The sequence below is a fragment of the uncultured Mediterranea sp. genome, from assembly GCF_902493215.1.
Taxonomy (GTDB): Bacteria; Bacteroidota; Bacteroidia; order Bacteroidales; family Bacteroidaceae; genus Bacteroides.
The window spans coordinates 57,672-115,342 of sequence record NZ_CABUOL010000002.1 but is presented as its reverse complement, the minus strand read 5'-3'; the positions used below and the strand labels follow the sequence as shown (position 1 = coordinate 115,342).

At 55.0% G+C, this 57,671-nt stretch carries 54 protein-coding genes and 3 tRNA genes (2 of these 57 cut by a window edge); 31 read left to right on the top strand and 26 right to left on the bottom strand.

The genetic code is table 11. The features are described 5' to 3' along the window. Positions 1-428, bottom strand: the 5' portion of a protein-coding gene (locus RDO88_RS01745; protein WP_307757720.1) for a 4Fe-4S binding protein. The gene continues 406 nt to the left of window position 1, outside the view; only the first 428 of its 834 coding nucleotides appear in the window; it begins with the start codon at positions 426-428; the stop codon falls past the left edge of the window. A gap of 229 nt (positions 429-657) precedes the next feature. Here RDO88_RS01745 and rho point away from each other — a divergent pair, with 229 nt between their 5' ends. The 6 genes from rho to RDO88_RS01715 all read left to right on the top strand — a co-directional run bounded on the left by rho (position 658) and on the right by RDO88_RS01715 (position 8,087). Next, positions 658-2,688, top strand: coding sequence for a transcription termination factor Rho (rho, locus tag RDO88_RS01740; RefSeq protein WP_307757719.1), 2,031 nt, complete (start codon positions 658-660; stop codon positions 2,686-2,688). A gap of 47 nt (positions 2,689-2,735) precedes the next feature. Further along, positions 2,736-4,061 carry a signal recognition particle protein gene (gene ffh, locus RDO88_RS01735; RefSeq protein WP_307757718.1) on the top strand — a complete coding sequence of 442 codons (1,326 nt, stop codon included), beginning with the start codon at positions 2,736-2,738 and terminating at the stop codon, positions 4,059-4,061. 615 nt (positions 4,062-4,676) lie between these two features. Beyond that, entirely contained in the window at positions 4,677-5,561 is an 885-nt protein-coding gene (folD, locus tag RDO88_RS01730; RefSeq protein ID WP_307757717.1) for a bifunctional methylenetetrahydrofolate dehydrogenase/methenyltetrahydrofolate cyclohydrolase FolD, read from the top strand. Positions 5,562-5,586: 25 nt separating this feature from the next. Next, positions 5,587-6,678, top strand: a complete 1,092-nt coding sequence (locus RDO88_RS01725; protein ID WP_307757716.1) for a CapA family protein — start codon at positions 5,587-5,589, stop codon at positions 6,676-6,678. A gap of 90 nt (positions 6,679-6,768) precedes the next feature. Continuing rightward, positions 6,769-6,842 (top strand) — tRNA-His (locus RDO88_RS01720). Positions 6,843-6,911: 69 nt separating this feature from the next. Then, positions 6,912-8,087 carry an MFS transporter gene (locus RDO88_RS01715; protein ID WP_307757715.1) on the top strand — a complete coding sequence of 392 codons (1,176 nt, stop codon included), beginning with the start codon at positions 6,912-6,914 and terminating at the stop codon, positions 8,085-8,087. A gap of 99 nt (positions 8,088-8,186) precedes the next feature. Here the strand turns inward: RDO88_RS01715 and RDO88_RS01710 are convergent, their stop codons facing one another. From RDO88_RS01710 to RDO88_RS01700, 3 genes are all read right to left on the bottom strand, one after another. Beyond that, positions 8,187-8,387 carry a helix-turn-helix transcriptional regulator gene (locus RDO88_RS01710; protein ID WP_021847514.1) on the bottom strand — a complete coding sequence of 67 codons (201 nt, stop codon included), beginning with the start codon at positions 8,385-8,387 and terminating at the stop codon, positions 8,187-8,189. Beyond that, positions 8,380-8,799 carry a hypothetical protein gene (locus tag RDO88_RS01705; RefSeq protein ID WP_307757714.1) on the bottom strand — a complete coding sequence of 140 codons (420 nt, stop codon included), beginning with the start codon at positions 8,797-8,799 and terminating at the stop codon, positions 8,380-8,382. The genes RDO88_RS01710 and RDO88_RS01705 overlap by 8 nt, the downstream gene beginning before the upstream one ends. A gap of 150 nt (positions 8,800-8,949) precedes the next feature. Continuing rightward, positions 8,950-10,002 carry a PfkB family carbohydrate kinase gene (locus RDO88_RS01700; RefSeq protein ID WP_374043882.1) on the bottom strand — a complete coding sequence of 351 codons (1,053 nt, stop codon included), beginning with the start codon at positions 10,000-10,002 and terminating at the stop codon, positions 8,950-8,952. A gap of 277 nt (positions 10,003-10,279) precedes the next feature. Here RDO88_RS01700 and RDO88_RS01695 point away from each other — a divergent pair, with 277 nt between their 5' ends. Beyond that, on the top strand, positions 10,280-11,749 hold the full coding sequence (locus tag RDO88_RS01695) for a Na+/H+ antiporter NhaC family protein (RefSeq protein ID WP_307757712.1): 1,470 nt from the start codon (positions 10,280-10,282) through the stop codon (positions 11,747-11,749). Positions 11,750-11,792: 43 nt separating this feature from the next. Here RDO88_RS01695 and RDO88_RS01690 read toward each other — a convergent pair whose 3' ends face one another. Further along, the gene (locus tag RDO88_RS01690) at positions 11,793-12,620 is read right to left on the bottom strand and encodes an alpha/beta hydrolase-fold protein (RefSeq protein ID WP_307757711.1); all 828 of its coding nucleotides are present in this window, start codon (positions 12,618-12,620) and stop codon (positions 11,793-11,795) included. A 79-nt stretch (positions 12,621-12,699) separates the two neighbouring features. Here RDO88_RS01690 and RDO88_RS01685 point away from each other — a divergent pair, with 79 nt between their 5' ends. Then, positions 12,700-14,004: a CNNM domain-containing protein gene (locus RDO88_RS01685; RefSeq protein WP_307757710.1), complete on the top strand. Its 1,305-nt coding sequence runs from the start codon at positions 12,700-12,702 to the stop codon at positions 14,002-14,004. An 83-nt stretch (positions 14,005-14,087) separates the two neighbouring features. Here the strand turns inward: RDO88_RS01685 and RDO88_RS01680 are convergent, their stop codons facing one another. Further along, positions 14,088-14,687 (bottom strand): OmpH family outer membrane protein, encoded by a 600-nt coding sequence (locus tag RDO88_RS01680; protein WP_307757709.1) that lies wholly within the window; start codon positions 14,685-14,687, stop codon positions 14,088-14,090. Between the two features lie 32 nt (positions 14,688-14,719). Beyond that, positions 14,720-14,953, bottom strand: coding sequence for a hypothetical protein (locus tag RDO88_RS01675; protein WP_307757708.1), 234 nt, complete (start codon positions 14,951-14,953; stop codon positions 14,720-14,722). Between the two features lie 198 nt (positions 14,954-15,151). Here RDO88_RS01675 and RDO88_RS01670 point away from each other — a divergent pair, with 198 nt between their 5' ends. The 4 genes from RDO88_RS01670 (at position 15,152) to RDO88_RS01655 (ending at position 20,407) form a co-directional block, all read left to right on the top strand. Then, positions 15,152-16,609: a beta-Ala-His dipeptidase gene (locus tag RDO88_RS01670; protein WP_307757707.1), complete on the top strand. Its 1,458-nt coding sequence runs from the start codon at positions 15,152-15,154 to the stop codon at positions 16,607-16,609. A 22-nt stretch (positions 16,610-16,631) separates the two neighbouring features. After that, the gene (locus RDO88_RS01665; protein WP_307757706.1) at positions 16,632-17,714 is read left to right on the top strand and encodes an endonuclease/exonuclease/phosphatase family protein; all 1,083 of its coding nucleotides are present in this window, start codon (positions 16,632-16,634) and stop codon (positions 17,712-17,714) included. Positions 17,715-17,879: 165 nt separating this feature from the next. Further along, the gene (locus RDO88_RS01660; protein WP_307757705.1) at positions 17,880-20,219 is read left to right on the top strand and encodes a beta-galactosidase; all 2,340 of its coding nucleotides are present in this window, start codon (positions 17,880-17,882) and stop codon (positions 20,217-20,219) included. Positions 20,220-20,230: 11 nt separating this feature from the next. Further along, positions 20,231-20,407 (top strand): hypothetical protein, encoded by a 177-nt coding sequence (locus tag RDO88_RS01655; protein WP_307757704.1) that lies wholly within the window; start codon positions 20,231-20,233, stop codon positions 20,405-20,407. A 229-nt stretch (positions 20,408-20,636) separates the two neighbouring features. Here RDO88_RS01655 and RDO88_RS01650 read toward each other — a convergent pair whose 3' ends face one another. Together RDO88_RS01650 and RDO88_RS01645 are read right to left on the bottom strand one after the other, a co-directional pair. Further along, positions 20,637-21,317, bottom strand: coding sequence for a response regulator transcription factor (locus RDO88_RS01650; protein ID WP_022021177.1), 681 nt, complete (start codon positions 21,315-21,317; stop codon positions 20,637-20,639). A 10-nt stretch (positions 21,318-21,327) separates the two neighbouring features. Then, positions 21,328-22,830: an ATP-binding protein gene (locus tag RDO88_RS01645; RefSeq protein ID WP_307757703.1), complete on the bottom strand. Its 1,503-nt coding sequence runs from the start codon at positions 22,828-22,830 to the stop codon at positions 21,328-21,330. A gap of 184 nt (positions 22,831-23,014) precedes the next feature. Between RDO88_RS01645 and RDO88_RS01640 the strand changes: the two genes are divergently transcribed. Next, positions 23,015-23,878 (top strand): GLPGLI family protein, encoded by an 864-nt coding sequence (locus RDO88_RS01640; protein ID WP_307757702.1) that lies wholly within the window; start codon positions 23,015-23,017, stop codon positions 23,876-23,878. A 12-nt stretch (positions 23,879-23,890) separates the two neighbouring features. Next, the gene (locus RDO88_RS01635) at positions 23,891-26,431 is read left to right on the top strand and encodes a carboxypeptidase regulatory-like domain-containing protein (protein WP_307757701.1); all 2,541 of its coding nucleotides are present in this window, start codon (positions 23,891-23,893) and stop codon (positions 26,429-26,431) included. A gap of 11 nt (positions 26,432-26,442) precedes the next feature. Here RDO88_RS01635 and RDO88_RS01630 read toward each other — a convergent pair whose 3' ends face one another. From RDO88_RS01630 to RDO88_RS01600, 7 genes are all read right to left on the bottom strand, one after another. Further along, positions 26,443-27,102, bottom strand: a complete 660-nt coding sequence (locus RDO88_RS01630) for a phosphatase PAP2 family protein (RefSeq protein ID WP_307757843.1) — start codon at positions 27,100-27,102, stop codon at positions 26,443-26,445. A gap of 46 nt (positions 27,103-27,148) precedes the next feature. Next, complete coding sequence (locus RDO88_RS01625; protein WP_307757700.1) at positions 27,149-29,035, bottom strand: sulfatase-like hydrolase/transferase; 1,887 nt, start codon at positions 29,033-29,035, stop codon at positions 27,149-27,151. 121 nt (positions 29,036-29,156) lie between these two features. Further along, positions 29,157-30,686, bottom strand: coding sequence for an ATP-binding cassette domain-containing protein (locus RDO88_RS01620; RefSeq protein WP_307757699.1), 1,530 nt, complete (start codon positions 30,684-30,686; stop codon positions 29,157-29,159). A gap of 554 nt (positions 30,687-31,240) precedes the next feature. Then, positions 31,241-32,563: a peptidoglycan DD-metalloendopeptidase family protein gene (locus RDO88_RS01615; protein WP_307757698.1), complete on the bottom strand. Its 1,323-nt coding sequence runs from the start codon at positions 32,561-32,563 to the stop codon at positions 31,241-31,243. A gap of 40 nt (positions 32,564-32,603) precedes the next feature. Beyond that, entirely contained in the window at positions 32,604-34,601 is a 1,998-nt protein-coding gene (gene pulA / locus RDO88_RS01610; protein WP_307757697.1) for a type I pullulanase, read from the bottom strand. A gap of 62 nt (positions 34,602-34,663) precedes the next feature. Further along, positions 34,664-35,230, bottom strand: coding sequence for a crossover junction endodeoxyribonuclease RuvC (ruvC, locus tag RDO88_RS01605; RefSeq protein WP_302457875.1), 567 nt, complete (start codon positions 35,228-35,230; stop codon positions 34,664-34,666). Continuing rightward, positions 35,227-35,532 (bottom strand): DUF4286 family protein, encoded by a 306-nt coding sequence (locus tag RDO88_RS01600; protein WP_302457874.1) that lies wholly within the window; start codon positions 35,530-35,532, stop codon positions 35,227-35,229. Before RDO88_RS01600 ends, ruvC begins: the two co-directional genes overlap by 4 nt. A gap of 112 nt (positions 35,533-35,644) precedes the next feature. Here RDO88_RS01600 and RDO88_RS01595 point away from each other — a divergent pair. The 11 genes from RDO88_RS01595 to RDO88_RS01545 all read left to right on the top strand — a co-directional run bounded on the left by RDO88_RS01595 (position 35,645) and on the right by RDO88_RS01545 (position 47,303). Next, positions 35,645-35,718 (top strand) — tRNA-Ala (locus tag RDO88_RS01595). Between the two features lie 135 nt (positions 35,719-35,853). After that, positions 35,854-36,888, top strand: a complete 1,035-nt coding sequence (gene pheS / locus RDO88_RS01590) for a phenylalanine--tRNA ligase subunit alpha (RefSeq protein ID WP_307757696.1) — start codon at positions 35,854-35,856, stop codon at positions 36,886-36,888. Positions 36,889-37,018: 130 nt separating this feature from the next. Then, the gene (locus RDO88_RS01585; RefSeq protein WP_307757695.1) at positions 37,019-38,215 is read left to right on the top strand and encodes an MFS transporter; all 1,197 of its coding nucleotides are present in this window, start codon (positions 37,019-37,021) and stop codon (positions 38,213-38,215) included. After that, the gene (gene nth / locus RDO88_RS01580) at positions 38,212-38,874 is read left to right on the top strand and encodes an endonuclease III (protein ID WP_307757694.1); all 663 of its coding nucleotides are present in this window, start codon (positions 38,212-38,214) and stop codon (positions 38,872-38,874) included. Before RDO88_RS01585 ends, nth begins: the two co-directional genes overlap by 4 nt. A gap of 139 nt (positions 38,875-39,013) precedes the next feature. Further along, positions 39,014-40,273 (top strand): phosphoglycerate kinase, encoded by a 1,260-nt coding sequence (pgk, locus tag RDO88_RS01575; RefSeq protein WP_307757842.1) that lies wholly within the window; start codon positions 39,014-39,016, stop codon positions 40,271-40,273. A 71-nt stretch (positions 40,274-40,344) separates the two neighbouring features. Beyond that, complete coding sequence (locus RDO88_RS01570) at positions 40,345-41,403, top strand: porin (RefSeq protein ID WP_307757693.1); 1,059 nt, start codon at positions 40,345-40,347, stop codon at positions 41,401-41,403. 28 nt (positions 41,404-41,431) lie between these two features. Further along, positions 41,432-42,346 (top strand): glutaminase, encoded by a 915-nt coding sequence (locus RDO88_RS01565; protein WP_307757692.1) that lies wholly within the window; start codon positions 41,432-41,434, stop codon positions 42,344-42,346. Positions 42,347-42,456: 110 nt separating this feature from the next. Next, positions 42,457-44,187 carry a lysine--tRNA ligase gene (gene lysS / locus RDO88_RS01560; RefSeq protein ID WP_307757691.1) on the top strand — a complete coding sequence of 577 codons (1,731 nt, stop codon included), beginning with the start codon at positions 42,457-42,459 and terminating at the stop codon, positions 44,185-44,187. Between the two features lie 10 nt (positions 44,188-44,197). Further along, positions 44,198-45,193: an NAD(P)H-dependent glycerol-3-phosphate dehydrogenase gene (locus RDO88_RS01555; protein ID WP_307757690.1), complete on the top strand. Its 996-nt coding sequence runs from the start codon at positions 44,198-44,200 to the stop codon at positions 45,191-45,193. Positions 45,194-45,216: 23 nt separating this feature from the next. Next, positions 45,217-46,554, top strand: coding sequence for a glucose-6-phosphate isomerase (locus RDO88_RS01550; protein WP_307757689.1), 1,338 nt, complete (start codon positions 45,217-45,219; stop codon positions 46,552-46,554). Positions 46,555-46,559: 5 nt separating this feature from the next. Next, positions 46,560-47,303, top strand: coding sequence for an HAD-IA family hydrolase (locus RDO88_RS01545; RefSeq protein ID WP_307757688.1), 744 nt, complete (start codon positions 46,560-46,562; stop codon positions 47,301-47,303). Positions 47,304-47,364: 61 nt separating this feature from the next. Here RDO88_RS01545 and RDO88_RS01540 read toward each other — a convergent pair whose 3' ends face one another. Next, positions 47,365-47,538 (bottom strand): histone H1, encoded by a 174-nt coding sequence (locus RDO88_RS01540; RefSeq protein ID WP_106068360.1) that lies wholly within the window; start codon positions 47,536-47,538, stop codon positions 47,365-47,367. Between the two features lie 151 nt (positions 47,539-47,689). Here RDO88_RS01540 and RDO88_RS01535 point away from each other — a divergent pair, with 151 nt between their 5' ends. From RDO88_RS01535 to RDO88_RS01520, 4 genes are all read left to right on the top strand, one after another. After that, positions 47,690-48,334, top strand: coding sequence for an RNA-binding domain-containing protein (locus RDO88_RS01535; RefSeq protein ID WP_307757687.1), 645 nt, complete (start codon positions 47,690-47,692; stop codon positions 48,332-48,334). Positions 48,335-48,450: 116 nt separating this feature from the next. Then, positions 48,451-49,080 carry a hypothetical protein gene (locus tag RDO88_RS01530; RefSeq protein ID WP_307757686.1) on the top strand — a complete coding sequence of 210 codons (630 nt, stop codon included), beginning with the start codon at positions 48,451-48,453 and terminating at the stop codon, positions 49,078-49,080. Positions 49,081-49,097: 17 nt separating this feature from the next. Continuing rightward, positions 49,098-49,673: a uracil-DNA glycosylase family protein gene (locus RDO88_RS01525; RefSeq protein WP_307757685.1), complete on the top strand. Its 576-nt coding sequence runs from the start codon at positions 49,098-49,100 to the stop codon at positions 49,671-49,673. Positions 49,674-49,761: 88 nt separating this feature from the next. Further along, a tRNA-Trp gene (locus RDO88_RS01520) sits at positions 49,762-49,834 on the top strand. Between the two features lie 58 nt (positions 49,835-49,892). Here the strand turns inward: RDO88_RS01520 and RDO88_RS01515 are convergent. The 5 genes from RDO88_RS01515 to queD are packed head-to-tail and all read right to left on the bottom strand — an operon-like array spanning position 49,893 to position 53,496. Continuing rightward, entirely contained in the window at positions 49,893-50,471 is a 579-nt protein-coding gene (locus RDO88_RS01515) for an LUD domain-containing protein (RefSeq protein WP_307757684.1), read from the bottom strand. After that, entirely contained in the window at positions 50,468-51,856 is a 1,389-nt protein-coding gene (locus tag RDO88_RS01510) for an LUD domain-containing protein (protein WP_307757683.1), read from the bottom strand. Before RDO88_RS01510 ends, RDO88_RS01515 begins: the two co-directional genes overlap by 4 nt. After that, complete coding sequence (locus RDO88_RS01505; RefSeq protein WP_307757682.1) at positions 51,853-52,593, bottom strand: heterodisulfide reductase-related iron-sulfur binding cluster; 741 nt, start codon at positions 52,591-52,593, stop codon at positions 51,853-51,855. Before RDO88_RS01505 ends, RDO88_RS01510 begins: the two co-directional genes overlap by 4 nt. 38 nt (positions 52,594-52,631) lie before the next feature. Beyond that, a complete protein-coding gene (locus RDO88_RS01500; protein ID WP_307757681.1) occupies positions 52,632-53,177 on the bottom strand; it encodes a radical SAM protein in 546 nt (181 codons plus the stop codon). After that, a complete protein-coding gene (gene queD, locus RDO88_RS01495) occupies positions 53,164-53,496 on the bottom strand; it encodes a 6-carboxytetrahydropterin synthase QueD (RefSeq protein WP_307757680.1) in 333 nt (110 codons plus the stop codon). Before queD ends, RDO88_RS01500 begins: the two co-directional genes overlap by 14 nt. Positions 53,497-53,609: 113 nt before the next feature. Between queD and RDO88_RS01490 the strand changes: the two genes are divergently transcribed. Beyond that, positions 53,610-53,969, top strand: a complete 360-nt coding sequence (locus RDO88_RS01490) for a YbaN family protein (protein WP_075319091.1) — start codon at positions 53,610-53,612, stop codon at positions 53,967-53,969. A 2-nt stretch (positions 53,970-53,971) separates the two neighbouring features. On the opposite strand, the gene RDO88_RS01485 is transcribed toward RDO88_RS01490, so the two are convergent. The 3 genes from RDO88_RS01485 to RDO88_RS01475 are packed head-to-tail and all read right to left on the bottom strand — an operon-like array spanning position 53,972 to position 55,488. Further along, positions 53,972-54,553: a nucleosidase gene (locus RDO88_RS01485; protein WP_307757679.1), complete on the bottom strand. Its 582-nt coding sequence runs from the start codon at positions 54,551-54,553 to the stop codon at positions 53,972-53,974. A 20-nt stretch (positions 54,554-54,573) separates the two neighbouring features. Further along, complete coding sequence (locus tag RDO88_RS01480) at positions 54,574-54,858, bottom strand: transcriptional regulator (protein WP_021848352.1); 285 nt, start codon at positions 54,856-54,858, stop codon at positions 54,574-54,576. 12 nt (positions 54,859-54,870) lie between these two features. Then, complete coding sequence (locus tag RDO88_RS01475) at positions 54,871-55,488, bottom strand: hypothetical protein (RefSeq protein WP_307757678.1); 618 nt, start codon at positions 55,486-55,488, stop codon at positions 54,871-54,873. 316 nt (positions 55,489-55,804) lie between these two features. On the opposite strand from RDO88_RS01475, the gene RDO88_RS01470 reads away from it, so the two are divergent. Then, positions 55,805-56,146, top strand: a complete 342-nt coding sequence (locus RDO88_RS01470; protein WP_307757677.1) for a hypothetical protein — start codon at positions 55,805-55,807, stop codon at positions 56,144-56,146. A 90-nt stretch (positions 56,147-56,236) separates the two neighbouring features. Here RDO88_RS01470 and RDO88_RS01465 read toward each other — a convergent pair whose 3' ends face one another. After that, positions 56,237-57,671, bottom strand: partial view of a putative LPS assembly protein LptD gene (locus tag RDO88_RS01465; RefSeq protein WP_307757676.1) — the 3' portion only. Its footprint extends 1,286 nt past the window's final position; only the last 1,435 of its 2,721 coding nucleotides appear in the window; its start codon lies beyond the right edge, outside the window; it ends in the stop codon at positions 56,237-56,239.

The following is a 57,671-nucleotide window of genomic DNA, read 5'->3' as shown; positions in this document are numbered from 1 at the left end:
AACTTCAGGTCGTCGTCATCGGGACGGCCGGCCGCAATGGGGTAACGGTCGCTGCTGTACGAATGCTCACCCACAAACGTGCCACCGGCAATCACCTTGAAACCCAATCCGCTAACAAAAGCATCCAACTCCGTCAAAGCCTTCTCGTAGGCACGGTTGCCATAAACCATAACTATCACGGCCGGCGTACCGTCGGCGCGGAGGTCTTTCATCCGCTCCAAAGCCAGGGGAGCCACATGGCCGCCATATACAGGTACCGTTATCACCGCCAGCACATCAGATCCAAACTCCTTCTGCTCAGGCGTCTGCAAGGTCATATCTACAAAAGAAACATCGGCAATACCCATGCCGCGAACAATCGCCTCGCCTATCTGTTTGGAAGTATGCGTCGGCGAAAAAGTAATCAGATTAATAGCATTAACTGTCATAACTTCACTTTTACTGAAGCAAAGATAAGTGATTCCGCTCAAAAAACAGACCTTTTTATAGGAAAGCTGAAAAATAATCATTACCTTTGCGCCGTTGAAACACTTCAATAAAACAACATCCCATTTATAATTACAGATTTCAAAACAACGGCGGTTTCAGTCTTAATTGTCGGCAACGGCTGCGTTAAGCTATCAACCACCTCCTTAAAAATAAATCATACACGCATATATGTATAACATTATTCAACTGAACGACAAAAGTTTGTCGGAACTCCAAAGTATTGCGCAAGAATTAGGTATCAAGAAGACCGATTCGCTGAAGAAAGAAGAACTGGTCTATAAGATTCTCGATGAACAGGCCATTGTAGGAGCCACCAAGAAAGTGGCTGCCGAAAAGCAGAAGGAAGAGCGCAAGAACGAACGTCAGAAGCGGTCGCGCGTGACCATTAAAAAAGAAAACGTAGACAAAGTATTCTCGGCAGACAAAAACGGCGAGCTGACCAAACCCAACCCGAAAGAAGCTCCCAAAATAGAAGAAAAGAACATCATCCCCGCCCCTCAACCGGCAACCGACAGCGCAGCCGAAACGGCCCAGGCACAGGAAGCAGAAGCCGCTCCGAAGCGCAAGCCGGGACGCCCTCGCAAGAATAAGGCGGAAGAGGCCAAGGCACAGGCTGATACAGCCGCTCAGGAGGAAGTAAAGGAAACTCCCGAAGCTGCTCCGAAAGCCGAAGAAGAAAAGAAGGCACCGGCCGAAATCGTTGAGGAAAAAGAAGAAAGCCCGATTCTGGCTGCCTCGAACGACGACTTCATTCCCATCGAAGACCTGCCTACCGACAAGGTGGAACTCCCCTCCGAACTGATTGGAAAATTCGAAGCAACCCGCGTGGAAGTACCTGTCATGCCAACCCCTGCCCAACAGAAACAACAGCGCCAGCGCATCCGCCGCGACAAAAACAACGGAAACGGCAACAACAATCCGAACAACAATAATAACAACCAGAATAACAACCAGAACAACAACCAGCCCCAGCGCCAGCCTGCGGCCCAACAGCGTGCCGCCCAGCCCAACAACCAGGCAGCCGTAACCCAGCCGCAACCCGAGAACAAACCGGCCGAACGCGAAAAGGCTTACGACTTCGACGACATCCTGAACGGCACCGGCGTACTGGAAATCATGCCCGACGGTTACGGATTCCTCCGCTCGTCGGACTACAACTACCTCTCCTCGCCCGACGACATCTATGTATCGCAGTCGCAAATCAAGCTCTTCGGCCTGAAGACAGGCGACGTGGTCGACGGTGTTATCCGCCCGCCCAAGGAAGGAGAAAAATACTTCCCGCTGGTGAAGGTATCCAAAATCAACGGCCGTGACCCGGCTTTCGTGCGTGACCGCGTTCCCTTCGAACACCTCACACCGCTCTTCCCCGACGAAAAGTTCAAGCTTTGCAAAGGCGGATACAGCGACTCGCTCTCGGCTCGTGTGGTAGACCTCTTCGCCCCCATCGGCAAAGGCCAGCGCGCCCTCATCGTGGCACAGCCCAAGACCGGTAAGACCATCCTGATGAAGGACATTGCCAACGCCATCGCAGCCAACCACCCCGAGGTATATATGATTATGCTGCTCATCGACGAGCGCCCTGAAGAAGTGACCGACATGGCCCGCACCGTCAACGCCGAGGTTATCGCCTCGACCTTCGACGAACCGGCTGAACGCCACGTAAAGATTGCCGGCATCGTGCTGGAAAAAGCCAAGCGCATGGTAGAATGTGGTCACGACGTTGTCATCTTCCTCGACTCTATCACCCGTCTGGCCCGCGCCTACAACACCGTTTCGCCCGCATCAGGCAAGGTATTGTCAGGTGGTGTGGATGCCAACGCACTGCACAAGCCCAAACGTTTCTTCGGTGCCGCCCGCAACATCGAAGGCGGCGGTTCGCTCACCATCCTGGCTACGGCTCTGATTGATACCGGCTCCAAGATGGACGAAGTGATCTTCGAGGAATTCAAGGGTACGGGTAACATGGAGCTCCAGCTCGACCGCAACCTGGCCAACAAGCGCATCTTCCCCGCCGTCAACATCGTCGCTTCGAGCACACGCCGCGACGACCTGCTGCAAGACAAGCAGACGTTGGACCGCATGTGGATTCTGCGCAAGTACCTGGCCGACATGAACGCCCTCGAGGCCATGGACTTCGTGAAGGACCGTTTGGAAAAGACCAAAGACAACGACGAGTTCCTCATGAGCATGAACAGCTGAGAATAATGAACCCTTTACAATGAACCATAGATAATTGATAATACCATATGTTCGATAACTTAAGCGAACGGCTCGAACGGTCGTTCAAGATATTGAAAGGTGAAGGCAAAATCACCGAAATCAACGTGGCCGAAACCCTGAAAGACGTGCGCAAAGCCCTGCTCGACGCCGACGTCAACTACAAGGTGGCCAAAAACTTTACCGATACCGTCAAGGCCAAGGCCATAGGACAGAACGTGCTCACCGCCGTCAAGCCCAGCCAGCTGATGGTGAAGATTGTCCACGACGAGCTGACCCAGCTGATGGGTGGCGAAACCGCCGAAATCGACCTGAGCGGCAAGCCGTCGGTCATCCTGATGTCGGGTCTGCAAGGTTCGGGTAAGACGACCTTCTCCGGCAAGCTGGCCCGCATGCTCAAGACGAAGAAGAACCGTAAGCCGCTGCTCGTGGCCTGCGACGTCTACCGCCCCGCCGCCATCGAACAGCTGCGCGTGCTGGCCGAACAGATTGACGTGCCCATGTACTGCGAGATGGACAGCAAAGATCCTGTGAAGATTGCCCAGAACGCCATCCAGGAAGCCAAGGCCAAAGGTTACGACCTCGTTATCGTCGATACCGCCGGTCGTCTGGCCGTGGACGAGGAGATGATGAACGAGATTGCCGCCATCAAGCAGGCCATCAATCCCAACGAAATCCTCTTCGTGGTCGATGCCATGACCGGTCAGGATGCCGTGAACACGGCCAAGGAATTCAACGACCGCCTGGACTTCAACGGCGTGGTACTGACCAAGCTCGACGGTGACACCCGTGGCGGTGCGGCCCTCTCCATCCGCTCGGTGGTGAACAAGCCCATCAAGTTTGTGGGTACCGGCGAGAAGCTCGATGCCGTCGACCAGTTCCACCCCAGCCGTATGGCCGACCGTATCCTGGGTATGGGTGACATCGTGTCGCTGGTAGAGCGTGCGCAGGAGCAGTACGACGAGGAAGAAGCCAAACGCCTGCAGAAGAAGATTCAGAAGAACCAGTTCGACTTCAACGACTTCATGAGCCAGATCCAGCAAATCAAGAAGATGGGTAACCTGAAGGAGCTGGCCTCCATGATACCGGGTGTAGGCAAGGCTATCAAGGACATCGACATCGACGACAACGCCTTCAAGAGCATCGAAGCCATCATCAACTCCATGACACCGAAGGAGCGCACCAACCCCGAAATACTGAACGGCTCGCGCCGCCAGCGCATCGCCAAGGGTAGCGGTACGAACATCCAGGAGGTGAACCGCCTGCTGAAGCAGTTCGACCAGACCCGCAAGATGATGAAGATGGTGACGGGCAGCAAGATGGGCAAGATGATGATGCCGAAGTTGAAGAAATGATACATACCGCTTCGTAGCGTCACGCCGCCGTAAAAGTACGGAGACGGACGACCGAACATCCGACGAACGCAGACGATGACAGCCTGGAAAGGCGCATCGCCTGCGTTTGTCTTTTCATATCCGTATATACAAGATAATCAGCAACATCGTTTTCCTCACCCTGTTTCATAAACGGGGAAAGACTTTCTCTCCCTGAGGGAAAGGTCTTCCCTTTAAAAGGGAAAGGCTTTCTCCTTTAAAGGGAAAAGCTTTCCCCTAGCGGGGGAACAGGGGTAAAAAAGCCCCGCCTGCCGACAGACGCCGCCCGCAACCGGAGTATCGGCGCAACATTCTCCCTACTCCCTCCCCCGCTCCGGGCAAAGCAAAGCGAATGCCACCCTTCCCTTTCGGGCAGGAACCGTCAGCTGAAAAACTCCGTTCTCGCTGACGCTTCTCTCCGTTTACCCCATTATTGGATTAGACAGGATGCGGTTCGGGATAATCAAATTGAAAAACTTATTTTTCATTTGTTTCTGCGCTCACCTTTCACTATCTTTGTAAGCAAACAAGGGATTGTCCCCATGAAGAACAAGAACCTGAAAAACAAATTATGAACCTTCAATAAAAAAAGAAACTATGACACTGATAGACGGAAAAGCTATTTCAGAACAAGTGAAGCAGGAGATTGCTGCCGAAGTGGCGGAAATCGTGGCTCGCGGAGGCAAGCGCCCCCACCTGGCCGCCATCCTGGTGGGACACGACGGCGGTAGCGAGACCTACGTGGCCGCCAAGGTAAAGGCCTGCGAAGTATGCGGCTTCAAGTCGAGCCTCATCCGCTACGAGGCCGACGTGACCGAAGAAGAACTGCTGGCCAAGGTGCGCGAACTGAACAACGACCCCGACGTGGACGGCTTCATCGTGCAGCTCCCCCTGCCCAAGCACATCTCCGAACAGAAAGTTATCGAAACCATCGACTACCGCAAGGACGTGGACGGCTTCCACCCCATCAACGTGGGACGCCTCTCCATCGGCCTGCCCTGCTACGTGTCGGCCACGCCGAACGGCATCCTCGAACTGCTGAAGCGCTACAACATCGACACGAAGGGCAAGAAATGCGTCATCCTGGGCCGCAGCAACATCGTGGGCAAGCCGATGGCCATGCTGATGATGCAGAAAGCCTGTCCGGGCGACGCCACCGTCACCGTATGCCACAGCCGCAGCCGCGACCTGGTGAAGGAATGCCAGGAGGCCGACATCATCATCGCCGCCATGGGCCAGCCCAACTTCGTGAAGGCCGAAATGGTAAAGGAAGGCGCCGTCGTGATTGACGTAGGCACCACCCGCGTGCCCGACGCCACCAAGAAATCGGGCTTCAAGCTGACGGGCGACGTGAAGTTCGACGAAGTGGCCCCCAAGTGCTCGTTCATCACTCCCGTACCGGGCGGCGTAGGTCCCATGACCATCGTCTCGCTGATGAAGAACACCCTGCTGGCCGGCAAGAAAGCCGTGTACAACGACTGACCCACCTTCCAAACCCTGAAAGGCAATGAAGACGTGGGCGCTCCTTACCTTATTCCTTTATAGCGTAATCCTCTCCGCACAGGAGCGGATTACGCTGTTGTTTGTGGGCGACCTGATGCAGCATCAGGCGCAGATAGATGCCGCACGCACACCGCAGGGTACCTACGACTACACGCCCTGCTTCTCCCTCGTCGGCCCGCAGATACAGGCGGCCGACATCGCCGTCGGCAATCTGGAAGTGACGCTGGGCGGACGTCCCTACACGGGCTATCCCGCCTTCAGTGCCCCCGACGAATACCTCCATGCCATCCGCGATGCCGGCTTCGATGTCCTGCTCACCGCCAACAACCACTGCCTGGACCGCGGGCAGAAAGGGCTGGAGCGCACGCTCCACCTGCTCGACTCCCTGCAGATACCTTCGGCCGGGACCTATCGCGACTCCACCGACCGCCACCACCGCTATCCGCTGCTCCTGCAGAAGAACGGTTTCCGCATCGCCCTGCTGAACTACACCTACGGCACCAACGGACTGCGCGTCAAGGCTCCCAACCAAGTGAACTACCTGGACCGCCGCCAGATGCTGAAAGACATCCACACCGCCCAAGCCTGGCGCCCCGACGTCCTCATCGCCTGCCTGCACTGGGGCAACGAATACCAGCAGCTGCCCAGCCGCGAACAGCAGGAGTGGGCCGACTGGCTGTTTGCCCAGGGCGTGGACCACATCATCGGCAGCCATCCGCACGTGGTGCAGCCCATGGAGGTGCGCACCGACAGCCTCAGCGGCGACCGTCATCTGCTGGTCTACTCGCTGGGCAACTACCTCTCCAACATGAGCGCCCGCCACACCGACGGCGGTGCCGTCGTCAGCCTGACCCTGGAGAAAACTTCTCCGACGGCTGTCTCAGGCCCCCGCACCCGGCTGGCTTCCTGCAGTTACGACCTTGTATGGACAGGCCGCCCCGCACTGACCGGAAAAAAGAATTTCATTCTCTATCCCGTCACCACTCCGGCAGACAGTCTGGCCCCGGCAGCCCGTAACCGGCTGAAAATCTTTACAGAAAACACCCGCAAGCTGTTTACCAGGCACAACAAGGGAATCGGCGAGCAAACAAAATGATGCAGAAAAACAAAAAATATTTCCCGAAAGTTTTGCCAGTTCAAATATAATCCATATCTTTGCACCGCATTTAGGAAATGCACTAACATGGTGGCTGTAGTTCAGTTGGTTAGAGCGTCAGATTGTGGTTCTGAATGTCGTGGGTTCGAGTCCCATCTGCCACCCACTAGTGGTAATCCTCATAAGCGAAAGCTTATGGGGATTTTCTTTTTATAAGCAGTTACAACATCCGCATGAAACAGGAATTGAAAGAAAACGGCGGCCTCCCCGCCCATATCCTCTGGACCCTTGCCATCGTGGCAGGTGTGTCTGTAGCCAACATCTACTACAACCAGCCCCTGCTCAACCTGATACGGCAGGAACTGGGCATCACGGAGTTCAGCGCCAATCTCATCGCCATGATCACGCAGGTGGGCTATGCGCTGGGACTGCTACTCATCATCCCGCTGGGCGACCTCTATCCGCGCAAGAAAATCATTCTGGCCAACTTCGCCCTGCTCATCTGCTCCCTGCTGACGATGGCCGTCAGCAAGGACATCCATGTCATCTGGGCCGCGTCGCTGCTCACGGGTATAGGTTCCATGATTCCCCAAATCTTCGTGCCCATCGCCTCCGTCTTCTCCCGCCCGGAGAACAAGGGGCGCAACGTGGGTATCGTCATCTCGGGTCTGCTGACGGGCATCCTGGCCTCACGCGTGGTCAGCGGCTACGTCGGCGAACTGCTGGGCTGGCGCGAGATGTACTACATAGCCGCCGGCATGATGGTGGTGTGTGCCGTGGTGGTGCTCAAGGTACTGCCCGACATCCGCCCCACCTTCAGCGGACGGTATTCCGACCTGATGAAATCGCTTTTCCGGCTGGTGAGAGACTATCCCGAACTGCGCATCTATTCCATCCGCTCCGCCCTGGCCTTCGGCTCCATGCTGGGCATGTGGTCGTGCCTGGCCTTCAAGATGGGCGGCGCACCGTTCTATGCCGACAGCGACGTTATCGGCTTCCTGGGCCTGTGTGGCGTGGCCGGCGCCCTGACGGCCTCGTTCGTGGGCAGCTGGGTGAAGAAGGTGGGCGTACGCAATTTCAACTACATCGGGTGCGGGCTCATCCTCCTGTCCTGGTGCTGCTTCTACTTCGGGCAGAACAGCTTCGCCGCCATCGTGGCAGGCATCCTGCTGATAGACATCGGCATGCAGTGCATCCAGCTCAGCAACCAGACGAGCATCTTCCACCTCTGCCCGTCGGCCTCCAACCGCCTGAACACCATCTTCATGACCACCTACTTCATCGGCGGCTCGCTGGGTACCTTCCTGGCCGGCAGCTGCTGGGAGTTGTGGGGCTGGGGCGGCGTATCGGCCGTGGCTTCCCTGCTGACACTGATTTCACTGGGCATCACGGTGGTGACGCAAAAGTAAAAAAACAATGGGGCTGCATCAACAACATGACAGAATGGTTCGCATTCTCTCTTATTTTTTGATACAGCCCCACAAATGTATAGAAGTCGGGCAAAGCAATCAGTCACCTTCCTCGAGCTGGAAGACCGTTTCGACCGGCTGACCGAAGACTTTCGCTATCTTGAGTGCCAATACCGTAGAAGGAACATACTTCTTGGTCTCGATGGCATTGATGGTCTGACGGCTCACTCCCACCGCCTCGGCCAGTTGTTGCTGCGTCATCTGATGGATGGCGCGCTGCACGCGCAAGGTATTATTCATGATTCTCCTTTCTGAAACGCCAAAGTTTCCAATGAAAAAATACAAGAAATAAAATCAATACGGTAAACATGTTGACAGCCATAAAGTTGAGATATGGCATTCCGTAAATGCAAAGTGTCACTCCAATCAGAATCAAGTAATTGCACACAACGGCCATCGTCCAGGCCTGCATGCGCAGATGGGCAATGCATTCGTCCTCATCCTTCTCACGCGAGAAGGAAGCCAGCAACAAACTAACAGCAAGACCGATCACAACAAGTTCGTCAAAACAGTCCCTCATCCCTATTTGGGACAAGAAAGCATCCATCCACGATCCATTAGACAAGAGATAAAGACCTCCCAACACAAAAGGAATGCCCAACCACAATCCTACTTTCTTGCAGGAGGGCGACAAAAGATAATCGGTTTTCATATCATAATGGTTTTAAAGATTACGATGCAAATATATAGCAAACATTACAATAAAACAAGTATCCTTGATAAAAAGTAATGTTTACTTTACATTTATTCTGAATTTACCGAGTCTTTTCCCTCTGCACGCTTCAGACTCATCACCCCGACTTTATCTAGAAACACGCCCCGAGGTGTTGCCCTGCATGAGGCTTTCCACCTCTTCGACGGTCACCAGATTGAAGTCGCCATAGACGGTATTCTTTAGAGCCGATGCCGCCAGGGCAAAATCAAGCCCCTTCTGCGCATCGTCGGGATAGGCCAGCAGGCCATAAATCAGGCCGCCCACAAAGGCATCGCCTGCCCCCACACGATCTACTTCGTGGTCGATGTCATAGATACCGGTATGATAGAACTGCCCGTCGGACAAGAGTACGGCGGCCAGCAGATTGTGGTTGGAGGTAATGGAATTGCGCAACTCCAGAAACATCTTCCGGCAGCGGGGTACACACTTGCTTACCTGACGCATAAAATCTTCGAAAGCCGGCAGGCTAGCTTCAAACGAACAGTCGGACGCCGTCGTTGCCTTGAAGCCGACAGGTTCCAGCCCCATAATTTCGCGATATTCGGGTTCGGCCGCAAAAAGCACGTCACTGTACTGTACCAGCGGCATCATCACTTCGGCTGCCGTCCGCCCGTAGTTCCACAACTTCTTGCGGAAGTTCAGGTCGCACGAGATGGTGAGCCCCATGCGGTCGGCCACCTCCAATGCCTCCCGGCAGGCATCCGCCCCCTCCTGTGAAAGGGCTGCCGCAATGCCCGACCAGTGGAACCAACCGGCACCATCGAACACCCGCTCCCAGTCGATCATACCCGGCCGGAGAGTGGCAAAAGCCGAATCTTCGCGATCGTACACCACGTTCGAGTTACGGAAAGCCGCACCCGGCTCCAGAAAATAAATGCCCATACGCTTGCCACCGAACACTATGCCTTCCGTACCCAGTCCTCCGGCACGCAACGAAGCGATGCAGGCACGGGCAATGGCGTTGTCGGGCAGACGCGTCACAAACTCGGTAGGTATCCCGAAGTGAGCCAACGAAAGAGCCACATTCGCCTCACTGCCACCGTAGGTCGCGACAAATTCGCCTGCCTGCGCAAAACGCTTGAAACCGGGCGTTGTAAGCCGCAGCATCACTTCACCAAAAGTTACCACTTTCTTTTCCATATTCTGATTCTTGCTTAGCATAAATATTCCTTTTCTCTTACAGGTCGTATTTTAATGCTGCGAAAGTACTAATTTGATGGAAAAAAACACAGAATCCATAAGAAAAAGTCCTGGTAAGCCCCCATTATAAGGCATAAATATACACGAAAGCATCCATGCCAGCCGAATAATCCGAATCAATTTTATATTTTTATGCAATACAATATGCGTTTATGCAAGAATATCCACAAAATGTCGTATCTTTGCGGCCGAATTTAGAAACTGAATAACTCAAAGAATGGATTCAACGAAGAAAATCCCGTCTCCCCTTGTCTCCCTCCTGCCCATCGTGTTGCTGGCAGGAATGCTGTTTGCCACCATCCACACTTTCGGAAGCGATGCCTTGGGCGGAGGCAGCCAAATCTCCCTATTGGTAACTACAGCCTGCTGTGCCTTCATCGGCATGACGTTCTATCGCATTCCCTGGAAAGATTTCGAACGGGCCATCACCAACAACATTGCAGGTGTATCCAGCGCCCTGCTCATCCTGCTCATCATCGGCGCCTTGAGCGGCATCTGGATGGTCAGCGGAGTGGTGCCTACCTTAATATATTATGGCATGCAGATTATCCATCCCGATTTCTTTCTGGCTTCGACCTGCCTTATCTGTGCCCTTGTCTCGGTGATGACAGGCAGTTCGTGGACCACCATCGCCACCATCGGCATTGCTCTGATGGGCATCGGCAAGGCACAGGGTTTTCATGAAGGCTGGATAGCAGGTGCCATTATTTCGGGAGCCTATTTCGGCGACAAGGTTTCACCGTTGTCCGACACCACCGTACTGGCCTCTTCGGTCACCGAAACCCCGCTGTTCACCCATATCCGTTATCTGATGATCACCACCGTCCCCTCACTGCTTATAGCCCTGATTCTGTTCACCGTGATGGGACTGACACACGAAGGCGGAAGTACCATACAGGAAATGGCATCCTTTGCCACCACGCTGGAGGGAAAATTCAACATCACCCCCTGGCTGTTGCTCGTTCCCATCGTCACAGGTATCCTGATAGCCCGCAAAGTACTCTCCATCGTCACATTGGCCATCTCAACTCTGCTGGCCTGTGCGGCCGCCCTTATCTTCCAGCCCGACCTGCTGCGTGAAGTAGCCGGTGAAGGTGGCGGCCTGTTCAAGGGTACCATGATGACCTGCTACGGCAGTACCAGCCTGCAGACCGACAACGCGATGCTGACCGAGCTGGTAGCTACGCGGGGTATGTCGGGCATGATGAATACCGTCTGGCTCATTCTCTGTGCCATGTGTTTCGGCGGCGCCATGACAGCCGGCGGCATGCTGGGCAGTATCACCTCCGTATGCGTGCGTTTCATCAAGAACCGTGTCAGTACAGTGGCTTCGACAGTGTTCTCCGGCCTCTTCCTGAACATCGCCACGGCCGACCAGTACATCAGCATCATCCTGCTGGGCAACATGTTCGGCGACATCTACAAGAGGCAGGGGTACGAAAGCCGTCTGCTGAGCCGCACGACCGAAGATGCGGTCACCGTCACTTCCGTCCTGATACCCTGGAATACCTGCGGCTTGACGCAGGCCACCATCCTGAGTGTACCGACGCTGACCTATCTGCCGTTCTGTTTCTTCAACTACATCAGCCCGCTGATGAGTATTCTGGTGGCTGCTACAGGTTACAAAATAGTAAAGGCCGTACCTACTACCGGACGGCCTGAGGAAAAGAAAACTCCGACAAAATAAATTTCGGGATATCTTAAAAACGGTTCAAAGGATTTGCAACCGATTATTTCTGTTTTGAAAAGAATTTCTCGAAGAACAAGATCTGATAGTCAATGGAATTATTCCAGTAAACAATGTTATGCGATCCCGGGCGGGTTATAAAATCATGATCAATGCCCCGCTCCAGCAATTTTTGATGCAGCGCCTTGTTTACTTCCAGAAAGAAGTCGCCTTCACCGCAATCGACGATGATGGCCAGGTCACCGTTCTGTATCTTGTCTATCTGGGTGATGACGGTGTGTTCGTCCCAGCGCTTCCTGTTAGCGGCAAACTCGCCCAACTGCTTGCTCATATCCCAATTCTGTGGGAAAGGACGGATGTCAACGCCCCCGCTGGTACTTCCGGCCGCACCAAAAACATCCTTATGGCGGATAGCGTTCCATAGCGCACCGTGCCCGCCCATACTAAGTCCTGCAATGGCACGTCCTTGGCGGTCGGCTTCCGTAGCATAATGGGTATCGGTGTACTTCACCAACTCATCCGACACAAACGTTTCATAGCGGTAGGCAGGATTCAGCGGGCTGTCCCAATACCAGCTGTTCTTACCGTCGGGGCAAACAAAGATGATGCCTTTCTCGTCGGCAATGCGGGGCAATTCAGGCTTTATCGTAATCCACGACTTTGCATTTCCTCCATGGCCATGGAGCAGATAAATTACAGGACAAGCCTGTCCGCAATTGCCCGCCGCCTTGTCGGGTACCACATAAACCACTTTCACTTCCGTGTTCATAGCCTCGCTGCGTACCATTACCGTATCCACCCGCGCAGCCTGCACGCCCATTGCAACAAAGAGCAACAGAAGAATAGCCAGAATGTTCTTTTTTCCCGTCATAATCAAATGTTCTAAAATAAAAAATGAATTATTTGCGTCAAATTTACTATGTTTGTAGCAGAAACACTTCAACTATTATATGGAATTTTTTATTATTCTACTTTTATTGGTATTGAACGGCATTTTTGCCATGTATGAAATCGCACTTGTCTCTTCCAGCAAAGCCCGTCTGGAAACACTCGTAAGCAAAGGCAACAAACGGGCCAAAGGGGTACTGAAACAACTGGAAGAACCCGAAAAATTTCTCTCCACTATTCAGATAGGCATCACGCTCATCGGTATCGTATCGGGTGCATACGGTGGAGCCAACATCGCCGACGACCTCGTTCCGCTGTTTGCCATGATACCCGGCGCGGAAGCCTACGCCGCAAACCTGGCGATGATAACCACCGTAGCTGTCATTACTTATCTGTCATTGATCATTGGTGAATTGGTTCCCAAGACCATCGCCATGAACAATCCCGAAAAATGGGCCACCCGCCTCAGCCCCTTCATGATTGTGCTCAGTAAGGTTTCCTATCCGTTCGTCTGCCTGCTCAGTGCCTCCACCCGACTGACCAACCGCCTTATCGGCATGGAAAACAGCGAAGAGCGGCAAATGACCCAGGACGAACTGAAGATGATCTTGCACCAAAGCTCCGAGCAGGGTATCATCGACAAGGATGAAACCGAAATGCTGAAAGACGTGTTCCGCTTCTCGGACAAACGGGCCAACGACCTGATGACTTATCGGCGCGACATCGTCGTGCTGCATCCGACAGACACGCCCGAACAGGTACTGAAAACCATCCGCGAACAGCACTTCAGCAAATATCTGCTGACTGATAAAGGTATGGAAGACATCATTGGAGTCGTATCCGTAAAAGACATTATCCTGATGATGGGCAACACAGAACATACTTTCGACCTGCGCAGCATCGCCCGCCCCGCACAGTTCATCCCCGAGAGCCTTTATGCCAAAAAGGTACTGGAAATCTTCAAAAAGAACAAAAACAAGTTTGGTGTGGTCGTCGACGAATATGGCAATATGCAAGGTATCATCACCCTGCACGACCTGACCGAGAGCATCTTCGGAGACATTCTGGAGGAGAACGAAACAGAGGAACAGGATATCGTGACACGCCAGGACGGATCGTTACTGGTAGAAGCCTCCATGACACTGGACGACTTTATGGACGCTATGGGCATCTTGGACTACGATGACCTGAAAGAAGAAGACTTCACCACTCTGAGCGGACTGGCCATGTTCCTCGTGGGTCGTGTACCAAAGGCCGGTGACCTCTTTACCTACAAGAATCTGCACTTCGAAATTGTCGATATGGACCGCGGGCGTGTGGACAAGCTTCTGGTCACCAAAGACGAAGAACCGGAGGAAGACATCTGATCTGGTCATACCTGCCTACAGAAAAGGGGCGGCTCCAAACTTGGGCCGCCCCTTTCCCGTTATGCTCGTTTTATCGAAATGTCTTATTTCTTGGCCGGTGAAGAATAGCGTGCATTCAGGCCATCCAGAATTTCCTTGGTAATGTTGTAAGCACTGTCGGCATACAGCAGATTGTCGAAACCTGTATTGCTGATAATCAAGCTATAGCCTTTCGTCTTGTTATATTCCTTCAAGAAAGAATTGATGGAGTCGCGCAACTGGAGGCTGTTCTTTTCGTTCTCGCTCATCAGCTCAGCCTGCAATTTGTTGCTCAATGCCTGCAAGTCCTGCTCCAGTTTGACAATACGATTGTATTCCGACTGGGTTCTTTCAGGTGAAAGATAAGCGTTGTTCTGAACTTTAGTCTGGAATTCCTGTTTCTGTTTCTCCAGTTCCGTAGCCTTCTGGTTCAGCGTCAGACGAACATTCTCGCTCTTCTTTACCATGGCTTCGTTCAGATCGATACAGAAATAGTATTTAGCCAACAGCGTGTCTATCTCTACATAAGCAATCTTCATGCCTGACAGGCCAGCCTGGGCAGGAGCGCTTACCGATGGATTGTTTGTATTGCCGGCGCATTGGGAAAACAAAACGACAAGGGCCAAAGCAGCAAAACCCTTCAGGAGGTAATTCAATCTCTTCATAATCTTGAGTAAAATATTATTTTTAGAATTAATTAGTTAGCACTTTCATTTAAGGCTTTTTCCAGTTCATCAATGGAGAAACGAGGCTTCTTCTGCGCAGCCCTGTCTTGCGACTGCACACACCCGATACCTTTCTTCCGAAGGGCTTTGTTGCCGCTGACATGCCCGTTGGGGAACTTGCCTCCTTTTACAAAAAAGACCTTTACACCCAATAAGAGTATGCAAATAGCAACTATTAACAAAGTTATCAGTATAGTCTCGAGCATTTCCATTAATTTTGTGGGTGCAAATATAGGGCTTTGCAAGGACTATGCCACCGTTTTTACCTGAAAAAAAGAAGATGGGGTAGGCAAATGGTTATCAATTTAACCATATTTAGCAATACAATATCCGAGCCAGAAGCCTCTTGATTGAAAAAAGTGCCGCAAGGCCGTAGAGCTGTATTTCATACAAAGTTATATTATATGGAAAAGAAAGAATTGAAACCTACCGGCGTATTCCACTATTTTGAGGAAATCTGCCAAGTACCGCGTCCCTCCAAACACGAGGAAAAGATTGTTGCCTATCTGAAGGAGTTCGGCAAGAAACATCAGCTGGAAACCCTCTCGGATGAAGTGGGCAACGTCCTGATAAAAAAAGCTGCCACCCCCGGCATGGAAAACCGCAAGACCGTGGTGCTGCAATCGCACGTCGACATGGTCTGCGAAAAGAACAATGACGTACAACACGATTTCATGACCGACCCCATCCAGACCGTCATCGACGGCGAATGGCTGAAAGCTCAGGGAACGACGCTGGGAGCCGACAACGGTATCGGTGTAGCCACCGAACTGGCCATCCTGGCAGACGATACCATTGAGCACGGCCCGCTGGAATGTCTGTTCACCATCGACGAAGAGACAGGACTGACCGGTGCCTTTGCCCTGAAAGAAGGATTTATGAACGGCGACATCCTGCTGAACCTCGACTCGGAAGACGAAGGCGAACTCTTCATCGGCTGTGCGGGAGGAGTAGACTCGGTAGCCGAATTCTCTTATCAGGAAACGGACGTTCCTGCCGGCTATTTCTGTTGCAAGATTCAGGTAAAAGGATTGAAGGGCGGCCACTCGGGCGGAGACATCCACCTGGGACTGGGCAACGCCAATAAAATACTGACCCGCTTCCTGAGCCAGGCAGCAGCCAAATATGACATGTATCTGTGCGAGATAGACGGAGGAAACCTGCGCAACGCCATTGCCCGCGAAGCCCATGCCGTCATCGCCATCCCCGAAGCCGACAAGCATGCCCTGCGTGCCGACCTCAATGTCTTCGCCTCCGAAGTCCAGGCCGAATACAATGTCATCGACCCCGACCTGCAACTGGTGATGGAGTCGGAGAATTTCCAAGCCAAAGCCATCGACCGCGATACAACCCGCCGACTCCTGCAAGCGCTCTATGCCTGCCCGCACGGCGTATTCGCCATGAGCCAGGATATTCCCGGGCTGGTAGAAACGTCGACCAACCTGGCTTCCGTCAAGATGAAGCCCAACCACATCATCCGCATCGAAACCAGCCAGCGCAGCTCCACCGCCTCGTCCAAGCAGGACATTGCCAACATGGTACGCACCGTGTTCGAGATGGCCGGTGCCAACGTCACTTTCGGTGACGGCTATCCGGGCTGGAAACCCAATCCGCACTCCGAAATTCTGGAAGTGGCTACCGCCTCCTACAAGCGCCTGTTCGGTGTAGAGGCCAAAGTCAAGGCTATCCATGCCGGCCTGGAATGCGGACTGTTCCTCGACAAGTATCCGTCGCTCGACATGATTTCGTTCGGCCCTACCCTGCAAGGTGTACACTCGCCCGACGAACGCATGCTGATTCCTACCGTACAGAAGTTCTGGGATCACCTGCTGGATATCCTAAAGAACGTACCGGTAAAGTAACCCCCAGCAACCTGCAAGTTCAATGAACATACTTTTGCGGAGATACAGAAACAACGTCAAAGGCCATGCGACCTTTCTCGTTTTCTGTATCTCCGCATTGTTTTTCCTCCCCCTCCCGGTACAGGCACAGAAGAAAGATACGCTGACCTTCCGCGTCGTGAGTTACAATGTGGAGAATCTGTTTGACCCCCGCCACGACTCGCTGAAAAACGACTACGAATTCCTGCCGGAGGCCGCACGACACTGGAACTATACCAAATACAAGAAGAAACTGGATGCCATCGGCCGTACGCTCATCGCGGTAGGAGGATGGACTCCACCCGCCCTGGCAGCCCTTTGTGAGGTGGAGAACGACAGCGTTGTGCACGACCTGACCCGCTACTCCGTCTTGCGCGAAGCCGGATACCGGTATGTCATGACCCGTTCCCAGGACGAGCGCGGCATCGACGTAGCCCTGCTCTACCAGCGCGGCCTCTTCAAGCTTCTGTCCGCCCAAAGCATTCCGGTCGAAAAGCCCCGTGCTTCCGACCGCCCTACCCGCGACATCCTGCATGCCTGCGGACAGCTGCTGAACGGCGATACACTGGACGTATTGGTAGCCCACTTTCCTTCCCGTTCGGGCGGTGCCAAAGAAAGTGAACCCTACCGCCTGCAGGCCGCCCGCCGGCTGAAGCAGACGGCCGACAGCCTCATCGCCCACCGTCAATACCCCCAACTGCTCATCATGGGCGACTTCAACGACTATCCCACCAACCGCTCCATCCAAAAGATTCTGAAGGCCGGGCCTCCTGCGCCTCCTTGCCGCAAAGACCGGCTATATCACCTGCTGGCCCGCAAAGCCCGGGAGAGGAGTTTCGGCAGTTACAAGTATCAGGGAGAATGGGGATTGCTCGACCATCTCATCGTTTCGGGCAACCTGCTGAACCGCGCCGCCCCGATCTCTACCGACGAAGCCCATGCCGACGTAGCCCGCCTGCCCTTCCTGCTAGTTCCCGACAAGAAGTTTGGCGGCCAACAGCCTTTCCGCACTTATCTCGGCCCGCGCTATCTGGGAGGTGTGAGCGACCATCTGCCCGTATGGGCCGAGTTCAGGCTGATTTATTGAAACGCACTCATTTATCAAACGGATTGTTTTCGGTATCTCACGTATTATATGTAACTTTGCCTGCACAGAGAAAAGACGGAATCCATACCCACAAAAAACTAAAACAAAGTAATACAATAAAGCATTCGTCATTACATTTATTTATTAATCATATTCAACAATATCATGAGAAAAGTAGCAAACATCGCCCTCTCCCTTCTGCTGGCCGCAGGCCTGACAGGTGGCCTTGCGTCGTGTTCGCCAAAGACGACAGGCACGTTCGGAGCAGGAAAGGGCACGTTTCTCCTGAACGGAGATTCCATGGTGGTGAAAGCCGCCGAAATCCACTATCCGCGCATCCCCGAACCCTATTGGGAGCAGCGCATCGAGTCGTGCAAGGCACTGGGCATGAACACCATCTGCCTCTACGTCTTCTGGAACCTGCACGAACAGGAAGAAGGGAAGTTCGACTTCACGGGCAACAAGGACATCGCCAAGTTCTGCCGTCTGGCGCAGAAGCACGGCATGTACGTCATCGTGCGTCCCGGCCCCTACGTATGCGCCGAATGGGAAATGGGCGGCCTGCCCTGGTGGCTCCTGAAGAAGCAGGACGTACAGCTCCGCACGCTCGACCCCTACTACATGGAGCGCGTGGGCATCTTCATGAAGGAAGTGGGCAAGCAGCTGGCCGACCTGCAGATTACCCGCGGCGGAAACATCATCATGGTGCAGGTGGAGAATGAGTTCGGCGCCTACGGCACCGACAAGCCCTACGTATCGGCCATCCGCGACATCGTGCGCGAGGCGGGCTTTACGGACGTACCCCTCTTCCAGTGCGACTGGAGCTCGAACTTCACCAACAACGCGCTGGACGACCTGCTCTGGACGGTGAACTTCGGTACCGGCGCCAACATCGAACAACAATTCAAGAAACTGAAGGAGCTACGCCCCGACACGCCGCTCATGTGCAGCGAATTCTGGAGCGGATGGTTCGACCACTGGGGACGCAAGCACGAGACGCGCGACGCCGCCACCATGGTGAGCGGCATCAAGGACATGCTCGACCGCAACATCTCCTTCAGCCTCTACATGACCCACGGAGGCACGACCTTCGGCTGGTGGGGAGGCGCCAACAACCCCGCCTACTCGGCCATGTGCAGCTCCTACGACTACGACGCACCCATCAGCGAAGCCGGCTGGCTCACGCCGAAATACTACCAGCTGCGCGACCTGCTGCAACAATACCTGCCCGCCGGACAGACACTGCCCGAGCCGCCCGAAGCCTTCCCCGTCATCCAGGTGCCGGCCATCACCGAATGGGAGGTAGCTCCCCTCTTCGACAACCTGCCCGAACCCAAGCAGACGGAGAGCGTGAAGCCCATGGAGCAGTTCGACCAGGGCTGGGGCAGCATCCTCTACCGCACGACGCTGAAGGAAGACATCGCAGGTACCCTCCACCTGGACGAAATGCACGACTGGGCACAGGTCTTCGCCGACGGCCGGCTGCTGGGACGCCTCGACCGCCGTCAGGGCGAGTTCACCCTCCTGCTGAAGTCGCCCCTGAAGAAGGGCACCCGCCTGGACATCCTCGTGGAAGCCATGGGCCGCGTGAACTTCGACAAGTCCATCCACGACCGCAAGGGCATCACCGAGAAGGTGGAAGTCATCACCGACGGAAAGGCCACCGAGCTGAAAGACTGGTCGGTCTATAACCTGCCGCCCTTCTACGAATTCGTCAGCGACAAGAACTATCAGAAAGGGCAGGCCGTGGACGGCCCCGCCTACTACCGCGCCACCTTCCGCCTGGACAAGACGGGCGACACCTTCCTCGACATGCAGACATGGGGCAAGGGCATGGTTTGGGTGAACGGACACGCCATGGGCCGCTTCTGGGAAATCGGTCCCCAGCAGACGCTCTACATGCCCGGCTGCTGGCTCAAGAAGGGTGAAAACGAAATCATCGTCCTCGACCTGAAAGGCCCCGCCGAAACGAAGGTAACCGGCCTCGAGAAGCCCATCCTCGACATGCTCCGCAAGCAGGCTCCCGAGACGCACCGCAAGGACGGTCAGACGCTGAAGCTCAACGCCGAGACACCCGTCCACAAGGGCACCTTCAAGCCGGGCAACGGCTGGCAGGAAGTGAAGTTTGCCGCCCCCGTGCAGGGACGCTACTTCTGCCTGAACGCCACGTCCAACCACGACGGAAACAACATCGCCGCCATCGCCGAGTTCGACGTGCTGGATGCCGACGGCAAGCCCCTGCCGCGCGAGAACTGGAAGATAGTCTACGCCGACAGCGAAGAGACGCGCAGCGGCAACCGCACGGCCGACAAGATATTCGACCTGCAGGAGAGCACCTTCTGGCAGACGGTGGACAACACGGCCTTCCCCCATCAGGTGGTCATCGACCTGGGCAAGAACTGCCACGTGAGCGGCTTCCGCATGCTGCCCCGCGCCGAGAAGGGTGCGCCGGGCCTCATCAAGGACTATGCCGCCTACGTCAAGGCCACGGACTTCAAGTACTGATTCGAAAGACAGTGATTCAAGGGTTTGTAAAAGAGGATGTGTCACGCAAGACGTGGCGCATCCTCTCTCTTTTTTTACCCCGCCCTGCCGAGGTGGGAAAAGACGCCCAAGCAAGCTTCCCATACCACATCTTCCCCGCCCTGCCGAATGCTTGCCGCACCGCAACGCACTCCCCCATCCCTTCGTAACGCACTCCCCATCCCCTCGGATAACTCTTTATATTCCGAACGAGATTAAAAATTATTTCGAGCGACATAAAAAATTATTTCGAGCGAAATAGAAAGTTATTTCGAACGAAATAAGAACTATTAATAGAGGCTATAAGCCAGTCACACCAGGGCGTAAACCCATGTCCAACACGCCGCGACGGCACAGGCCATGAGTCAACCATGGCAACCCATACACCCATCCAATAAGCTATCCCCGCAGCACATACCCCTTCTTCATGAGCGACTCAATCCTGACCGACGGGTCGTTCTTCAACGCCTTGCGCAAGTAGGTGATCTGCACGTTCAGGGCCAGGGAGTTGGCATAGGAAGCCGCTCCCCACACGGCTTCGAGCAGGCGGTCGCGGGAGACGGCCTGATTGACATTCAGGGCCAGCAGGCGGAGGATGTCCGCCTGGCGCGAAGTGATGAGCACCTTGCTGCTGGCCGTGCGGAGCTCGTTGGTGTTGTAGCTGAACACGGTGTTGCCGAAGCGGTAGGTCTCCTCCTCCACCGTCTCCTCCAGCTGGAGGGCAAAGCGCTCGCGGATGCGGGCAATGAGCTCTTCGGGGTAGAAAGGCTTGGCCAGGTAGTCGTTGGCGCGGAGGCTGAAGCCCTGCAGGCGGTCGGCCTTGTCGCTGCGGTCGGAGAGGAAGAAGAGGAGGACGTGCTTGTCCGCCTCGCGGATGCGGGCCGCCACTTCGAAGCCGTTCAATTCGGGCATGTTGATGTCGAGCAGCACCAGGTCGGGCCTGACCAGGGGGAACTGCTCCACGGCCATGCGGCCGTTTCCTACGTAGGTCACTTCATAACCTTCCTGCTCCAAGAAACGTTTCAGGAGCAGGGAATATTTCAGGTCGTCGTCGGCAAAAAGAATCTTCAAGGGTTTCATAATCATCCATTCATTGAGGTATAGTGACGGTCACCGTTGTCCCCTGTCCCGGCTGGCTGCGGAGGCCGACGGTGCCGCCATGCGCTTCCACGAGCAGCTTCACGTAGCTCAGGCCCAAGCCGATGCCGGGCACGGAGCGGTCGGGCAGGCTGGCGCTGCGGTAGAACTTGTCGAACACACGGGCCTGCTCGGCGGGCGGGATGCCGATGCCGTTGTCGGCCACCGTGAGGGCGAAGCGATGCCCGTCCAGCGTGCCGGTGACGGTGATGTGGACGGAGTCGCCCGAATACTTCACGGCATTCTCCAGCAGGTTGCTCAGGATGTTGCAAAGGTGCATGGGGTCGGCCGTCACGGGGAGCGAGGTCGGGAAGTGGGTCTCGAACGTCACAAGCTTGTGGTCGGGGATGTGCAGCTGGCGGAGGGTCTTCTCGGCCATCGGACGGAAATCGAAGGTGCGGAGGCTGAGCGGCGTGCGCTCGTCGTCGGCCCGCGTCATGTCGCGCAGCTTCTGGAGGTAGGCCGAGAGGTTGTCCACCTCGACGATGGAGTCGTCCACCACCGCATCGGTAGCCTTCGTGTCGGCACGGAGGGAAGGGTCGGACAGGTAGGCCAGGCACATCTTCAACGTCTGTACGGGACGCTTCAGTTCGTGTATCATAGTACTCACGAAGCTACGGCGCATCTCGTCCACCCGCCGTTGCTTCAGGATGGTCTTGATCTGGAAGAGCAGGCACACGGCCAGCAAGGCTATCATCAGCAGGCTGCCCGCCAGCTGGCCACCCATGCGGAGCAGCAGCATGTGGCAGGGGATGCGGACATCGACTTCGACCAGCTGGCGCTTCAGGGGATTGTAGGGATAGACTACCTGCGCCAGCGGCCGGAGCAGGGAGCCTCCGGAGTGCAGGGTGGCTTCCCACTGATAGAGGCTGTCGGCGGCGGTAGTGCTCAGGCGAGTACTGAAGGTGACGTCCGGCAGGGTGGCGGCTACGATGGAGTCGAACGGATGGAGGTCGAACGGATGGGACAACTCCAGACGCATCAGGTCGGCCAAATACATCATATTGAGGCGTTCGTACTGCCGCTTGTCGCCCATCAGGACGACCGAGTCGGTGCAGAGCACGGTACTGTCGGCCAGCAGGCGGGATACATTCACGCCTGCCGCCCCTGTCTGTGCCGGGGTGAAGTCCGTCAGCGTGTCCTGCGCCTCCGCTCCCAGGCGCTGCACCAGGTAGATGCGCGTGCTCTCCTGCCCCGTCAGCGAGTCGGTACGGTCGTCCCAGTTGACGTTGGTGTTGTACCACTGCACGGTCTTCTGTTCGCCCAAGGGGCGGGGTTCCTGCCAGCGCAGGGTGTTGTAGCTCACCACGGCTTCGGACACCTGTCGCAGCACTTCGCGTCCGTAGGCCTCGTTGGTATATTGATAGTGGCTCCACAACCAGTAGCCCTGCCCCGCTCCGATGAGGAGCATGGAGGTCAGGGAGAGCAGCCAGATAATCTTGATGCGTCGTTCCATTGTTCACTCGTTTTTTCCGCAGGCAAAGATAAGCCTTTCGCCCGTACACAAGGTTCGCGCGAGGCCGATATTTCCGCTGCCGTAATATTTCCGTAATAACTTCCTGCGCCCGCTTCCGCCCCTTCCGCCTATCTTCGTGGCAGGAAAACGAACCGAATGTTTCACCCTCTAAACCATTACAGACATGAAAACCAGACACATTCTTCTCCTCGCCCTGAGCCTCGCCGCCACGGCTGCCCAAGCACAGATGAACATCAAGATTTCCACGGGACAAACCTTCCGCAAGGACACCATCGACCACAAGGTGCTGACCGTGCAATACGGGCTGGATGCCCTGACCGACCTCAGCAAACCCGACGCACGGATGCAGGAAACCCTGCGGCTGGACATCGGGCGGCAGGCGTCGCGCTTCTACAGCTACACGGCCTTCGTGGCCGACTCCGTACTGGCTGCCGACATGGCCAACGGTGCTTCCTCCGAGCTGATAGCCCAGCACGCCAACCAGTACCAAAGCCAGTGGAGCGAACAGACTTTCAAGAACTATCCCGCCGGGCGGGTGACAACGCTGGACGAGCTGGCGGGCGACATCTGCCGCCTGCGTTGCGAGGAGCCCGCGGAGAAGCCCCGATGGACGCTGACGCAGGACACACTGACCCTGCTGGGCTACCGTTGTACACGCGCCAAGACGCAGTTCAAGGGTCGGCAATGGTCGGCCTGGTACACGACGGACGTCCCCGTGAGCGAAGGTCCGTGGAAGCTCTGCGGCCTGCCGGGCCTGATTCTGAAAGCTGAAGACGACGAGGGCCACTACCGCTTCATGGCCGACGGCCTGGAGCAGAGCCACGGCACGGAGCCCATCCTCTTTGGCGGCAAGGACTACCAGCCGGTTGACCGCAAGCAGTACGACAAGATGCAGAAGCGCTTCGCCGCCGACCCCGTGGGCTTCATCACCGGCATCATGCCCAACGTGAAGATTACCGTCCGGGACAACCACGGCAACAACACCAAGAACCCCAAGGACATGCCCTACAATCCCATCGAACGGTAAAGGAGGCCACCGATGAAGATACTCATATTCTCTCTCACTCTGACACTGGCGTTCGGCCTGGCGCGGCCTCTGTGGGCACAAGACGTGCTCCAAGGCCGCGTGACCGACGCCGAAACCTCCCGCCCGCTCGAGGCGGTGATGGTGAGCGTGCTGCGTGATAGTATGACCATCGACTATACCATGACCGATGCCGACGGACGCTACTCCCTGCCCTGGCGCCACAAGGGTACCCTGCAAGTCAGCGCCTCGATGCTGGGCTACGGACGACAGACGCGCGACGTCAGCAAAGGCAGCCGGCTGGACTTCGCCCTGCGCACCGAGAGCATCGTGCTCCGCGAGGTAGAGATACGTCCCGGACGCATCAGCAGTCGGCGCGACACCGTGCGCTACAACCTGGCCGACTTCATCACGGAGAAGGACACCCGCATCCGCGACGTGCTGAAGCGCTTGCCGGGCATCGACGTCGAGGAAAACGGTACCGTGACCTACAAAGGCAAGCCCATCGACCACTTCCTCGTGGAGGGCATGGACGTGACGGGCGGACGCTACAACCAGGTGAACAACAACCTGGACGCACGGGCGGTGAAGTCGGCCGAGCTGATGGAGAACTACCAGTCCGTTCGTGCCCTGAAGGGGAAGATTGACTCCGAACAGGTGGCCCTGAACCTGCGGCTGGACGAGAAGGCGCGCGACCAGTGGTTTCCCTACCTCGAAGCAGGTGGCGGACTGACCGAAGACGCCGACGGACGTCTCGCCCCCTTGTGGGAAGGCACCCTGAGCGCCCTGCAACTGGGACGCGGACGACAGAGCATCTTCGCTCTGAAGACCAATAACACAGGGCGCGACCTGAGCAACGAACAAACCCTCCTGGCCACCAATGTACCCGAAGCCGCCACACTCCCCTCACTACTCGACCTGCCGGCCTTCAGCGCTCCGCTGGACACCCGCCGCACGTTGTTCAACGAAACCTGGACGGCCAACGCCAACCGCATGTACCGCCGCAACGACGAACGCACCCTGCGCGTACAGGCCGACTATACCCACGACTTCGTCCACCAGGAGCGGGGTAACACGCAGACTTACTATCAGGCAAATGATACCGTCAGCCTGTCGGAAGAAGCCGACTACCGCCTGCGCACCGACGCCCTGCACGCGGCCCTGGCCTACGAGGATAACAGCCCGACGCACTACCTGACCGAACGCCTGGAGCTGGACGCCGCCCGCAACCGCAGCCACGCCTCCCAGTTGGGACAGGGCATCGAGACCTCCACCCTACAGGCCCGCAACTACCTGAACTACCTGAAGAATCGAGGCGAGCGTACATGGGAACTGACCTCGGACGTACAGATGTCCCTGCTTCCCTCCGTCCTGACCCTGACCACGGAGCGCGACGACTACGCCCAGCGGAGCCTCCACACCCGCCACACGGCCAGCTACCTGCGCAAGCGCAACGGCTTCAGCCGCCGCCTGGAGGCAGGCCTCACGGCCGAGTGGGCCCGCTATCGGCTGGAGTCGCCCGCTGCTGTCCGCACCTACGACGCCTCGCACCTCGGGGCCGACCTCACACCCCAGCTCCAATGGGAAAGCGGACGGCTGTTCGCCTCGGTAGAGGTGCCTGTCGAATGGACGCACTACCTCGGGGCACGGCGGTCGTACCTGCTCTACCGCCCCAACCTCTACCTGCGCTACCGGCACGACTATCACTGGAAATTCTCTCTTTATGGCGGACTCGACCGGCAGGCGGGGCAGGCACTCGACCTCTGCCCCTACCTGCGCCGCACCGACTACCGCACGCTGACCTCTACCGCCGGCCTGATGCCCCTCAGCACCACCGCCACGGGGCAGCTCTACGCCGAATACAAGAATACGGTAACCGAATTTTTCGCCACGCTTACCCTGACCTACAGCCATGGACGGCATGCCACGCTGGACGAGCAATACCTCTCGGAAGACACCCTAGCCCTGACGCGGCGCGCCCTGAAGAACCGGACGGACACCTGGACACTGAGAACCTCCCTCTCCAAAGGCGTCTTCGACTGGCGGCTCAAGGCCTCGCTCGACCTGCAACTGACGCGCCACTACGGCCACCAGCTGACACACACCGCCGCGTCGCCCGCTCTGCTACAGGACTATCGCTACGACCTCCTCACGGCCGAGCCCAAGCTCAACTGGTCGCCCCTGACGTGGCTGGAGGCCGACTATCACGCCACCCTGTCATGCAGCGCCACCCGCATCGGGAGCGACACACACCTCCCTCCCCTGCTGAACATGACGCAACGCCTGCGCCTCATCCTGACCATCGGGCAGGTAGACGTACAACTGGGCGGCGAGCACTACCGCAACGCCTTGGCCGACGGCACGCATCTGAACGTCCTCCTGGCCGATGCCTCGCTCACATGGAAGCACGACCGCTGGCGGGTGGAGGCCTGCCTCAACAACCTGTTCAACAAAAAGACTTATGCCTACACCACGTACACGGCCACACAGAGTCGCACCGACTGGCTACGCATCCGGCCCCGCGAACTGTCCGTCAAAGTGGGATATCAGTTTTGAAAGGAAGAAATCTATACGAAGGAGTATACCAGCATCCCCACAACCGTGACGCCCCCCACGGCCACCGGCACCCACAACTGGCGCGGATGCTCAGGACGCTTGTACCTGCAAATCTTCTGGAAAAGCCCGTAGCAGAGACTTGCCCCCACGAAGCCCAGCACGGCACCCGCCAGCAGGTCGCCCGGATAGTGTACGCCCAGGTAGGCACGCGAGTAGCACGTCACCAGTGCCCACGCCAGGATGAAGGTCGAGAGCAAGCGGTTGCGGAACAGGTAAAGGATAAAGAAGGCCAGGCCGAAGGTATTGGCCGCATGACACGAAGGGAAGCCATAGCTACCGCCCCGATAGCCGTTGACGATGTGAACCATGGCCGAGAGCGGGTTCTCCAGATTGGACGGGCGCAAGCGGGCCACTTCGGGGCGGATGAGCGAAGCCCCCACCTGGTCGGCAAAGACGATGGTGAGCGCGATGGCCACCGCACACCCCACGGCCACCTGCCAGCGCAGGTTGCGCCCGATGACGTAGAGCAGCGAAGCATACAGGGGTATCCATATCCACTTGCCGCTGAAGGCGTACATGAACGTGTCTGCCCAGGGGGCATGCCATCCGTTGATGGCCAGGAGGCAGGCATTGTCGGCCTCGATGAGGGATGAAAGGAATTCGGTCACAATCGTATGTTTTTTAAGTGTGTATCAAGAAATCAGGAGACTTTATCCATCACAGGCGCGCCAGGTCGTCGTAGAGCTTCTGCAAGTAGGCCTTGCCCGAGCGGAGCATCTCGTCGGCCTCCGTGCCCTGGCTGGAGACAAGGCGGCCGGCCTGGTTGTCGAACACCACCTGCCCGTCGTCCCATTGGAGCCCGAAGGCGTCGGGGAAGGTGAAGAAGGCAAAGTGGGGGGCGGCGGGGTTCATCAGGTCCTTGCTGAAGGTGAACTGGCCGTGGGGCAAGCCCAGCTGGGCCAGCAGGGTGGCGGCCAGGTCCTGTTGCGAACCGCAGACATCGATGCGTCGCGGCCCCTTCACGGCACCTCCGGCCAGCAGCAGGGGGATGCGGTAGCGGTCGAACGAGAGGTTGTCCACGTCCTCGGGCCAGGCGCCCAGATGGTCGGGCACGAAGACGAGAAGCGTGCGCTCCCAGCGGGGCGACTCACGGAAGCGGCGCACGAAGTCGCCCACGCAGCTGTCCGTATAGGCAAAGGCGTTGAGGCGGTCATTGGCCAGGCGGCGGTAGGGCACCTCGAAGGGCTCGTGGCTGCTCGACGTCTGGAGCACGCGGAAGAGGGGCGCCCGGGTGGTGTCGGCCTGCAGGTCGTCCAGCAGGCGGCGGAACACGAGGTGGTCGTGCACGCCCCACTTGCTCAGGCGGTCGGTCAGGGGGAAGTCCCTGTCGGCCACAATCGAACTGAAGCCCGACGACATCAGGTAGGAGCGCATGTTGGTGAAATCGGCATCGCCGCCGTAGTAGTATTTCGCGTCATAGCCCGCCTGCCGCAGGGCACCGGCCAGCGCAGGCACCTGTTGCGACTTGCGCGGATATTTCATGAGGCTCGTTGTGGGCTGGGCGGGATAGCCGCTCAGGATGGACACCAGCCCGCGGTCGGTGCGGAAGCTGTTGGCATGCAGGCGGGTGAAGAGCACGCCCGTAGCGGCCAGCGAGTCGAGGTTCACGGCCACGTCCGCCCGTCCGCCCAGCGAAGCCATGAGGTGCGAGGAGAAGCTCTCGAGGATGACCAGCACCACGTCGGGGCGCTCCGTGCGGAGCAGCACGCCGGCCGAGTCGGGGCGCATGGCGGGGAGTGAATCGGCAGGTACGCCCGCACGCAGGGCCAGCACCTGGGGGTCGAGCATCGACTGGAAGCGGCGGTCGGCCTCGGCCGGCTCGAGGTAGCGGTACTGGGCGCCGAAATCCTTCTGCTTGGAGAGCGACTCCATGAGGCTGAAGGCGGGGTTGATGGCGGCATGGTTGAGCCGCTGGTTGTTGCTGAAGTAGACCTTGCCCGTGTTCATGGTGGACACGGTGAAGCCCCCGCGGATGGGGATGAAGAGCAGCCCCGTGGCCACGAGCAACACTGCCGACACCGTGAGCCGCCGGTAGGGCAGCTTCATGCCCAGCAGCGAACGTCGCCGCAGAAGCACGGCATGGAAGATGCCGTAGAGCACCGCCGCATAGGCCAGCATGGCCAGCACGCCGCCTGCCACCGTCCACACACTGACGCTGGCCATGGCGTCGCGTGGCGAAGAGAAGAAGTAGAACAGCGGGGTGGCGTCCAGCCGGAAGCCCCAGTAGGCATAGAGAGCCGCGTCGGTCACCGCGATGACAGACATCAGCACCGCCACGAAGCCGAAGTAGCCGCACCACACGCGGTGCAGTCCCCGTCCCAGCGTCCAGACGGAGGCGATGAAAAGCAGGCCGGGCAGAGCCGAGAGGTAGCCCGCCAGTGAGAGGTCGAGCGGCAGGCCGTGCCACATGACCCGCAACCAGTCGGTCCAGGCCACGTCGGCATAGAGCCGTGCATACACTGCCATGAACAGCGGTTTCTGTACTACAAACAGGACGACAAACAACACGTAGGTCCTGACCAGGCCGATGAGACGTTCCTTCATTGCTTTTCTTCGTTTTGGGGTTACGGGGTGACGGCTACAAAAATAGTCGTTTCCGCCGAAACCGCCAAACGCAGGCACGCCACAAGGGATGGAATCACGCGCGCCCGATTGTGAAAATTACTTAATACACTAAGTTACAGCCGATTGCAGAGACATCTGCCCCCTCTTCCGCACGTACTTTCTTCAGGAACAGGCGGTGGGTGATGGTGGCAGGCAGCTCTTCGGCATAGTGGGTCACCATGACGAGCGTCTTGTCGCGGCGGCGGCAGAAGGCCTCGATGACAGCCTTCACGCGGCGGCGGTTGTACGTGTCGAGGCCGTGCAGGGGTTCGTCCAGGATGAGCAGTTCGGGGTCCTTGACGAAGGCGCGCGCCAGCAGGCACAGGCGCTGCTCGCCGCTGCTCAGCTGGAGGAAGGGACGGTCGCGCAGGCTGCCCACGCCGAAGATGTCCATCCACTCCGCGCACACGTCCAGCTCCTCGGGGCGCGGACGCTTGTAGAGGCCGATGCTGTCGTGCAGGCCGCTGGCCACAATCTCCACCGCGGGCAGGTTCTTCAGGTAGGCGCGGTGCATCTCGGGGCTGACGTAGCCGATGTGCTTCTTGATTTCCCAGATGCTCTCGCCCGAGCCGCGCTTGCGTCCGAAGAGGCGGATGTCGCAGGCATACGACTGGGGATTGTCGGCGCAGACGAGGCTCAGCAGGGTGGACTTGCCCGCCCCGTTCTCGCCGCTCAGGGCCCACTTCTCGCCGCGGCGCACCGTCCAGTCGAGGTCGCGCAGGATGGTACGGTCGCCGTAGCGGATGCTCACGCCGTTGAGGCGCACCACCTCGGCCGAGTCGTAGTTGGCGTGCGTGTAGGGCAGGTCGAGGACGCGCCGTTGCAGGGCGTCGAGCGCCGGTCGGAACTTCTCAGCCTGTGCCGCGTCGGCCCGGCGGAAGGCGGCCAGATACTCGTCCCTCGTCTGCTTGCGGCCCACGCGCCGCCCCTCCACGGGCACCACGTGGGTGATGAACGGGGGCACGTCGTCGAGCATCGAGAGTACCAGCACCAGCTGTACAGTGCCCGTGCGGGCGATACGCTCCAGCAGGTCGGCCAGCAGCCGGCGCGTGTCGGCGTCGAGGCCAATAAAGGGGTTGTCCATCACCAGCACGCGGGGCTGGGTGAGCAAGGCCTTGGCCAGCTGGAACTTGCGCAGCTCGCCGCTGCTCAGCAGGATGATTTTCTTGTCCATGAGCGGCTCCAGCCCGAAGAGGTCGAAGAGGTGCCGGCGCCGTTCCTCGTCCCTTACAGGGCCTAGCTGCTGGCGCACGGTGGGCGCCTCGTCCTGGTCGTGGGCGTTCCAGCGCTGCTGGTAGTAGTAGTTGGCATCGGCGCTCCCGTAGGTGTCGCGGAAGGCGATGGTGCGGATGTTGTCGTAGGCCGAGGCCGAAGCCGAAGGATGGAAATCGTACACCAGCGTACCCTCGCCCAGCGGATATTTGCCCGTCAGCAGGTCGGCCAGCAGCGTTTTGCCCGCGCCGTTGGGGCCCATGATGGCGATGTGTTCGTCTGCGCCAAGCGTCACCGTAGCCGCTTCGGCCAGCCTCACCTGCGGCAGGCGGGCTACGCCGGCGGTGAGGCATATTGTTTGTTGTCCGTTCGTTTCCATATCATTCTGTTGCGTTCACGGTGCGAAGATACGACATTTTCACTTACGATGTTGTCCTTGTCCGACAAATAGTTTCCAGCAAGCGGACGAATGAAGAGCCGAAAAATCGGATTCGAAAATGTGACAGTGTGACAATTGTGACAAATGACAATTAGTAAAATCGACTTTTTGACTGAACCCGGAAGAAAGTGTTAAATATTTTAATACTATATATATTATATATTTATATATAATATATATAGTATTAATTTTCTTTTCCGCATTTTGGCGTGACAGTTTTGCTAATTGTCATTTGTCACAATTGTCACACGTCACGCCTCATGTGTCTTTTCCAAAGTTCAGTAGGCACACAAAATCCATCCTGCAAAATCCTCAAAAAACGACCGCCAGCAAAGCGCATAATAAAACATGGGGAACCGCGCGCCGCGCACGAATAAGAAAAGCACCGCCCTGCACATGCAAAAGCGGTGCTTTCCTATCAGGAAATCAATGCATTAGTTTAATTAACATCAGATTCCCGTCCCGTTAACAGATTTTCACCGAATATCAATACCCTATTTTTGCCCGCCGACCACGGAAACGGTATCTTTGTCAGTGCCGGCCGGTTCAGCGGAGGGAGCGAGGGTCGCGAGCCGCTTCACCAACGAATCGCACAGCTGGCCGAAGGCCACACGGTGGGTTGGAGCGATGGGTTTCTTGGGTTGCGACTTGATAGTGAGCGGGTTGACGGGGCGCCCGTTCTCATAGACGCGGAAGTCGAGGTGGGGTCCCGTAGAGAGGCCAGTAGACCCCACGTAGCCGATGACTTGCTTCTGCTTCACCGCGTCGCCCACCTTCAGCCCCTTGGCAAAACGCGACAGGTGCATGTAGGTGGTGGTGTAGGTGCTGTTGTGGCGTATCTTCACGTAGTTGCCTCCGCCGCCCGCCTGATAGGCCTTGGCGATGACCTTGCCGCTTCCGATGGCATAGACGGGAGTGCCTGTGGGGGCGGCGTAGTCCACACCGTGGTGGGCACGGTAGCGCTTCAGCACGGGGTGATAGCGGCTGCCGGTGAAGCGCGAGGAGATGCGGTAGAAGTCGAGCGGCGCCTTCAGGAAAGCGCCCTCGAGGCTGTTGCCCCGCTCGTTGTAGTAGAGCTCCTCGCCGTCCTGCACGAAGGGGATGGCATAATAGGTGCTGTCCGAGGCGCGGAACGAGGCGGCCAGGACGTGGAAGTTGTCGAGCGCCTTGCCGTCCACATACTCCTGCTCGTAGATGACGCGGAACTCGTCTTCCTTCTGCAGGCCGAAGAAGTCGATGGTCCACCCGAAGATGTGCGACAGGGTGACGGCCAGCAGGGGCGACGTGTTGCAGCCTTGCATAGCCACCCAGAGCGACGATTCTACCCGTCCGCAGACCGTCTGCGTGCGCCACTCGGCGGGGTTCTCGCCACGGCTCACGGCCAGGTCGCCGCGCAGGTCGAAGACGACGTACGACTTGGGGTCTTCCTCGTAGACGAAGAAGCGCGGGGGCGCCAGGCTGTCGCGCTTGCTGAAGAACAGGGCATAGGCCTGCCCGCTACGGATGCGGCGCACGTCGAACACGCCGCGAGCCTTCTCGCCCAAGCGGTGTACCGTGCCCGTAGACACGCCGTGCTCGCCCAGAATGGAGCCCAGGCTCTGGCTGGGCTGCACGATGCCGTACTGCACGCAGTAGCGGTCGGCGGGAATGCCATATTCGTAGACCATTTCCTGCACGTCGGCCGAATCAGTGACGGCCACTTCGTCGAGGTCGCCCTCCCCTGCCCGATAGGTGGGCAGGAAGAGCAGGGCAGCCACTGCCGCCGCAAACAGGGGCAGGGCTACCAGCCATAATTTCTTGTTGCTGAACTTGAACACTTCTTTTTTAATTGAAAAAGTGAGAATGGATAATTGAGAATTATTTCCAGGCGATGAGGGCCGACTGGGCAGGTACCACAAGCTCGGTACCCGACACCTTGGCCAGGCCGCCTTCGTTGATGAAGCCGTCACGGCACACCACGGTGTAGTTGCCCTGAGGCACAGTCACACGGGCAGGCTCGCGGCGCGAGTTGAGCACCACCACGATGTCTTCCCACTTGTCGCCGCCGGCATGTTCCTTCAGGCGCCAGGCCACGAGGTTCTTGCCCTCGACAGGCAGGAACTCCAGATGGCGGCGCACCAGCTCGGCCGAACCCAGACGGAATGCCGGATGGTTCTTGCGCAACTGTATCAGGCCCTTGTAGTAGGCAAAGACGTCGGCATGCAGGGCCTTGCGGCTCCAGTCGATGGCGTTGATGGAGTCGGGACTCTGGTAGCTGTTGTGCACTCCCTTCTTGTCGCGCATCACCTCCTCGCCGGCATAGATAAAGGGGATGCCCTGCGAGGTGAAGACGGCCGTCTGGGCCAGCTTGTCGAGGCGGGCCACCTCGTCGTCCTTGATGCCGGGGATGCTGGCACGCAGGCGGTCGACGAGGCACATGTCGTCGTGGCACGACACGTAGCTGATCATCTGCACAGGTTCGGCCGCCCAGGGCGCCTGGCTGTAGTTGACGGAGTCGTTGCACACCTGCGGATGCTGCACGGCACCCACGATGCCAAACTTGATGCTCTCCTCACCGCCCGGCAGGCCTGCCAGGAAGGCTCCCTGCTTGTTGTCGTTGAAGGGGCCGCGGAGGGCGTCGCGCATCTCGTCGCTGAAGGCGGCAATGCCCGGCATGCGGTAGGTGTTGGCCTTCATGGCCAGCGAGTCTTGTGGAAGCTGGGGTGCCTGGGCGGCCCATCCCTCGCCGTAGACGATGATGGAGGGGTCGACGGCCGTCAGGGCGGCACGCACCTGGTTCATGGTCTCGATGTCGTGGATGCCCATCAGGTCGAAGCGGAAGCCGTCGATGTGGTACTCGCGCGCCCAGTGGAGCACGGACTCAATGATGTACTTGCGCATCATGGGGCGGTCGCTGGCCGTCTCGTTGCCGCAGGCCGAGGCGTCGGCATAGGTGCCGTCGGGGCGCTGGCGGTAGAAGTAACCGGGGGCGGTGCGCTCGAAGTTGCTGCCCTCGATGTTGAACGTATGGTTATAGACCACATCAAGGATGACACGGATGCCGGCCTTGTGAAGCGCCTGCACCATCTGCTTGAACTCGCGGATGCGCACGTCGGGGCGGTAGGGGTCGGTCGAATAGGAGCCGTCGGGCACGTTATAGTTCTGCGGGTCGTAGCCCCAGTTGTACTGGTTGTCGTCGAGGCGGGTTTCGTCGACCGAAGCATAGTCGTACGAGGGCAGCAGGTGGACGTGCGTCACGCCCAGCTCACGCAGGTGGTCGATGCCCGTGGCCAGGCCTTCGGGCGAGCGGGTGCCCTCTTCAGTCAGGGCCAGGAACTTGCCCTTGTGCTCAATACCCGAGGCGGGCGACACGGAGAAGTCGCGGTGGTGCATCTCGTAAATCACCACGTCGGCGGCCGAACGGAGAGGCGGACGGCGGTCGTCGGCCCAACCTTCGGGATCGGTAGTGCGGAGGTCGATGACGGCGGCACGCTGGCCGTTCACACCGACGGCCTTGGCAAAGATGCCGGGCGTATCGCCCAGCCAGCGGTCGTCTATCTTGACATTGAAGGTATAGAACTTGCCCAGCAGATCCTCGGAGACAGTGGTGTGCCACACGCCTTCCTCACCCGCCTCCATGGCAACGGTGCGGTAGGCATGTCCGCCCTCACCCTCGTTGTAGAGCATGAGGCGCACTTCATCGGCCGTCGGTGCCCAAAGGGAGAAGCGGATACCGTCGGGGGCATACTCCATCTCGGCCAAGCTGCCCGAACGCACTGGATAAAGTTCGTAGGAAGCATATTCGTTCTTGGTGGGCGCACAACTGGCGGCCGTCGTCACCGCCACACCCAAAATGACCAAATCATTCAGTTTCATGGCTTATATCTATATTTATATTATATATATCTTCTCAACTCTCCACTCTCAACTCTCCACTCTCAACGCACCTTGTCGGGATTTTTGGCGATGAAATCCTTCCATCCGCGGTAGGCCTTGTCCACCGCGGGGCGCCCCATCTGCAGGTAGTGGCAGTAGGCAGCCCCCAGCGCGTCGGTGGCGTCCATGAAAGTGGGCATGTCGGTCTTGTCCAGACGGAGCATGCGCTGGAGCATGTCGGCCACCTGCTCCTTCGAGGCCTGTCCGTTGCCGGTAATGGCCATCTTGATCTTGAGCGGCGCATACTCCGTGATGGGGATGTCGCGACTCAGGGCGGCGGCCATGGCCACTCCCTGCGCCCGCCCCAGCTTGAGCATGGACTGAACGTTCTTGCCGAAGAAGGGGGCTTCGATGGCCAGCTCGTCGGGCAGGTAGCTGTCGATGATGCCCAGCACGCGTTGGTAGATGTGCTTCAGCTTGAGGTAGGTGTCGCCCACGCGGCGCAGGTCGATGACGCCCATGGCCACCATCTCGGGCTTGGTACCCGTGACGCGCAACACACCGTAGCCCATAAGGTTGGTACCCGGGTCGATGCCCAGGATAATCTTCTCCTTGACCGGCGTTATCACTCTACCTCCTCCATCAACGTGGGAAATCCCACCACCTTGTCCTTGAAGATGCGGAGCAGCTCCTCGTTGAGCTTCACTCCCTGTTCGCGGTGCCAGCGATGGAGCAGGGCCGAACTTTCGACCTCGAACTGGACGGAATAGCAGGAACTGCCCTCCTCGCGATGGCTCAGGATGCGCAAGATGCGCGGAGCGTGCAACGTACCCTCTTTCTCGACTTCGGGCAGGTAGAATTCCTTCATCCAGATGAGGAAATATTTCTCCTGTCCGTCTTCCACATGATAGGTTGTATTGTAGACCAACATAGTTTTTTTCGTTATTTCGTTATTTTTTTCTGCAAACATAGCAATTATTTCAGAAATATGCATTATCTTTGCGCCATCAAAACGAAAGCCACGGTGCAAACGTTTACATTCTGGGGTATTAGCTCATCTGGCTAGAGCGCGACACTGGCAGTGTCGAGGTGAGCGGTTCGAGTCCGCTATGCTCCACGCAAAGTCCTTGAAAACGGAAGTTTCAAGGACTTTTTTCGTATCTTTCCGGCACATAACGGAACGATGTGACAAGAAAGTTGTATCTTTGCAACGTTTTCAAACCAAGACGAAATTCAAAAAGACAACAACGATATGATAGCTAAAATCAACGAGCTTCTGCAGGAAGTGGAAGCACTGACGGCCTCCAACGCCGAAGAACTGGAGGCGCTCCGCATCAAATACCTCAGCAAGAAGGGTACCATCAATGAACTGATGGCCGACTTCCGTAGCGTGCCCGCCGAACAGAAAAAGGAAGTGGGCATGAAGCTGAACGAACTCAAGAACAAGGCACAGGAGAAAATCAACGCCCTGAAGGAGCAGTTTGAAAGCCAGGACACGGGTTGCGACGACCTCGACCTGACACGTACCGCCTACCCCATCGGGCTGGGTACACGCCACCCCCTGTCCATCGTCAAGAACGAAATCATCGACATCTTTGCCCGCATGGGCTTCAGCATCGCCGACGGACCCGAAGTGGAGGACGACCTGCACGTATATACCAAACTGAACTTCGCCGCCGATCATCCGGCACGCGACATGCAGGACACCTTCTTCGTCAATGTGAACCCCGGCGACGTGACCAAGAACATCATCCTGCGCTCGCACACCAGCTCCGTACAGGTACGTACCATGGAGCATGCCGAACCGCCCATCCGCATCATTTGCCCGGGACGCGTGTACCGCAACGAGGCCATCAGCTACCGTGCGCACTGCTTCTTCCACCAGGTAGAGGCTTTGTATATCGACAAGAACGTGTCGTTCACCGACCTGAAGCAGGTATTGCTGCTCTTCGCCCAGGAGATGTTCGGCAGCGAGACGAAGATACGTCTGCGTCCGTCGTACTTCCCCTTCACAGAGCCCAGTGCCGAAATGGACATCAGCTGCAACATCTGCGGCGGCAAGGGATGCCCCTTCTGCAAAGGTACCGGCTGGGTAGAAATCCTCGGTTGCGGCATGGTGGACCCCAACGTGCTCGAGGCTTGCGGCATAGATAGCAAGGTTTATTCCGGCTACGCCCTGGGTATGGGCATCGAGCGCATCACCAACCTGAAGTATCAGGTGAAGGACCTGCGCATGTTCTCTGAAAACGATACCCGCTTCCTGAAAGAATTCGAAGCGGCACGATAAGACATAGGGCAGCGGTGAGTGGTGAGCGGTGAGTGGTGAGTGGTTAACGGTGAGCGGTGAGCATCCGTCCGAAAATACACCGACCACTCATTACTAACCATTCACTGCTAACCGCTAAAACCGACCGTTCATGAAAGACCGGCTCATCACTCCGAGTTATTGCTTTATCCTGGCAGCCAACTTTCTGCTCTACTTCGGCTTCTGGCTGATGATGCCCGTACTCCCCTTCTACCTGACGGAAGTGTTCGGAGCGGACAAGTTCACCATGGGGCTCGTCCTGTCGTGCTACACCATTGCGGCCCTATGCATCCGCCCCTTCTCGGGCTACCTGCTCGACACGTTTGCCCGCAAGCCCCTCTACCTGCTGGCCTACTTCATCTTCACGTCTATCTTCGGTGGTTATCTGCTGGCCGGCACCCTAACCCTCTTCATCGCCCTGCGCATCGTCCACGGCGTGTCGTTCGGCATGGTGACGGTAGGTGGCAATACGGTGGTCATCGACATCATGCCCTCATCGCGCCGCGGCGAAGGACTGGGTTACTACGGGCTGGCCAACAACATTGCCATGTCCATCGGCCCCATGACGGGTCTCTTCCTGCACGACGCAGGCATCGGCTACACGTGGATATTCTGCGCCTCGCTGGGCTCGTGCCTGGCTGGCTTTTGTTGTGCTTCGCTGGTCAAGACGCCCTACAAGCCGCCAGTGAAACGCGACCCCATCTCGCTCGACCGCTTCATCCTGCTCAAGGGACTTCCTGCAGGAGCCAGCCTCCTGCTTCTGTCCATTCCCTATGGCATGACGACCAACTACGTAGCCATGTATGCTCGCCAGATTGAGATAGACGCCTCTACGGGCTTCTTCTTCACCTTCATGGCGCTGGGTATGGCTGTGTCGCGGCTCTTTTCGGGCCGGCTGGTGGACAAGGGAAAGATTACGCAAGTGATATCCGCAGGGCTGGTACTGGTAGTGTTCAGCTTCTTCCTGCTGGCCGCATGCGTATACATCATCCGCTGGGACAGCCAGGCTTGTACGGTGATGTTCTTCACCATCGCCCTGCTGCTGGGCATCGGCTTCGGCACCATGTTTCCAGCCTACAATACCCTGTTCGTCAACCTGGCCCCCAACAGCCAGCGCGGCACGGCCACCTCGACCTACCTCACCTCGTGGGACGTGGGTATCGGCATCGGCATGCTGGCCGGCGGATACATTGCCGAAATCAGCACCTTCGACAAGGCCTACCTCTTCGGCGCCTGCCTGACGGTGGTGTCCATGCTGTATTTCAACCTGAAAGTGGCGCCCCATTACCACCAAAACAAACTGAGATGAGAAAGAAAGAACGATACGAAAAAATACTGGCCTGGTTCAGGGAAAACCGCCCTGTGGCCGAAACGGAGCTACACTACAACACCCCCTTCGAGCTGCTCATCGCTGTCATCCTGTCGGCCCAATGTACGGACAAGCGGGTGAACATGATCACTCCCCCGCTCTTCCACGATTTCCCCACTCCCGAAGCGCTGGCCGCCACCACGCCCGAAGTGGTATTCGAATACATCCGTAGCGTGTCCTACCCCAACAACAAGGCCCGCCACCTGGTGGGCATGGCACAGATGCTCGTCAAAGACTTCGGAAGCCAAGTGCCCGACACGCTGGAGGAACTCGTCAAGCTGCCCGGCGTGGGACGCAAGACAGCCAACGTCATCCAGTCGGTCGTGTTCAACAAAGCTGCCATGGCGGTAGATACGCATGTCTTCCGCGTCAGCCACCGGCTGGGACTGGTAGGGCCAGGCTGCACCACCCCGCTAAGCGTGGAAAAGGAACTGACCAAGCACATCCCCGAGGCCGACATCCCCATCGCCCACCACTGGCTCATCCTGCACGGACGCTACGTGTGCCAGGCACGTACACCCCAATGCGATGCCTGCGGCCTGAAGATGCTCTGCAAGGATTACGAAAAAAGAACGGGAGCCAAAGAGGTGAAGAGTTAATTTACAGGGGGATATCCAACATATTTTTAACATTCAAGATTTAAAAAAGTGCCCGTTGCGAACATATTACAGAAAATAATGCTAACTTTGCGGGCAAGTAAAGCGAGAAGATTCGTAACACTTTTAAATAAAATAGAGCATTATGACAATTGATCAATTCAACTTTGCCGGTAAGAAGGCATTCGTCCGCGTGGACTTCAATGTGCCCCTGGACGAGAATTTCAACATCACTGATGACACCCGTATGCGTGCCGCTCTTCCTACACTGAAGAAGATTCTGGCCGACGGCGGTAGTTTGATAATCGGTTCCCACCTGGGTCGTCCGAAAGGCGTAGCCGAAAAATTCTCTCTGAAACACATCCTGAACCACCTGAACGAGCTGCTGGGCATTGAAGTTCAGTTTGCCAACGACTGTATGGGCGAAGAAGCTGCTGTAAAGGCTGCCGCTCTGCAACCGGGTGAAGCCCTCCTGCTGGAAAACCTGCGCTTCTATGCAGAAGAAGAAGGCAAGCCCCGTGGCCTGGCCGAAGATGCTACCGACGAAGAGAAGAAAGCAGCCAAAGCCAAGGTTAAGGAAAGCCAGAAGGAATTTACCAAGAAGCTGGCTTCGTATGCCGACTGCTACGTGAACGACGCTTTCGGTACCGCTCACCGCGCACATGCTTCTACAGCACTCATCGCACAATATTTCGACAAGGACCACAAGATGTTCGGTTACCTGATGGAGAAGGAAGTGAAGGCTGTTGACAAAGTATTGAACGACATTCATCGTCCGTTCACTGCCATCATGGGTGGTTCAAAGGTTTCTTCCAAGATTGAAATCATCGAAAACCTGCTGAACAAGGTAGACAACCTCATCATCGCCGGCGGTATGACTTATACATTCACCAAGGCTATGGGCGGCAAGATCGGTATCTCCATTTGCGAGGACGACAAGCTCGACCTGGCTCTCGACTTGATGAAGGAAGCTAAGGAAAAAGGTGTGAATCTGGTATTGGCTACCGATGCCAAGATTGCAGACTCCTTCTCGAACGACGCCAACACGAAGTTCTGCAAGGTAAACGAAATCCCTGACGGATGGGAAGGCCTTGACATAGGTCCTGAGAGTGAGAAACTCTTCGCCGATGTTATCAAGAGCTCCAAGACTATCCTGTGGAACGGCCCGACAGGTGTATTCGAATTCGACAACTTCACACACGGTTCACGTGCCGTAGGCGAAGCTATCGTAGAAGCAACGAAGAACGGTGCTTTCTCACTGGTAGGTGGCGGTGACTCTGTAGCTTGCGTCAACAAGTTCGGTCTGGCCAGCGGCGTATCTTACGTATCGACCGGTGGTGGTGCATTGCTCGAAGCTATCGAAGGAAAAGTTCTTCCGGGTATTGCAGCCATCAACGAATAAAACATAATCACCAACCGAAAGAGGGTGTGTCAAAAAAGAGATGCGCCCTCTTTCTTTTTTTAAAAACCCCAATGAAGAAACTACTGATACTATGGCTTGCATGCGCCTTCATAGCCACGGCCTCCGCACAAAGCAAACAGGAGGATGAGAAAAAGCCACAGGCCAAAACACTGACCAACGTCGTAAACACGCTGAAAGATCGCATTACGCTGGAAGGATACATCCAGCTGGGATATACCTACAACGACCAGCCCACAAGCAAAACCAACACATTCGACATCAAACGTGCCATCCTCATGGCTCGCGGACGTATCACCGACCGCTGGTCGTGTTACTTCATGTACAGCCTGGCCAACTCGCCCAAGGTGCTAGAAATGTATACTGAATATCATTTTCTGCCTGAAATCAGCGTACGCGTCGGCCAGTTCAAGACGATGTATTCCATTGAAAATCCCATGTCGCCCAGCGTCCTCGAACTGATCAACGTCAACTCACAGGCTACCAACTACCTGGCCGGATACAACGGAAGCGACCCGCTCTACGGCTCGACTACCGGCCGCGATATGGGGCTGATGATCTATGGCGACCTCTTCAAAAGTCTGCTGAGCTACAAGATAGCTGTCATGAACGGACAGGGCATCAACCTGAAGGACGGCAACAACCAGAAAGACATCGTGGGCAACCTGATGGTCAACCCGTTGAAATGGCTGTCCGTAGGCGGTTCTTTCATCAAGGGAAAAGGATGTGCTGTAGCGACTTCCGACATCAACCCCGACATCAACGTAGGCGACAGTTATACGCGTAACCGCTGGGCGGCAGGTCTCAAAATCAAGCTCAAACAATTAGACCTGCGTAGTGAATACCTGGCAGGAAAAGACGGCAGTGTGAAGAGCGACGGTTATTATGCCACGGCCAACGTGCATCTCATCAGTGACAAGCTGGACTTCATCGCCTCCTACGACTACTTCAATAAGAACAAGGCAACGGACAACAAGCAGACCAACTACATAGCCGGCCTGCAATGGTGGTTTTACCCCAAATGCCGTCTGCAGCTGCAATATACCTATTGCGATCCCCATCTGGGCGAAAGCTCCAACCTGTTGCAGACCCAAGTACAAGTACGCTTCTAAACTCCTTGTACATCCAAACTTTACAGCTATGAACTACGACCAGATTCTTCAAGAAATTTATCAGGAGATACAACCCTATGCCAGACAGGGAGAACCTGCCGCCTACATCCCCGACCTGTTGAAGGTAAACCCTGACCGCTACGGTATCTGCCTGCACACCCTCGATGGACAAGACTTTGCGATGGGCGATTGCGACGAACGATTTGCCATCCAGAGTATTTCGAAAGTCTTTGCGCTGGCCATGGGATTTGCCCGACTGAACGACCGCCTTTGGCAACGTATCGGTGTGGAGCCTTCGGGCAATGCCTTCAACTCCATCTTCCAGCTGGAGCTGGAGCATGGTATCCCCCGCAATCCACTCATCAACGCAGGGGCGCTTGTCATGACCGACATTCTTCTCTCCGTACTGGAATACCCCGAACGTGAATATCTGGCCTTTGTGCGTAGCCTTTGCGGATGCGATTCCATCCAATACGACGAGAGTATGGCCGCTTCGGAGCGCGACAACGGCTATCTGAATGCGGCTATCGTGAACATGCTGAAGTATTATGGCAATATCGAAAACGACGTGGAGCGCGTACTCCGCTTCTATTTTCGCCAGTGTTCGGTCAAGATGAACTGCCGCGAATTGTCGCGCGCCTTCCTACCCTTTGCCGACCACACGCACGCCTTCAGCTTCGACGGAACCGAACTCACCACCTCGCAAGTGAAACGCATCAATGCCATCATGCAGACATGTGGCTTCTATGACGAGGCCGGCGAATTTTCCTACCTGGTAGGATTACCGGGCAAGAGTGGCGTGGGAGGAGGTATAGCCGCCATCTGTCCGCGACAATACTCCGTAGCCGTCTGGAGCCCCCGGCTCAACAAGAAAGGAAATTCGGTAATGGGGCTGAAGGCACTCGAACTGCTTACCACGAAGACAGCCGTCAGCATTTTCTGACCATTTTTCACCGGCACAGGCTTCACGCCGTTCTTCATTTTGGCGAAAAAGCATGCGAATGTGAAAAATGTTTCGTATTTTTGTACCCAAATTGAGTGAAAATTAACGATATGAACGTTTTAGAACTAAGTGAACAGGAAATCATTCGCCGCAACAGCATGAATGAACTTCGCGCGATGGGTATCGAACCCTATCCCGCAGCAGAGTATGTAACCAACGCTTTCTCTACAGACATAAAAGCTGAATTCAAAGACGAAGACGAGCCTCGCCAGGTGTCCATCGCCGGACGTATGATGAGCCGTCGTGTCATGGGAAAAGCTTCCTTCATCGAACTTCAGGACTCCAAAGGACGTATCCAGGTGTACATCACCCGTGATGACATCTGTCCTGATGAGAACAAGGACATGTACAACACCGTGTTCAAACGTTTGCTCGACCTGGGCGACTTCATCGGTATCGAAGGTTTTGTTTTCCGTACCCAGATGGGCGAAATCAGCGTACACGCCAAAAAGCTGACCGTACTCGCCAAGAGCCTCAAGCCCCTGCCTATCGTGAAATACAAGGATGGCGTGGCGTACGATTCCTTTGAAGACCCTGAACTTCGCTATCGCCAACGCTACGTTGACCTCATCGTGAACGACGGCGTAAAAGAGACTTTCCTGAAGCGCTCCAAAGTTATTTCTACCATGCGTGCCGTGTTGGACGAAGCCGGCTATACCGAAGTGGAGACTCCTATCCTCCAGTCTATCCCCGGCGGTGCAAGTGCCCGTCCGTTCATTACCCACCACAATTCGCTGGACATCGACCTCTATCTGCGTATCGCTACAGAGCTTTACCTGAAAAGACTCATTGTGGGCGGATTTGAAGGTGTATACGAAATCGGCAAGAACTTCCGCAACGAGGGTATGGACAAGAACCATAACCCCGAATTCACCTGCATGGAACTCTATGTACAGTACAAAGACTATAACTGGATGATGAGTTTCACCGAAAAGCTGCTCGAACGCATCTGCATTGCCGTAAATGGTTGTACAGAAACTGAAATAGACGGCAAGACTATCAGTTTCAAAGCTCCTTACCGCCGTCTGCCTATCCTCGATGCCATCAAGGAAAAGACCGGCTATGACCTCAACGGCAAGAGCGAAGATGAAATCCGCCAAATCTGCAAAGAACTGAAGATGGATATTGACGATACCATGGGCAAAGGCAAGCTGATTGACGAAATTTTCGGCGAATTCTGCGAAGGTACCTTCATCCAGCCGACTTTCATCACCGACTATCCTGTCGAGATGAGTCCGCTCACCAAAATGCATCGTAGCAAACCGGGCCTTACCGAACGTTTCGAATTGATGGTAAACGGCAAGGAGCTGGCCAACGCCTATAGCGAGCTGAACGACCCCATCGACCAGGAAGAACGCTTCAAGGAGCAGTTGCGCCTGAGCGAGAAGGGTGATGACGAAGCCATGTTCATCGACCAGGACTTCCTGAAAGCTCTGCAATATGGTATGCCTCCCACATCGGGTATCGGTATCGGCATCGACCGTCTGACCATGCTGATGACAGGCAAGGCCTTCATTCAGGAAGTATTGTTCTTCCCGCAGATGCGCCCCGAAAAGGTAACACCGAAAGATGCACCTGCCAAGTTCATGGAATTGGGCATCCCCGAAGCATGGGTACCTGTGATTCAAAAAGCCGGATACAATCAAGTGGCCGACATGGCAGAAGTCAACCCTCAAAAACTGCACATGGACATTTGCGGCATCAACAAGAAATACAAGTTGGAATTGGCCAATCCGAGCGTGAACGACGTGGCCGGCTGGATAGAAAGATTGAAGAACTAACGAAATAGAGATGAAAGTTCCTGGAAAGATAGCCATCATGGGCGGAGGAAGTTGGGCAACAGCCATTGCCAAAATGGTGCTCAATCAGGCAGAGTCGATTAATTGGTACATGCGGCGCGACGACCGCATTGCCGACTTCAAGCGGCTGGGCCATAACCCCGCCTATCTGACAGGCGTCAAGTTTGATACCAAGCGGATCAATTTCAGTTCGAACATCAACGATGTAGTCAAGGCATCCGATACACTGATATTTGTTACGCCTTCGCCTTACCTCAAATCTCATTTGAAGAAGCTGAAGACGAAAATCAAGGATAAATTTATCATTACAGCCATCAAGGGCATTGTCCCCGATGACAATCTGATTGTATCCGAATACTTCACCAAAGAATATGGTGTACCGGCCGAGAACATAGCTGTAGTAGCAGGTCCCTGCCATGCCGAAGAAGTGGCACTGGAGCGTCTGTCCTACCTCACCATCGCTTGTCCCGACATCGAAAAAGCATCGGTTTTTGCCCGTCATCTCAGCTGTTCCTATATCAAGACTTCGGTCAGCAACGACGTGGCAGGCATCGAATATGGTTCGGTACTGAAAAACGTTTACGCCATCGCAGCCGGCATTTGTAACGGTTTGAAATATGGAGACAACTTCCAGGCTGTACTCATCTCGAATGCCATACAGGAGATGAACCGTTTCCTGCAAACGGTTCATCCACTTGACCGTAACGTCAACGACTCGGCCTATTTGGGCGATTTGCTCGTAACGGGTTACTCCAACTTTAGCCGTAACCGTACGTTTGGCACCATGATAGGAAAAGGCTATTCAGTAAAAAGCGCCCAGATAGAAATGGAAATGATTGCCGAAGGTTATTATGGGACCAAGTGTATCAAGGAAATAAACAAACACTATCATGTCAACATGCCTATTGTGGATGCAGTCTATAACATTCTGTATGAACGGATCTCGCCCATGATAGAAATCAAATTGCTGACAGATTCTTTCAGATAAAACTTTTTTTAAATTAAGATAGTATGATTAGTTTAAACATTGAAAAGACTTTTGGATTTATTTCCAAAGAAAATGTTGCCGCTTACGAAGCAAAAGTAAAAGAAGCACAAGACGCTTTGGAAAATGGCACCTGCAAAGGTAACGACTTTTTGGGTTGGCTGCACCTGCCGTCATCCATCACCAAAGAGCACCTGGAAGACTTGAAAGCTACAGCACAGATATTGCGTGAAAATTGTGAAGTTGTAATCGTAGCAGGTATCGGCGGAAGCTATCTGGGTGCACGTGCAGTCATCGAAGCACTTTCAAACAGCTTTGTCTGGTTGCAGGAAAAAAAGAACGCCCCTACCATTCTTTTCGCCGGTCACAATATCGGTGAAGACTACTTATACGAACTCACTGAATATCTGAAAGACAAGAAATTCGGCGTCATCAATATCTCCAAGTCCGGTACAACTACTGAGACTGCCCTCGCTTTCCGTCTGTTGAAAAAACAATGCGAAGACCAGCGTGGAAAAGAGATGGCGAAGAAAGTCATCGTAGCCGTTACAGATGCCAAGAAAGGTGCTGCACGCACGACTGCCGACAAGGAAGGATACAAGTCGTTCATCATCCCCGACAATGTAGGCGGACGTTTCTCCGTACTGACTCCAGTTGGTTTGCTTCCTATCGCCGTAGCCGGCTTCGACATTGACAAGCTGGTGGCTGGTGCCGTTGAAATGGAGAAGGCTTGTGGTGCGGACGTTCCTTTCGAACAGAATCCCGCTGCTCTGTATGCCGCTACCCGCAACGAATTGTACAAGAATGGCAAGAAGATTGAAATCCTTGTCAACTTCAACCCGAAACTTCATTACGTCAACGAATGGTGGAAACAATTGTATGGTGAATCCGAAGGTAAGGAAGGTAAGGGCATTTTCCCTACTGCCGTAGATTTCTCGACCGACCTTCATTCCATGGGCCAATGGATTCAGGAAGGCGAACGTACCATCTACGAAACCGTTATCTCGGTTGAACAACCGACCCACAAACTGGAAGTACCCAGCGATGCAGAAAACCTGGACGGCTTGAATTTCCTGGCCGGCAAGCGTGTAGACGAAGTCAACAAGATGGCCGAACTGGGCACACAGCTGGCTCACGTAGACGGAGGTGTACCCAACATGCGTATCTCTGTACCGACCCTGAACGAAGAATGTATCGGCGGTCTGCTCTACTTCTTCGAAAAAGCCTGCGGTATCAGCGGTTATCTGTTGGGAGTCAACACGTTCAACCAACCGGGTGTAGAGGCCTACAAGAAGAACATGTTTGCCCTGCTCAACAAACCTGGATACGAAGAAGAATCCAAAGCTATCCGCGCAAGACTGTAAGCTCTATGAATTCCATTCAACAATCCATAGCCCGCTATCTGCAAGGTAGCGGGCATTCTTGTATCCGTCTCAAAGCAATATTGTTCGACATGGACGGAGTACTATTCGACTCCATGCCCTATCATGCCGACGCTTGGCATACGGTAATGGAGCGTCGTGGCCTCCACTTAAGCCGCGAGGAAGCTTTTCTGCACGAAGGACGTACAGGAGCATCGACTATCAACATTGTATACCAAAGGCAGTTCGGCAAAGATGCCACTCCCGAGATGATCGAAGAAATCTATGCCGAAAAAAGCCGGGAGTTCAACAAGCATCCCGAACCCGAACGCATGAAAGGTGCTTGGGAACTGATGCAAAAAGTAAAAGCCTGCGGACTTACTCCCGTATTGGTCACCGGCTCGGGACAAACTTCCCTATTAGAAAGACTGAGTCATAATTATCCCGACACCTTCGATCGGAACCACATGGTTACTGCCTTCGATGTCAAATACGGCAAACCACATCCTGAACCCTACCTGATGGGATTGGAGAAAGTACATGCAGCCCCCAATGAAGCAATTGTCGTCGAAAACGCCCCTATCGGTGTACAGGCAGGCGTTGCGGCAGGTATCTTCACCATAGCCGTCAATACAGGTCCCCTGGCCGAACAAGTGCTGCTCGATGCAGGCGCCAATCTGTTATTTCCATCCATGCAAGACTTTTGCAACCAATGGGAAGCCGTCTATCAGGCACTTCAGAATACCCACTAAAAAAAGAAGGTGACCGCTCCGAAGAGTAGTCACCTTCTTTTTAATTTCTTTTACTGCTATCTTATTTTGCAGCTTCCAGAGATGCTTTACGGAAAGCCTTCATTGCCTTTTCAATTTCCAAAGAGGCCTTACGTGCACGTGTACCGGCAGCCTTGTTACCATTTTCCAACTGTGCTTTTGCATCTTTCTCAAATGCTGCATATAACTCAGCAACCTTTTCTACTAATTCTTTCATAATCCCTTTAAGTATTTACTTTGTTAATAATGTACGGCAAAAATACATTCTTTTGTGAAATAAACGCACAAAAAGAAGATTTTTTTTCACCGTAGCCGCATTTTTAGGAGAAAAAAGGAATATTCAGCGTTTTTTCCCTACTTTTGCAGCCATGAAACCTCTGACAGACACTGATTATATACATGCCCTGATTGCTGAAGGAGAGCATCAGCAACAAGACTTCAAATTCGAAATATCGGACGCACGCAAGATAGCCAAGACCCTCTCCGCCTTTGCCAATACAGAAGGAGGACGGTTGCTGATCGGCGTTAAGGACAATGGCAAGATAGCCGGCGTGCGCTCGGAAGAAGAGATATACATGATTGAAGCAGCCGCCGAACTTTATTGCAAACCGACGGTCGAATATCAGACACAAACCTTTCAGATTGAAGGACGGAACATCCTGATTGTACAGATAGAGGAAAGTGAACAGAAACCAGTATATGCCCAGGACGAATCGGGAAAATATCTGGCCTATCTCCGCATCAAAGATGAAAACATCCTCGCCACCCCGGTACACCTGCGTGTATGGCAACAAAGTGGAAATCCGCTTGGCGAACTGATGGAATATACCGAACGCGAGCAACTGCTGCTCGATCTGTTGAAACAGAACGAGCTGTTGTCACTCAACCGATATTGCCGTCTGGCACATCTTTCGCGCCGTGCTGCCGAACACCTGCTGGCCAAATTCATCCGCTACGACATCGTGGAGACCGTTTTCGAACATCACAAATTCCATTTCCGGCTGAAAAAATGAATCCGATTGAAATGCGGTACGAGAAAGTTAAGAAATAAGCTCCATACAATATTGGTGTAAATCAACTTATTTCGTAATTTTGCGCCACAACTGAATAATCATACAATAAGAAATATATGGGAATATTTGCCAACTTATTCAAAAAGAATAGCGAAGAGAACTCCTCCAAGAACGTTGAAGACTTTGTCTTGCTGACACGCGTCTACTTCCAATCCGTAATAGCGGCCAATCTGGGCATCACCAACATACGTTTCGTGCCCGACGTTGCCACATTCAAGCGCCTGTTCAAGATTCCTACCCAGGGTGGACGATTGGGTCAGGCCGAAAAGGCCGCATCCAAGAAAATGCTGATGCAGGACTATGGCCTGAGCGAAAACTTCTTCAAGGAAATTGAAGCTTCCATCAAGAAGCATTGCCGCACCCAGAACGATGTCCAAGCCTACCTTTTCATGTACCAGGGATTCTCCAACGACCTGATGATGCTGATGGGCAACCTGATGCAGTGGAAATTCCGCATGCCTTCCATCTTCAAGGGCGCCCTCAGAGCCATGACGGAAAAGACCGTCCACGAAGTCTGCACCAAGACTGTGTGGAAGAAAGACGACGTCCACAAGACGGCTGCCGCCGTACGCCAATACAAGGAACGCCTGGGCTACTCCGAACAATGGATGACAGAATACGTATACAACGTCGTAGTACTGGCCAAAAAGGAAGCCAAGCATAAGAAGCACGAAGACAAGGAATAACCTCCGACAGACCTTTTATGGAAATAGAACAGCACCCGCTCGAACCCTTCCTGCCGGCCGCTGCCCGGCTGCTGATGTTGGGCAGCTTTCCGCCGCAACGCAAGCGGTGGAGTATGGAGTTCTATTACCCTAACTGGAACAACGATATGTGGCGCATCGTGGGCCTCATCTTCTTCGGCGACAAAGAGCACTTTGTTGTCAAGGGAAAAAGGGCCTTTTCCAAGGAAGAACTCATTGCTTTCCTGCAGGAAAAAGGTATTGCCCTTTATGACACGGCCACGGCTGTCCGACGTCTGCAGGACAATGCATCCGACAAGTTTCTGGAAGTGGTACAACCTACAGATGTCCGCGGCCTGCTCGAAAGACTTCCCCAATGCCGCGCTATCGTCACCACCGGCGAAAAGGCTACCGATACATTGTGCCGCACGTTCTCCCTTACAGCTCCCAAGGTGGGCGACTTCACCGAATTCCTTTTCGAAGGACGTCCCCTGCGTCTCTATCGCATGCCCTCTTCCTCGCGGGCCTATCCGTTGGCTCTGGACAAGAAAGCGGCCGCCTATCGGGTCATGTATCAGGACTTGCAAATGCTATAAAAGAAAGTATAATCAGAGGCAAGAAGAAAAATAAAGCGGCAAAGGTCTTGCAAAATCAAAACTTTCCACTACCTTTGCAGCCGCAAACACGGGAATAGCTCAGTTGGTAGAGCATCGGTCTCCAAAACCGAGTGTCGGGAGTTCGAGCCTCTCTTCCCGTGCAACAAAAAATCCGGTATCCTTCAAAGGATATCGGATTTTTTGTTGTAAGGATAAAAATTACTTCAAGACGACCAGCACCTTACGCGCGCCATGGGCTCCCATAACCAGCGCCTGCTCGATATCGGCCGTCTTCGAAGGTCCCGAGATGAATACGCCATAAGGATAGGAAACTGTCTTTAAAGCAGCATAGGCCTCGTGCATATTGTTGACCAGACGGTTGCGATCCACAACTATCAGCAATGCCTCCGCAATGAAATACAGCAACTTATGACGAACGGTCTGCGGAATCCAGACCGCCCCATTCTCGGCCACTCCCATTTCACCCGACACCACAGCCAGGTCTACTCCGTTCAAATCCTGCGCACGCTCCACCTCGTCGGGATTCAGCGTAGCGCAAGTCACTTCTGTCAAAGTCGAAGCAATGCTACGCGCTTCAGGGAAACGCGTACGTATGATGGCATCCAGCGTATCGCCCTCCTGCCACACCACTGCATCACCTCCCACCTGACGGCTGACTTCACAAAACTGTTTCACCTTGTCGGCATAGGTCGTAGCCTTTATCTCCCAGCGGGGATAGTCGAAACGCAACTTGGTATTCCGACGTATCTTGTCCAATATTTCGTCACGATTGCTCATTTCTCAGATTCCTCCTTTCCCTGTACTTTGTTTTTCTTCCACATCTCGTTGAACGATTCCGAAGCAAACTTGGGCAGCTCACGCCCCTTGCCCCAATCATTCAGTCCATTGTATTTCATGAAACGGGGCAACCCGTTCACCATCGGAGCCGCCCAAAGTGCCGCATTGAACAGGGCCGGACGCTCCATCAGGAATTTCATTCCGCCAGACATATACTGCTTCTCGCTGCTGGCCTTGCCAATAGCCTTCAACCCCTGACGCCACTTATAGATCTGTTCGCCCAAATCGACCTTGGCCGGACAAACATTGGAGCAGGAAAGGCAAAGCGAACAGGCCGAAAGATTGTCGTAATACTTCTGCGGATCGTGTGCCATCCCCAGATTGATGCCAATTGGCCCTGGAATGAAATAGGTATACGAATAGCCACCGCTCCGCCGATAGACGGGGCACGTGTTCATGCACGCTCCGCAACGGATACAGTTCAGCAGACGGATGTGGTCGGTATCGGCCAGCATGTCGCTGCGTCCGTTGTCTACTATAATGATGTGATACTCGCCTCCCTCACGCGGAGAGCGGAAATGGGACGTATAGGTGGTACTGGGTTGTCCTGTACCCGAGCGGGCCAACAGACGGGTAAAGACACCCAACGCCTCCATGTCGGGTACAATCTTCTCCAACCCGAAAGCCGAAATGTTCAGCTTGGGGCAGGACATGCCCATATCGGCGTTGCCTTCGTTGGTACATACCACGACATCACCCGTCGAGGCAACGGCAAAGTTGGCACCAGTCATGGCTGCATCGGCATTCAGAAAAATGTCGCGCAGGTTCTTGCGGGCCACATGGGTCAGATAAGTAGGATCGTAGTTGCCCTTTTCGGCCCCCATCTCCTTCTCGAACAGTTCACCCACCTGCTGACGCTTGATGTGTATGGCCGGCAGCACCACATGGCTGGGCGGCAGGTGCATCAGTTGCAGGATACGTTCGCCCAAGTCGGTTTCCACCGTATCAATGCCCTTGGATATCAGGAAAGGATCCAGCTCGCATTCCTCGGAAAGCATGGATTTGCTCTTGACAAAGCGCTTGACGCCGTGGCTGCGCAGCAGGTCGTAGATGATGTTGCGATACTCCTCCGCATCCTTGGCCCAGTGTACAATGGCGCCATTGGCGGTGGCGTTCTCCTCAAAATCGACCAACAGCTCTTCCAGGTGGCTGTTGGAATACAATTTCAGCTGACAAGCCTTCTCGCGCAGGTCTTCCCACTCGGACAATTCCCGGCTCATCTTGTCGCGTTTGGCACGGACCATCCAAAGGGTCTCGTTGTGCCATGCCACCTGTTCCTTGTTCTGGAGGAACTTCTCGGCGGCTTTCGAATGCTTGGTACTCATAGTTGTGAAGCCAATATTTCTACAATATGAATGGTTTTAATGGGCAGATGTTCGCGGTCAATGACGCCCTGCATGTGCATCAGGCAGGAGCTGTCGGCCCCGGTGATGTATTCGGCACCTGTTTCCATGTGATGCCTGATCTTGTCCTGGGCCATGCAGACCGAGACGGCCTGTTCTTCTACGGCAAACATACCGCCGAAACCGCAACACTCGTCCGGATGGGCCGGCTCAAATACTTCGATATCCTTCACCAGCCCCAAAAGATCGCGCAACTTGTTATAGTAAGGAATGTTACGCTCACTGGGCGAAGAGAGATTGAGCTCGCGTACGCCATGGCAGCTGTTGTGTATGCTCACCTTATGGGGAAAGCGTGCACTCAGGCTGTCAGGCTTCACCACGTCGTGAATGAATTCACAGAGGTCATAAATCTTTCCCGCACTCCGGCACACGTGTCCTTCGCGCTTCAGGATATCAGGATGATTCAACTTTACAAAAGCCACGCAGCTGGCCGAAGGACCGACCACGTAGTCATAATCCTTGAACAAATCGTCGAAACGGAGGGCCAGCTTGGAAGCCTCGCCCTCGAAACCGGCATTGGCCATAGGCTGTCCGCAACACGTCTGGTCCAGCGGATAGTCCACGTCTACACCCAAGCTCTTCAGCAATTTATAGGACGCCACTCCCACCTGGGGATAGATGGCGTTGATATAACATGGAATAAACAAACCTACTTTCATGGGTTCATCAGATTGATTGAATGATATGGTTAGTTTTCTTATTGTATGTCTATCAGCTTATGCGTCTGCAGACTGAGCCGCCAACGCGGATGCGCCAGCACACAAGCCACCGTCTCGGCCGTATTCCGGCATGAGCAGGGCTGCAGGAAGAAGTGTGCGGCAGGCAGCTGTTCGTAGGGCGTCAGGTCCTGTCCCTCGTACACCACCTTCACTTCGTCCATGCGGGCCAACTTCAGTACGCCACCCTGTTTGGGTGAACAGGTCACCCAGTCGATACCTTCCGGCAGGGGACGGGTACCGTTTGTTTCGATGCAGATGTACTTCCCAGCCCGATGCAACAGGTCTACCAATGTCCCGTCAATCCAAAGCGACGGCTCTCCCCCGGTCAGTATCACCATGCGGGCCGGATATTTCTGTACTTCGGCCAGGATGGCTTCATCGGTCATCAGCGTGCCTTCCTCGTGACGCGTGTCGCAGAAGGGACATTTCAGGTTGCACCCCGAAAAGCGCACGAATACGGCAGGAGTACCCGTATGGAACCCCTCACCCTGCAGACTGTAGAATATTTCGTTAATCTTTCTCATAGACGGCCATGTTTCCTTCGGACTCCTGCACCTCTACCTTGAAGCAGGCAGGTATCTGGTCACACACCCAACGGGCGATGTTCTCGGCCGTGGGATTGCAGGGGATGACTTCGTTCAGATTCTTGTGGTCGAGACGGTCCATCACCGTCTGCTTGATGTGGGTAAAGTCCACGACCATGCCGTCCTCGTTCAATTCGCGCGAACGGCACCAGACGGTGATAATCCAGTTGTGACCATGCAGATTCTCACACTTGCTGGGATAAGAAAGGCGCAGGCTATGGGCAGCCGACACCTCCATGCGTTTGACTACTGTGTACATAGGTTTAATACGCTTACTAAAATAAATGTTCCTATATAAATTCTGCATCTAATGTCACCTCGATGCTGCGGCAAAAATACAAATTTCTTCGTTATTTTTTCTACATTTGCGCCATGAAAGTAATCTGCATCATTTTAGGAAGCCTGTCGCTGGGACTGGGCATTGCGGGCATATTCCTGCCCCTGCTCCCCACCACGCCCTTCCTGCTCCTGACAGCAGCCCTCTACTTCCGAGGCTCGCCCCGCCTGTACGACTGGCTGTTACGACAGAAGCGGCTGGGCCCCTATATCCGCAACTTCCGCGAACACAAGGCCATACCGCTTCATGCCAAAATTACTTCCGTCAGCCTGACGTGGATTACCATTCTTTACTGCGTGACCTTCCTGATTGCAGCCCTCTGGCTTCGGGTCCTGTTGCTCCTATTGGCTGCAGGCATCAGCTGGCATATCTTGTCGTACAAAACCTTGAAATAACCTTAGACACCACCCGTCCGTTCAAAGAAAGCCTCCAAAGCCTGCCGGGCATCGGAGAGCTTGTCCTCCCAATGCTGCACGGAATTCTGCCCGATGACGTCGGTCACATACTTCACCGCCACAAAGGGTACCCCCTTCGCACGGCACACCCAGGCCTGGGCATAGGCTTCCATATCTACCACGTCGCCTTCCACGTCGGTCAGCTCGGTCAGGAAGGAGTCGCCTGTATTGCATACCCCGTCCGTCCCCTGCCAATGAAGGCAGTAACCTTTCTCTTCCAACAGGCCGGACACGTCGAGACGGCAATCCACACCCAATCCCTGTACTTTCTGCAAGTCGCGGTCGACAAAGCGGCGACAGACAAAGATGTCGCCCACACGATGGCCGACCGTACCGGCCGTACCGATGTTGATTACCAGATCGGGCTGCAGACGGTTAAGCGCTTCGGTCAGGTAATAGGCAGACTTCACCTTGCCGATGCCTGTACGCAGATAGCCCACCTGCACTTCGTCACTTCCCCGTATGCCGGGGAATTTCAATTCCGTAAATTCGCCTTGAACAGCGTAAGTAACCAGTATTTTCATTGTAATTCCTTTTTTAATCTTCATTTCACAATATATGTCTTCAGCGCTTCCACATATTCCTCGAAGGCATCCACTCCCTGGGGCGTAATTTTGCAGAGCGTGCAGGGCATCTTTCCCTTGAACGTTTTCGTCACCTCCACATAGCCCGCTTTGCTGAGCTTGTCTATCTGCACGCTCAAGTTGCCCGCCGTAGCTCCCGTCTGCTGGCGGATGTAGACAAAGTCCGCCTCTTCCACGCTGATAAGCAGCGACATCACGGCCAGGCGCAGCTCACTATGAAGCAATGGGTTCAGTTCTCTAAACATATCGGTTCCTTCTCATTTTCCAAATGAAACATCCTTTCGCACACGACGGTTCAACACATGACCGGGAATAACCAATGAAAACAGCAGAATAAGGACAAAAATAATCAGCGTGTCCATGGAAGCCCCGTCGGTTGCCACCTCGAAAACCTGCTCCAGGCTCCAGGCAAACCCACACGAAGGCAAACCCGAGAACAGCGTATAGCGGATAATAATACCCGTAAGCAGGCTGCCGAGCGAAACCAGCAAGCCACACAGGGGCAGAATCATTTCATAACGATGATAGAGCGTGGCGAACCCGGCCACTGCGCAGCAGGCTATGCCGACTATCTGCCACACCTGCCCTACTACACGGTCGGTATAGTCCTTCGCTCCCCGTTCCTTCCGCCACTTGCGCCCGAACCACCAGGACAACGGCCACCCCACTATCGGCAAGGCCCAAAAACCCCACAAGGCGACGGCATTTCCCGTCAGATACCACGCAGCCAGTACACCCAGCGTAACCACTGCCCCTACATATCCCCACAACAAGAACATGTTCCCTCCACCTGCATCCAGATTGCGGCGTGTGTTCCGAATCATCTGTGCAATCAGTTCCAGACTTTCCTTCTCATTCAGTTTACGGTCTTCCATACGTTTTCCTCCTTACTTGTTTACGTTTTCGACATGCTGTTTTTACACTTCAGGATGCAATCATCCCGTTTTTCAGGTTCGAACTCTGTCGCAAAGATAACTAGTTTATTTTATAAACCAAATTATTCTATAAATTATTTTATATGAAACCTTGCCCTGAAAGCAATCCGCTTTCCGACGAAACATACAGAAGATTACCTTCCAACCGTCGGACTATCCGACAGGAAAGCCATTTCGATAAACTGCCGGACGGCGGATTGACACTTTGACACTTTGATTTCCCAAGCCCCTGAGAATCGTTTCTTTCGGCCCGAAGATGGAAGCGATGGAAAAAAACGGAGAAGAAAACACATTTCCATCTGTTTCACAACAGGATAGCGAAATATTTACAATTAAACTAGAACGGAAAAGCACCTTTCAAAGGACCTCCAAACATAAAAGCTGGGCAAAACGTCCGCAAGATATGGGCAAACCGAACACAAGACGTGGGCAAACCAACCATAAAACGTGGGAAAAGCAACGAAAAGATACGGGCAAACGGGTGAAAAGATACGGTCTTTTCGCCCAAAACATACGACCTTTTACCGGAAAACAAGGTATGAAATGCAGGGGAAGCGGGTATGAAACCCTCAGGGAGCTTCTATTTCGCGACTTCTAAAAACAGCGCATGTAAGCAGAAAGACGTATTGATGAGAAATTTGTCAACCACAAACCGAAAACAAACATCCATTTGCCAAATCCGCAGGAATCAATACCACTGGATATTGCTCTGCGTCTGGCTGCGCTGTTCCCACTTCAAGTCCTGCAGGATGCTGGCATTGGCACGGATAGTGAAGTTATAGTATTTCCAGCGGCCGAAGGGCGAAAGACTGGCCGACATGCTGAAGCAGTGCAGGTCGCGCGTAATGTTGAAGGCCGTCTGTACAATCTCCTTCGCATCGAAATCGTAACCCGAATTGAAGCTGATGGCCCACTTGTTGGAAATCTTGATATTGCCGTTGATGCTGAGGTTCTGCGTATATTTGTAGGGATAGCGCATCTTCTTCTTGTTGATTTCCGCGCTACGGTCTTCCGTAATGCCGAAACCATAGTTCACATTGATGGACCACGGCATCTTGAAGGCCTGATAGCCGTCACTGTCTACAGCCGCCTTCTCTTTCTTGCGCTTGCCTGGTACGCCCTCCGTGTTTTCTTCATCTCCGGCATCCTCATCCGCCTCGGTATTGTTGCCGTCCTTGCCTTCATCCAACTTTTCGCCGCGGAAGAAAGCCATCCACTTCTTCCAGGTATCGTTGTTGAAGGTGTAGCTGAACGAGGAGCTGTAGCCCTGGAAGATACCGAAGCGACCGTACGACCACTCCGTGCGGTCGTTGTCCACCACGTTGCCGCGCTCGTCGAACTTGTAACCGTAGGTTTTGAACGTCGAGCTCATACTGAACGTATAATTGCCGGGGAACTTCAGACGCGCGTTCAACGTCAGGTCACTCCAAGGCTTCGTAGCGGCAGCCATGTTGTAGGAAAGCTTGGCACCCAATTCATCAATCAGGCTGACCTTGCGGATGGAGTCGTTCTTGTCCTTGTACTTCATCTCCAGGTTGTTGGAGATGCTGAACGTGATGTTGCCCTGCTTGCCTCCACTGGGCACACCGAACATCTGGTTGGCGTAGTAGGAATACTTCACCGTGTCCTGCGTACCGTCGCCGTTCGGACGATAATAGGTATCATAATAGCCGAAGTGGGAAGTGGTGAAGTCGGGAGCAGCACTGAGGCTGATGGACGGCGTGATGACGTGGCGTATCTGGATCTGCTTCTTCGGGAAAAGGATAGGCTTGTACATACCGTAGATTTTCGTATTCAGCCCAAGGCTGGCGTTGTAGTTGTACACACGGTGGAAACCATAAATGGTATCGGTATTGACTTCCTTGTTGGCAGCCTCGTCCCATCCCTTCGTAATCTTGCGGGTATACCAGCGCTCGGTGTAGCTCACCGAAGGCGTCAGGTTGAAGTATTTGAAGAGTGTGAAGGTGGCACTGACAGGCACTTCGTGCTGCATACCGTTCTCCCAGTCTTTTATCAGATTGGACTTGAAGAGCAGATTGTCTTTGGTCTTGATACTATTCTTCATGTGTCCTGTGTAGCGCACGGAAATCTTCTCGTACCAACGTTCGTTGCCCACAGCCTTC

Bases quoted from the DNA above. Each gene is read 5' to 3' on its own strand.
- RDO88_RS01480 (WP_021848352.1), bottom strand. From the start codon at position 54,858: ATGTTTAGAGAACTGAACCCATTGCTTCATAGTGAGCTGCGCCTGGCC.
- RDO88_RS01690 (WP_307757711.1), bottom strand. From the start codon at position 12,620: ATGACGGGAAAAAAGAACATTCTGGCTATTCTTCTGTTGCTCTTTGTT.
- RDO88_RS01540 (WP_106068360.1), bottom strand. From the start codon at position 47,538: ATGAAAGAATTAGTAGAAAAGGTTGCTGAGTTATATGCAGCATTTGAG.
- rho (WP_307757719.1), top strand. From the start codon at position 658: ATGTATAACATTATTCAACTGAACGACAAAAGTTTGTCGGAACTCCAA.
- RDO88_RS01545 (WP_307757688.1), top strand. From the start codon at position 46,560: ATGAATTCCATTCAACAATCCATAGCCCGCTATCTGCAAGGTAGCGGG.
- RDO88_RS01500 (WP_307757681.1), bottom strand. From the start codon at position 53,177: ATGAGAAAGATTAACGAAATATTCTACAGTCTGCAGGGTGAGGGGTTC.
- RDO88_RS01475 (WP_307757678.1), bottom strand. From the start codon at position 55,488: ATGGAAGACCGTAAACTGAATGAGAAGGAAAGTCTGGAACTGATTGCA.
- folD (WP_307757717.1), top strand. From the start codon at position 4,677: ATGACACTGATAGACGGAAAAGCTATTTCAGAACAAGTGAAGCAGGAG.
- RDO88_RS01650 (WP_022021177.1), bottom strand. From the start codon at position 21,317: ATGAAACCCTTGAAGATTCTTTTTGCCGACGACGACCTGAAATATTCC.
- RDO88_RS01645 (WP_307757703.1), bottom strand. From the start codon at position 22,830: ATGGAACGACGCATCAAGATTATCTGGCTGCTCTCCCTGACCTCCATG.
- RDO88_RS01535 (WP_307757687.1), top strand. From the start codon at position 47,690: ATGAAACCTCTGACAGACACTGATTATATACATGCCCTGATTGCTGAA.
- queD (WP_307757680.1), bottom strand. From the start codon at position 53,496: ATGTACACAGTAGTCAAACGCATGGAGGTGTCGGCTGCCCATAGCCTG.
- RDO88_RS01660 (WP_307757705.1), top strand. From the start codon at position 17,880: ATGAGAAAAGTAGCAAACATCGCCCTCTCCCTTCTGCTGGCCGCAGGC.
- RDO88_RS01675 (WP_307757708.1), bottom strand. From the start codon at position 14,953: ATGCTCGAGACTATACTGATAACTTTGTTAATAGTTGCTATTTGCATA.
- RDO88_RS01515 (WP_307757684.1), bottom strand. From the start codon at position 50,471: ATGAGCAATCGTGACGAAATATTGGACAAGATACGTCGGAATACCAAG.
- RDO88_RS01665 (WP_307757706.1), top strand. From the start codon at position 16,632: ATGAACATACTTTTGCGGAGATACAGAAACAACGTCAAAGGCCATGCG.
- RDO88_RS01555 (WP_307757690.1), top strand. From the start codon at position 44,198: ATGAAAGTTCCTGGAAAGATAGCCATCATGGGCGGAGGAAGTTGGGCA.
- RDO88_RS01565 (WP_307757692.1), top strand. From the start codon at position 41,432: ATGAACTACGACCAGATTCTTCAAGAAATTTATCAGGAGATACAACCC.
- RDO88_RS01710 (WP_021847514.1), bottom strand. From the start codon at position 8,387: ATGAATAATACCTTGCGCGTGCAGCGCGCCATCCATCAGATGACGCAG.
- RDO88_RS01470 (WP_307757677.1), top strand. From the start codon at position 55,805: ATGGAAGCGATGGAAAAAAACGGAGAAGAAAACACATTTCCATCTGTT.
- RDO88_RS01485 (WP_307757679.1), bottom strand. From the start codon at position 54,553: ATGAAAATACTGGTTACTTACGCTGTTCAAGGCGAATTTACGGAATTG.
- lysS (WP_307757691.1), top strand. From the start codon at position 42,457: ATGAACGTTTTAGAACTAAGTGAACAGGAAATCATTCGCCGCAACAGC.
- nth (WP_307757694.1), top strand. From the start codon at position 38,212: ATGAGAAAGAAAGAACGATACGAAAAAATACTGGCCTGGTTCAGGGAA.
- RDO88_RS01700 (WP_374043882.1), bottom strand. From the start codon at position 10,002: ATGGAAAAGAAAGTGGTAACTTTTGGTGAAGTGATGCTGCGGCTTACA.
- RDO88_RS01570 (WP_307757693.1), top strand. From the start codon at position 40,345: ATGAAGAAACTACTGATACTATGGCTTGCATGCGCCTTCATAGCCACG.
- RDO88_RS01530 (WP_307757686.1), top strand. From the start codon at position 48,451: ATGGGAATATTTGCCAACTTATTCAAAAAGAATAGCGAAGAGAACTCC.
- RDO88_RS01585 (WP_307757695.1), top strand. From the start codon at position 37,019: ATGAAAGACCGGCTCATCACTCCGAGTTATTGCTTTATCCTGGCAGCC.
- RDO88_RS01715 (WP_307757715.1), top strand. From the start codon at position 6,912: ATGAAACAGGAATTGAAAGAAAACGGCGGCCTCCCCGCCCATATCCTC.
- RDO88_RS01600 (WP_302457874.1), bottom strand. From the start codon at position 35,532: ATGTTGGTCTACAATACAACCTATCATGTGGAAGACGGACAGGAGAAA.
- RDO88_RS01685 (WP_307757710.1), top strand. From the start codon at position 12,700: ATGGAATTTTTTATTATTCTACTTTTATTGGTATTGAACGGCATTTTT.
- RDO88_RS01670 (WP_307757707.1), top strand. From the start codon at position 15,152: ATGGAAAAGAAAGAATTGAAACCTACCGGCGTATTCCACTATTTTGAG.
- RDO88_RS01725 (WP_307757716.1), top strand. From the start codon at position 5,587: ATGAAGACGTGGGCGCTCCTTACCTTATTCCTTTATAGCGTAATCCTC.
- RDO88_RS01620 (WP_307757699.1), bottom strand. From the start codon at position 30,686: ATGGAAACGAACGGACAACAAACAATATGCCTCACCGCCGGCGTAGCC.
- RDO88_RS01695 (WP_307757712.1), top strand. From the start codon at position 10,280: ATGGATTCAACGAAGAAAATCCCGTCTCCCCTTGTCTCCCTCCTGCCC.
- pheS (WP_307757696.1), top strand. From the start codon at position 35,854: ATGATAGCTAAAATCAACGAGCTTCTGCAGGAAGTGGAAGCACTGACG.
- ffh (WP_307757718.1), top strand. From the start codon at position 2,736: ATGTTCGATAACTTAAGCGAACGGCTCGAACGGTCGTTCAAGATATTG.
- RDO88_RS01550 (WP_307757689.1), top strand. From the start codon at position 45,217: ATGATTAGTTTAAACATTGAAAAGACTTTTGGATTTATTTCCAAAGAA.
- RDO88_RS01635 (WP_307757701.1), top strand. From the start codon at position 23,891: ATGAAGATACTCATATTCTCTCTCACTCTGACACTGGCGTTCGGCCTG.
- RDO88_RS01505 (WP_307757682.1), bottom strand. From the start codon at position 52,593: ATGAAAGTAGGTTTGTTTATTCCATGTTATATCAACGCCATCTATCCC.
- RDO88_RS01625 (WP_307757700.1), bottom strand. From the start codon at position 29,035: ATGAAGGAACGTCTCATCGGCCTGGTCAGGACCTACGTGTTGTTTGTC.
- RDO88_RS01490 (WP_075319091.1), top strand. From the start codon at position 53,610: ATGAAAGTAATCTGCATCATTTTAGGAAGCCTGTCGCTGGGACTGGGC.
- RDO88_RS01640 (WP_307757702.1), top strand. From the start codon at position 23,015: ATGAAAACCAGACACATTCTTCTCCTCGCCCTGAGCCTCGCCGCCACG.
- RDO88_RS01705 (WP_307757714.1), bottom strand. From the start codon at position 8,799: ATGAAAACCGATTATCTTTTGTCGCCCTCCTGCAAGAAAGTAGGATTG.
- RDO88_RS01510 (WP_307757683.1), bottom strand. From the start codon at position 51,856: ATGAGTACCAAGCATTCGAAAGCCGCCGAGAAGTTCCTCCAGAACAAG.
- RDO88_RS01525 (WP_307757685.1), top strand. From the start codon at position 49,098: ATGGAAATAGAACAGCACCCGCTCGAACCCTTCCTGCCGGCCGCTGCC.
- RDO88_RS01680 (WP_307757709.1), bottom strand. From the start codon at position 14,687: ATGAAGAGATTGAATTACCTCCTGAAGGGTTTTGCTGCTTTGGCCCTT.
- pulA (WP_307757697.1), bottom strand. From the start codon at position 34,601: ATGAAACTGAATGATTTGGTCATTTTGGGTGTGGCGGTGACGACGGCC.